The sequence below is a fragment of the Variovorax sp. LjRoot84 genome, from assembly GCF_964254305.1.
In the GTDB taxonomy this organism is placed as follows: domain Bacteria; phylum Pseudomonadota; class Gammaproteobacteria; order Burkholderiales; family Burkholderiaceae_C; genus Variovorax.
In genome coordinates this window covers 166,317-222,627 of record NZ_CAXUTE020000002.1, presented here as the reverse complement: position 1 = coordinate 222,627, position 56,311 = coordinate 166,317, and the positions used below count along the sequence as shown (strand labels likewise).

Genomic DNA, 56,311 nt, shown 5'->3' with positions numbered 1-56,311 from the left:
CAGCCCTTGCGATCCGCGGTTTCGACGATGTGGTTGAACAGTTCGATGATCGCGTCGTGCGCGATCAGCCGTTCGCGGTTCTTGGTGAAGACGCTGGGCACCCAGACCGCATCGTCCATGGCCAAGCCAATGAACCAGCGATACAAGAGGTTGTACTGGGTCTGCTCCATGAGTTGACGCTCCGAGCGGACGCTGAAGAAGATCTGCAAGAGCATCGCGCGCAGCAGCTTCTCTGGTGCGATGCTGGGACGCCCGCCCTTGATGTCGGCCTCATACATGCCGGCGAATAGGTTGTCCATCTTGAGCAGCGCTTCATTGACCATCGCGCGGATCGGGCGCAGAGGATGATTCGCGGGTACGAAGTCCTCCAGGCGGCGCATCGTGAACAAGCTCTCGGTGAAGGTGTCGGCTCCGCGCATCGTCTGGGGTCTTGTCTTGCAACTGTCGGGGGATCAACTTCCAACGCTTGAGGGCCGTCACACGCCGACCGGCGGGAGAGGTATTTCAGCACCCTGCTAGAGGCGTCCCTATCGCATGCGTTATCCGGTGACACGCCTCTCAAGCCCTCACTCAAAGCTGCTTTTTTTAAACATTCAAGCATTGCTTTTTTCGACAAGCCAAGAACGTAAGATGAACTACTCTGCCATCGTGGAGATACCCGCTGCTGAATTGAGGCGGCTGATCGGTACTCGTCAACTCTCCCCAGTTGAGTTGCTAGAAGCGTGCATCGCACGGATCGAAGCTACAAATCCGCTTGTCAATGCCATCACGGCGACATGCTTCGATCGGGCTCGCGAGGAAGCACGTCTTGCGGAAAGCGCTGTCATGCGAGGTGCTTCCTTGGGCCTCTTGCATGGCCTTCCCTTCGCTGTGAAGGACCTGGAGGACACCGCAGGCGTGTTGTCCACCATGGGCACTCCAAGTCTTCGAGACAACGTGCCGGCCCATGATGTGGAGTTGGTTCGTCGCTTGCGGGATGCGGGCGCCATTCTGGTGGGAAAAACAAACGTTCCAGAGATGGGCGCAGGCGCGAACACCAGGAATCCAGTGTGGGGCGCAACCGGGAACCCTTTCAATCCGAACCTCAATGCAGGTGGATCATCGGGCGGCTCAGCAGCAGCTCTCGCCCTTGATATGCTGCCGATTTGTACGGGATCAGACACCGGCGGGTCACTGCGTATCCCGGCGGCCTGCTGTGGGGTCGTCGGTTTTCGGCCTTCCCCAGGCTTGGTCCCCAACGCAAGAAAGTTACTTGGTTGGTCTCCCATTTCTGTGGCAGGACCGATGGGAAGGACAGTCGCAGAAGCGTGTTTGCAACTCGCCGCTACTGCGGGACATTTCGCAGGTGATCCCCTTAGCTATCCTGCAGATGCCGTTTCTTTTCTAAACCCTCGGGCGCTCGATTTATCCGAGCTACGTGTCGGCTGGACGGAGGACTTCGGAATCTGTGATGTCGATCCCGCTATCAGGCGCACTATGCGTGATCGAGTCTCCAAGATGCGTGGAATGGTTGCCGAATGCGAGGAAGTTTCAGTGAGTTTGGGAGATGTCCATCGCTGCTTCGACGTTTTGCGGGCTGAAGCATTCGTAGCCGGAACCTGCGCTGCTTATGAGCGCGACCCAGACAGTCTTGGGCCTAACCCGCGTACCAATTACGAGATGGGCATGCGCATGAGCTTGCTTGAATCGGCGTGGGCGCATTCCGAACAGACCAAGATCATCAAGACCTTTCAAGGCCTGTTCGATAGGTACGACATAATTTTGTCGCCCACAACGCCTGTGTCGCCATTTCCGTGGACGCAGCTTTACGCGGATGTGATTGATGGCAAGCCTCAGGAAAACTATTACCGTTGGCTGGCATTGACCTATTTGATAACGCTAACCACGCATCCTGCGATTAGTTTGCCTTGTGGCGTCGACGAGTATGAGATGCCGTTCGGTTTGCAGGTGGTCGGAGGCTTCCGCGATGATTTGCGTCTGCTGTCGACAGCTCATGCCCTGGAGTGTGAGTTCGAACGACATCCTTCACTGACGCGCCCTAGGCCAACCATTTCTTCAACCCGCAGAGCAGTGCCTGCGCTGGACTCGATTGTGACGGCGCCGCCGGCTGATCGCTATCGACACGTGCCAAATGGTGCTGCAGGGTCTTCGGCTGTTGTGTGACATCGCGAGCGATATTGGCCGACACGCTCTCTCGCCCTTCATATTCACCGCGAGCGACCTTCCATCGAAGTTGATTGCTCGTGCACTGTTGACAGAATGCACGGCGAGCTCTTCCTGAGCTCAGTTCGCTTCAGCCTTCCGGGGCACGCCGGCCAAGGCCCTGAACTACAGCTTGAACGCTTGGGAGGCGCTGACGCGCAATCTGCTCGATGGCGAGGTGAACGTGGACAACAATCATCGCTGGAATCTGATCCGCCCATGGGCGCTCGGAAGAAATAATGCGAACTGCGGTCTTATGCGAACTCGTCGTCGTTCATCTTGCGCACGACGAGGCGTGGCAAGATTTGCGGAGGTGCGAGCGAGGTCTGGACTTCTCATAAGAGCGGGCGTCTCCTGCTGTGGCAACCCCACTTCAGGAGACCTCCATGTTTGCGTTCGAGTCCATTCATCCGCTGCCAGCCGCTTGGCTTCGCGACAGCGATCTCGCCCCGTTCGTATCTGCTTACGTGCGTCGTTTGGTAGACCGCCACTACGCAGTCAACACGGTGCGCCAGTACGTGTATGGCGTAGCGCACTTCGCGCGCTGGACACACCGCTGCCGCGTTGGCGTCCGAGACTATGCCGATGAGATCGTTCAGCGCTTCATTGAAGAACACCTACCGCGCTGCACCTGCCCATCGCCGGTGCAGCGCTGCCGTCATCAGGTTCGCGCCGCCCTTCGCCAGTTGCTGATCATGCTGGACGATGCCGACGCTCTGATCGGCAGTCGCCGCCCCGACGCGGTCGAGGACCAGCTTGAGCGCTTCGACACCCACATGCATCAGGCAAGGGGCCTGGCGGAGACCACGCGAGTTCGACGGCTGAGCGTCGTCCGGTCTCTGCTGCGATTCTGCATAGCCGGTGACGCCGACTCCGACGCGACGACCACACCGAGCGCCGATGAACTGCGTCGATTCATCGCGCGGGAACTCTCACGCGTCAGTCCCGCCAGTGCTGGCTCGCTTGCGGGCGCGCTGCGCGGCTACCTGCGCTTCATGGCGCTCAGCGGGGCTCGCGTCGATCATCTGCTGCCCGTCATCGCGCCGCCGGCCCATTGGAGGCTGGCGCCACTGCCGCAGACGCTATCGCTGAGCGAGGTCACGCGACTGCTGGACGCCTTTCCGCCGGATCTGCCGTCGCACTTGCGCGGCTACGCCATGGTGCGCTGCCTAGTCGATCTCGGCCTACGCGAGCGCGAAGTCGTCAGCCTGGAGCTCGACGACATCGACTGGGAAGCCGGCACGCTGCGCATCTGGAAGGGCAAGTCGCGCCGTGTGGACGTGATGCCCCTGCCGCAGACCACGGGGGGTGCCATTGCGGTATACCTGCGTTCGGAGCGACCCACAACCGTCAACCGATGCGTGTTCGTTCGTCACGTGGCGCCGCTAGAGGAGCCGATCCGTCCAGATGTGGTTCGCAACACGGTGCGGCAGGCGTACCTGCGCTGCGGCCTGCCGTACACCCGCGTCCACATCCTGCGCCACACGCTGGCGCGTAGGCTGCTGGAGACCGGCGGCACACTCAAGGAGGTGGCCGACATGCTGCGCCACCGTGCGCTCGACACGTCGATGATCTACGCCAAGGTCGACGTCGGGCGGCTGGCCGCAGTGGCGATGCCTTGGCCAGGGAGCGCGGCATGAACACCGGGCATACGATGCAGACCGCCGTACAGCGCTACCTCGAAGAACGGCGACGGCTGGGATTCGCGCTGAAGAGCCCGAGCACCGAGCTGATGCGATTCGCTCGCTTCGCAGACGCGAGGGGGCATCAAGGGCCTCTGACGCTTGAGCTGCAATTGGACTGGGCTCGCGAACACGTTGCACGAACCAGCCCCGTCACGGCTGCGCGCCGACTCGAGATCGTCCGACCCTTTGCAGCCCACCACCGCCAGTTCGAGCCCGCCACCGAGGTGCCACCGCCGTTCATTCTCGGCCGCGGACATCGACGGCTGGCTCCTCACATCTATACCGAACAGGAGATCGTCGATCTGCTGGAAGTGGCCGGCCGCATGACGCCGCAGAACGGCTTGCGCCCCTTGACATACAAGACGCTATTCGGGCTCATCGCCGCGACCGGGCTCAGAATCTCCGAGGCCTTGAAGTTGCAAGTCGCGGACATTGATCTGTCGGGCGCCACGGTCACGGTGCGCCAGACGAAGTTCCACAAGTCGCGCTGCTTGCCCCTGCATCCCAGTGCCGTGCAGGCCTTGTCCGAATACCTTCGTGCGCGTCAGCGATTCGTCGGCCGCGCGAGCGACTCGCCGGTCTTCGCCGGCCCGTCGGGCCGCGCGTTGTCGTCGAGCGGAGTCCACAAGGCGTTCGCCCGGCTTCGCGATCAACTCGGATGGCGCGCCCGCGGCGACCATGCCCGGCCGCGCATTCATGACATACGCCACTCCATGGTGGTCCGGCGCGTTCAACGGTGGCATGAGGATGGTGTGTCGATCGACCACGCGATGTTCTGGCTATGCACCTACATGGGCCACACCAGGATCTCCGACACGTATTGGTACCTCACCGGCACGCCTGAGTTGATGCAGTTGGTGGGGGCGCGGTTTGAGCGCTTTGTGCTGCAGGGGGCTGGCCGTGGGTAAGCTGATCTCGCCCTCTTTCGCGTCGCTAGTGCAGGAATTCTTCACCGATTACATGACGCGGCAGCGGTCGCTCAGCCCGCAAACAGTCGCCTCCTACCGAGACAGCTTCGTGCTGCTACTGCGCTTTGCGGAACAGACCCTGGGCAAGCCGGCCGCTGCCGTTGAGCTGTCGGACCTCCAACCGAAGTTCATCGCGAGCTTCCTCGACCACCTGGAGCGTGACCGGGGCAACTCGCCGCGCAGCCGCAACATCCGCTTGGCAGCGCTGCGTTCGTTCTTGAAGTTCGCCGCCCGGCGTGACATCGTCAACCTGAGCGTCATCGAACAGGCGCTGGCGGTGCCGATGAAGCGCTTCGATCGCAAGATGGTGGGATTCCTGACGCGCGAGCAGATGCTGGCGGTGATCGACGTTCCAACCGCGACCTGGCTGGGTCAACGCGATCACCTGCTGCTCACGCTGATGTTCAACACCGGCGCCAGGGTGTCGGAGATGATTGGCATAAGGGTCGCAGACGTGACCCTCGGCTCGACCTCATGCGTCCGTCTGCAGGGCAAGGGGCGCAAGCAGCGCTCGCTGCCGTTGTGGAAGACAACCTCCCGTGAGGTGCGTGATTGGCTGCGTCTGAACCCGCAACTCGAGGCACGCTCCGCGCTGCTGCCGCGGCGTGACGGCGAACCGATGACGCGGGCCAACGTCGCGCAGCGGCTCAAGCGCGCCGTCGTCGCGGCCTCCGCTGCGCACCCGGAACTCGGCAAGCTGGCGGTATCGCCTCACCTGGTTCGACATTCGACCGCAATGGGTTTGCTGCAGGCGGGAACCAATGCCACCGACATCGCTCTGTGGCTCGGGCACGAGAGCCCGTCAACGACCCACATGTACGTCGAGGCCGACCTCGCAATGAAGGAGCGAACTCTTGCTCGGCTGAAGCCGCCAGAGGCCAAGCTGGCTCGATACCGGCCGCCGAAGGGATTGATGCAGTTCCTGCAGTCGCTGTGATCATGCGAAGCGGTGGCAGCGTCGCCGCAACCGCTCGCCGAGAGAAGACTCGCCCCACTCCGACGTCGAGTTCGCATAACACCGCAGTTCGCATTATTTCTTTCATGCATAAATGATCATGAAAGAAAAGCATGGTTGTTCGCGGGCGGTGAACTGGCCGGCCAGCGCGCCGCCCTCGTCATGAGCCTCGTGCAGTCAGCAAAGATCAATGGTCACGACTCGCACGCATACCTTAACGACGTGCTGACCAGATTGCCCACGCATCTGAACAGGCGCATCGACGAACTGCTTCCTCACAACTGGCGACCCTCACGCTGATCCACGCGACGAGTGGCTGCCTCCACAGCCGTTAAAATGGCGCGGCTGGCCGCTTACGGCTCGCTGCTCGTAGAGCGCACTTCGGTTGCTCGAAGATTCCACGCGACCTACGGGAGCGATCTTCCTAGAACCTATTTCTCGCGGGAACCGTCGAGGCCAATCGAGCGCACGAAGCGCTTGCGACGCGCATCCAGCGGCGCACGCGGACTCTTAACCACGCGGCCGTATGGGAAACGTCCACCGCACGAGCCGCATCTTAAGCCGCCGTATCTGCCCACGAGACAAACGCGTTGTCCCACCGAGCGATTCGGCCGTCCCGCACCTGAAGGATCTCGATTGCGCGAGTGTGTTGCAGCCTTGGCTGCTCAGCTGAGGTCCAGCGCAAGCGAGCATCACACACCACGAGATCGCCCGAAAGTACTCGGAGTTGTTTCTTTAGATCGAAGTACGTGTACTTCGAGTAACGCTGCCGTATGAGCGGCCTTAGCTGCTCCTTTCCAGTCACAACGACTTCGCCGAGGTCAGCAATGGCGTCATCGGTAAACAGATCGGCGATGAGTTCAGGGTTCAAGGTGCTGCAGGTCGCACTCACCTGGTCAAGCCACCTCTGCGCGGTCTCGGCATCGAGGGCGGACCTGCCCTTTTGAAAGCTACTCCAGTTGGTCATTGTGATTCTCCGGCAATTTAGAACATCAAAACTCTTCACGGGCTTGGGTCGGGCGACAGGGGGAACTGAAACCGAGATAGAAGGAACGAGCTCCTTCGACATCTGCAGTGGACCGAGCTCAAGCCCCTTTTCGATCCGCGATTAACAAGGGCTACTGCGGCTGAAGTTTGGTTTCCCTTACCAACCGCTGGTGCCGTACGATTTCAGCGGTGTAGAACTTGCTCAGCTCAACCGGTGTCATCGGATTGCCTACTTGGTTGCCGGTCGACTCGTAGATCTTGCGCACGTCCGGGTTCGCGAGAGCGGCATTGATCGCTTGGTTCAGCCGTTGAACCACGGCATCTGATGTCCCCTTCGGGACCAAAACTCCAGCCCAGACATCGAGATCAAACCCCTCGAAATCTGTTCGAGCGGCGAGCGCTGGAACGTTGGGCAAAAGTGGGTGCGGCTGCCGACTGGTAACCCCGTACGCCTTCACCTTGCCCTCGCGGATCAGTGCCGGAATGTTTCCGGAGACGGGAAGAAACACGACATCAATCATCCCGCCCATCAGGTCCGTCACCATCGGCGCGCCACCTTTGTACGGGACGTGTAGCATCTTGATCCCGCTCTTGCGCGCGAAAATTTCGCCCGCGAGGTGGTACAACGATCCGTAACCGGGGCTGCCATAGCTGAGCTCCTTGGCGCCAGGCTTTTTCGCCCCTGCAACCAGTTCGTCGAAGTTCTTCGCGTTGAAGTCGGGTCGCGTGAGCATCACCAAAGGCGTGTTGATCAGCACCCCGGCCAAGCGCAAGTCTTCGGGCTTATGCCGAACAACCTGCATCGTCAGCGGTGCGAGGATCAGATCACTCGGCGACGCAAGCACCAGCGTATGCCCATCGGCCGCCGCCTGCAGTGCCTTCTGGATACCGAGCGCGCCGCCGACACCGCTGACGTTGTCGACGATCACCTGATGCCCGAGTTGCTTCGTTAGTTCAGGCTGGATCGTCCGCGCGACGTGGTCAGACTGCCCCCCAGCCGGATAGGGTACGACCATTGTGACTATGCGGCTTGGAAAGACTTGCGCCAGCGCGGCCGATGCCATGACGCAGGAGGATGCCGTCAGCGCGAGCACGCGCTGAAGTAGCTTGATCTTCATAAGTTTCCTTTTGGGCTGGATACCACGACATCGAAGGATTTCGTTCGCTCTGAAAAGCCACAAAGGGCGGCAAAGCAACAGGGTGCAAGAGTCTCACGCCGGTTCGAGCCTTCATAGAGCCATTTGACGCGACGCGAGTGGCGCCATTGCCTCCATGCATGATCCAAGGAACTCACGAGCGCCATCGGGTCGATCCGTCACGCTGCGTCGCTAGCTCGCCTACAGGATGCCTGGCTGCATTCGCCGAGAGCATTGCGCCACCTTTCTACGTGGAAGAGGTGTCGCTCTGCGAGTACCCCCAGGCGGGCTTTCGTGGTTTCTCTCTTCGATGCCCCCTGCCCGGCAGCGCGACGAACGGGGTCTCGTTATCGCGCGCCTGCTTGAGCGAACCCGCGACGGCCCGCACCACCAATCCACGGCCCTGGTTCTCCGAGAACCCGAGGCGTGCTACTGCAAGCTTTCGAGCAAGCGGAAGGCGCACGGGCCGCTCCAGTTGATCGCTGTCGCTGCATCGACATGTTCATCCGAGTCACCCGAAGGGCACCTCGGCTGATGTGCGACATCCACCGGGTTGCTGTCTTGCCGGCGCAAAGCACACCGCGACAGATCGCCTCGTCACGCCTGTGCCACTTGGTCGCCTAGTTCGCGTGCGCGATCCGCCGCTGCTTTCACCGCCTCAGCCAATGCGCTCTTGCAATTGCGTGCATGCAGCACTTCCATCGCCGCCTCCGTCGTTCCGCCCTTGGAGGTGACCTGGCGGCGTAGCTCTGCGAACGATTCAGGGCTGGCGGCTGCCTGCTGCACTGCGCCGCCCACAACCCAGAGCGCCAGATCATGCGCCATCTGGGGCGAGAAGCCGAGCTCCTCACCGGCCGATTGGAGGCTTTCGAGGAAGTGAAACACGTACGCCGGCCCACTGCCGCTGACCGCAGTGACGCCGTCCATTTCTGCGTCGGTGTTCACCCAGAATGTTCGGCCGATCCCTCCCAACAGGCGCTCGAGCAGGCGGCGCTCCGATTCGTCCACACCAGAGGCTGCTTGCAGCGCTGTCACGCCCGCCCGGACGAAGGCAGGAGTATTCGGCATGGCGCGCACGACGCGCCCGGACCGCAGCCACGTTGTCAACTCGGAGAGCCGCACTCCCGCAGCGACGCTCAGGTGTAAGACATCGAGGCCGGGAGGCAGTGCCTTCTCCGCCGCCGAGCGAAGTACCTGTGGCTTTACCGCCCAGACGATCAAGTCCACGCCATCGAGATTCCCTTCCGGCGTGTCAGCAACTCGCACGCCATGGGCTTCCTGCACTCGCTTCAACTGTTGGACATCGGGGTCGATGATGAGAATCTCGTGCGGAGGCACCCCCACCTGCAGCAGACCCGAAACCATCGCTTGGGCCATGTTGCCGCCACCCACGAACGCAATTTGATAGTGCATAGTCAACCGATCGACATGAGTGAAGCGTTCCCACCGGCAGCCGCGGTGTTGATGCGCAAGGATGAAAAAACGGCGGCGGTCGCGCAAATGCTGGATCGCGGACTTTTCATTGTGAAAGGTGGCGTTGACAAGGCAGCCTCCGCATTAGGGGTTACGCGATTCACCGTCTACAACTATCTCGATGATCTCAAGTCGCGCGCGTCGAATCAGCAGAGCTAAAGTATCCGCATGGATACCTCGCTGTCCAAAGACTGCCGGGCTCAACGAAGCGCCGCTCACGACATATCCGCATGTGTTCTGGTCATCCTTCGCACGCGACCGTAGGGCATCCGATGGGCTCCAGCTGACGCCTATGCAGCAACCAAGCTGGAGGGGCCCGAGAGAATCGCCGCCGTGGATGGTCGGCTGACGTCCGCTCCCAGTACAAACTGCGCTTTGTCTACGCGCTCAATATCCGAGCTGTAGAACTGCATCACAGGAGAGCGCTCACAGAGGATTCCTGCCCCCGCGCTGAGTGAGCACGCTCCATACATTCGGCCCCGCAATTCCGACCCCGATAGCGTTGGCAGTTCTCTTGCGCGCCGGAGCAGCCCTAGGGCAACTTCGCTTTACGCTCAAGGGACCTGACATGTCGCCGACTCAGTGCAATTTTTGGGTATTCCTACTATTGTTTCACGATGAGCCGATCCCAGATAGGGCCACTTGGCGTTCATTGCATGGGCCACTAGCCCCGTTGCGTGCTGCGCTGCGGTGCAAGTCCATCCTGAAGTCCTGGAATGCCACATGGTTACGAGTGGGTTCGACTACCTGATCAAGACGGGCGTTGCTGATATGGACGCCTACCGCGCATTCGCCGGCACCGTACTTTGGCAACGGTCCGGTGTGCGTGAGACACACACCTACGCAGCCATGGAAGAAGTGAAGAACTCCACCAAGCTGCATATCCTGAGCGGCAAGGCGCAGCGCGTCGCTAGCCACTGGTCATCGCGGCCCAAAGCGACTTGAACAACTCGCTTTCAGCGTTTGCCACTTGGTCGACAACGCTGAAATGATGCTCACCTGCAAGGCGCAGATCCTCGACGACCAATCCTCGGCGTTTGCAAAGTTTGACAAAGGTCTCGTGCTGCCAGAGGAAGCCAGCGGTTTCCGCGGCTCCGACGCACAGGATGTGCTTCACAGCCGAAGGCCGAATCATATCAATGGGGCTGGCCCCATCAGCGGTCGCCCGGTCCATCCGAATGTTCTCGTTGTGGGGTGTTTCTAATATGGGGACAAGGTCGTAGAGACCGCTGATGGCGCAATTGACCTTGACAAGATCTTGAGGTCCGCCGAGCTGGCTCCAGTCCGTGAACGCTGACATTGCCGACAGGTGGCCTCCCGCCGAATGCCCGCCTACCGCGATTCGTCCGGGATCGCCTCCATACTCGCGGATGTTGTGGTGCACCCATAACAGCGCCGCTTGCACACTGGCAACGATCTCCTCGATCTTGGCGTTCGGAGCAAGTGGGTAGTTGATGCAGACGCACGCCGCGCCGCGCTCGACGAACGGCTCGGCAACGTAGCTGTAGTCCGACTTGTCCAAGAAGTGCCACCAGCCGCCATGGATGAAGACGAAGACTGGCGCATTGTTGTTCCGCGCAGGAAAGATGTCGCAGGTCTGCAGCTCCCCCTGCCCGTACGGGACGTCGGACCAATGCACCAGGCGTCTTCGCGTTGATTCGCTCATCGCGCGCCAGTTGTCCGAGTAGCGTTGATGGTCCGGAACCGCTGCTTGGTTCCGATAGTCAAGCGGCGTTGCAGGCTGACGGTACCTTCTTGTGGCCATGAGGTGACGAAGTGGAAGGTGGTGAAAGAAACTTGTGCATCCTTGTCGAGGCGTCGGTTGGGCGCCGGAGCAAGCCGGCCCAGCGAACCTCCGCACGCCGCGAGTGCACATGCCAGTCCTTATGCCCGGTGAGCCGAAACCGCGGCTAGCCCTTGCCCCGTTGGTAGTTCAGCGCGTAATCCGGAGTCCTGATACCGGACCGCAGATCCGGCGCATTGACCGGTGCTCCGGCCACGACGCGCAGCGGTATCGTGCCGGCCCACAAGTCCAGCCCCAAATCCTCTTCGTAATCGCGCACGCCGAGGTCTCGGACTTTTGCAGAGACTTCGACTATTGGGAAGCGCAGCACCATCGTGGCGTCGAGCTCCTTTTGCTTTGGCGCACGCACCCGATGACCCGGCACGACGGACTGAATCACGCGGTCGACGATCTCTGCCTTGTGCGGTCCCTCCACGAGTTGCCCGCTGGAGTAGATGATGGCGGATCGATAGTCCACGCTGCAACCGAAACCGGACCGACCCGCCACAACAGCATCGACGTGGGTGACGGCGATGGCAGCCGGTACACCTTGAGCGAGGACGCACAGCATTCGATTCGTCGGGCTGCCGTGGAGATAGAGGTCTTCATCGATGCGAAGGATCGTCGTCGGAATGATGCACGGCTGATCCTCGTAGATAAAGCTCACGTGGCAAACGATGGCCTCGTCGATGATCGAATGGACCAGCTGACGATCGTAGCTGGCCCGCTCCGGCCGACGTCGGACTTGGGTACGCGGCGTTGGCGCGTACTGAGAAGTCTGGCTTGAGGCGACCATGCTCAGACCGCTGCCTTCGCCGGCTTTCCGCGCAGCAGGTCGTCGCCCTCGTAGGCGTTCTCTTGCCGAACGTAGGTGCCCGTGCTGAACAGCTTCAGCGTGTCGTACAGTGACTTCGGCACGGTGACGCCTTCCACCACCGTACGTCCGCGGGCTTCATACCGGCGCTGCGACGGCAGCCGCGTTCCCTCCTGCTCGAGGATCTTGCTGAACAGTTGCTCCCCGTGTTCCAACTGCGCCTTGCGGTTGCCGTTCTTGAGGCATCGAACGGGGTCGATGGCAATGATTAGCTCGCCGCCGCATGGCGCGCCGGTGTTCGCGACATCCTTCTCGCCGGCCTCATAGCTCAGCAGATCACCGACCAACGGACCGGCGAGTAACTCGACCATCATGGCAATGGAAGCGCCTTTCACGCCACCAAACGGCAGCTGAGCGCCTGCAAGAGCGGCCTTCGGGTCCGTTGTCGGCTTCCCGTCCGGGCCCACCGCCCAGCCTTCGGGCAGCGGCTTGCCATCACGCAGACGAACCTGGATTTCGCCGCGCGCGCTTGCGCTCGAAGCTTGATCAAAGACCATCGGAGGGTGGTTGAGTCGAGGCCAGGCGAAGGCCATGGGGTTGGTGCCGTAAAGCGGCTTGGTGCCGCCATGCGGCGCAACGTAGGGCGCTGCGGCGACAAACGCGAACGCGACCAGGCCACGGTTCGCCAAGCGCTCGACCTCTGGCCACAAGGCCGCCACGTTGAGGGCGTTGTTGACGGCCAGTGCGGCGATGCCCGTCTCCTGCGCCCGCTTGGCGAGGAGCTCATCGCCGACTTCCAGCGCCAGCGGTGAGAAGCCATAGTGGGCATCGACTCGTACCACCGCTGGCGCAAGGTCGTCGACTGTCGGCTCCGCATCACCGGAAGCTTGCCCAGCGCGCAGTGCATTGACGTAGAAGGGAATGCGGAACAAGCCATGATGGCGGCACTCGTCGCGCTCGGCCGCAGTCACCGTATTGGCGATGGCGTTGGCGTGGGCTTGGTTGAAGCCCTGGGCGAGCAACAGCGTTGTTGCGAGCTCGTGGACTTCATCGAGTTTCATATGGATGGAATCGCTCACTTTTTTCTCCTTGGAACGGGTTGGAAATTGATTACTTCTTGACCAGCGGACAGGCGCTGGCGCCGAGCGGCTGGAAGGCTTGCTCCGCAGGGACGGTGGCAACGACCTTGTAGTAGTCCCAGGCGCGCTTGGATTCGGCCGGCTTCTTGACCTCAACGAGGTACATGTCGTGCATTACTTGCCCGTCCTCGCGGACGCGGCCGTTCTCGATGTTCATGTCCTTGATGGGCAGTTCGCGCATCTTGTTGGCGACCGCAGCCGCGTCATCGGTTTTTGCGGCCTCGATGGCCTTGAGGTAATGCCGCACGGCGGAATAGACCCCCGCCTGAGTCATCGTCGGCATGGCCTTGCGGCGCGCGAAGAACTTCTCGGACCAAGCGCGGGAGGCCGCGGTTCGATCCCAATAGAACGCCGTCAGGAACTGCAGGCCTTGCGCGGCTTGCAGCCCCATGCTGTGCACATCCGTCAGAAAGACAGAGGGCGCTGCCAGCGCCTGCTTCGGGGTGATGCCGAATTCAGTCGCCTGCTTGACGATCGAGGTCATGTCGCTGCCGGCGCTCGCCGCCACGATCAGCTTGGCCTTGGAGGCCTGCCCTTGAAGCAGGTACGAACTCAGGTCCGAGGAATTGAGGGGAAAACGCAACTCGCCGACGACCTTTCCGCCGTTGTCGGTGACGGCCTTTCGAACATCGTTCGCGAAGGCATGGCCAAACGCGTAGTCCACGGTCAGGAGATAGACGGAGTCCAGGCCGCGTTGGGTCATGAGACGGGCCAGGCCATAGCCGTTGCTGTAGCTGTTGTAGACCCACTGGGTGGACAACGGCGTACACGCCTTTCCAGTGAAGTCGGAGGACGCTGCAGTGATCAGCGTGATCTTCTTGCGCTCGTTCGCGAGTGCCTGCACGGCGAACCCCACACTGGAGTTCGAGAAATCGGCGATCGCGTCGACGCCGTCCTTGTCGAACCAGGCTCGCGCGATGCCTGCGCCGATGTCCGCCTTGTTTTGGTGGTCCGCCCAGACAAGTTCGATCTTCTTGCCGAGCACCTGGCCACCGAACTCTTCGATCGCGAGGCGTGCGGCCTCCACCGAGCCAACGCCGGCCAAGTCTGAATACAGGCCGGACTGGTCGTTCAGGATGCCGATCTTCACGACATCGCCTGACACTTGCGCGCTGGCAGGTCCCGAGGCAACAACGCTCGCGATGGCGGTGAGCGCAGCCAAGCCGGCTGCGAAGAACTTGAGCGCTTTCGAGGACATGTTCATTCCTTTCTGAGGAAGTTGGTAGTGGTCATGGAAAAGGTGTCTGCACTCGCGTGCATCCAGGGCAACACTTGTGCATCTCATGCAAACTGAAAATCAAAAAAAGGAGATCAACGATGTGGATTCGCACCCTTCGGGGTGGCAAGTCCGACAGCGCGTTCTTGATGGCCGGGGTGTTTAGCAGCCTCGGTCAGTGAACTTTTGCGAGTGCGCCATACCTCGAATTCACCCACCAGTCCGCGACGGAAGACCATAACCACAGTGACCAGGATCACCCCCTGGATCACCATCACCCACTCACCAAGCGGAGCCAGGTATTCCTGCATGGCGAGAATGCAGACCGCTCCCACCAACGGACCCAGGACGGTACCCATGCCGCCGACCAGCACCATCAGAACCACTTCGGTGGCCATGTGCCAATTCACGTCTGTGAGTGAAGCAAGCTGAAAGACGAGCACTTTGGTTCCGCCAGCCAACCCGGTCAGCGCGGCCGAGAGCACAAACGCCAGCAACTTGTATCGATTGACCTTGTAGCCCAGCGAGACGGCTCTCGGCTCGTTGTCGCGTATGGCTTCGAGCACCTGGCCGAAAGGTGAATGAATCGTCCGGTGATAGATGGCGAACGCCGCCAGGAACATCGCGAGCACCACTACATAGAGAGCATTGTCGTTGGCGGTGTCGAGCAGGCCAAGGACCACTGGCCGAGGAACCTTCTGCAGACCGTCTTCACCGCCAGTGAACGGCGCCTGAAGGCAGAAGAAGTAGACCATCTGCGCCAGGGCCAACGTGATCATCGCGAAGTAGATTCCTTGCCTTCGGATCGCGATGGCGCCGGCGATAAAGCCCAGCACCGTGCTCGCCAAGACGGCACAGAGCAGCGCAACCTCGAACGGCCAACCCCATTCCTTGAGGGTATACGCCGTGACATAGGCAGACATGCCAAAAAACATGGAATGCCCGAGTGACAACAGCCCAACATAGCCGACGAGCAAGTTGACCGCACACGCGAATATCGCGAAGCACATCACCTTCATCAGGAAGATGGGGTAGATCAGCGCGGGCGCAATCACTGCAGCCGCCAATAGGAAGACGATCGGGCGAAGTGTCAAAGAAGCGTCTTGTCTCATAGTGTTCTCACTTGATCTTTCCGAAGAGCCCCGCCGGCTTGACCAGCAGCACGATGACCATGACGAGAAAGATCACGGTGGCGGAAGCCTGCGGATAAAAGAGTTTGGTCAGTCCCTCGATGGCACCCAGCGAGAATCCCGTCAGGATGGAGCCCATGATCGACCCCATGCCACCGATGACGACGACCGCGAAGACGAGGATGACGAGGTTGGAGCCCATCAGCGGGCTGACTTGATAAATCGGAGCCGCCATGACCCCAGCCAGTGCCGCGAGTCCCGCGCCAAAGGCATAGGTAAGCGTGAGCAAGACAGGAACGTTGATTCCGAATGCCCGCACAACATCAGGGTTCTCGGTCGCGGCCCGAAGGTAGCTTCCCAATCGGGTCTTCTCGATGAGAAGCCATGTAGCCAGGCAGACCGCTAACGACGCGACCACCACCCAGGCGCGGTAGTACGGCAGGAACATAAATCCCAGGTCCATTCCTCCCGGCATGGTGTTCGGGTAAGGCAGTCCCGATGAACCAAAGCTCTTCCTAAACACGCCCTCGACGATCAGCATCAGTCCGAAGGTCAACAGCATCCCGTAGAGGTGGTCCAGGCGATACAGGTGACGCAGCAGCAGCCGCTCAACGAGCACAGCTGCCAGTCCGACGGCAAGCGGCGCCACCAGCAGCGCAACCCAGTATCCGACGCCGGCCCACGTCAACAACATCCAGGCCACGAACGCTCCGACCATGAACTGAGCGCCGTGCAGGAAGTTGATCACATTGAGCAGGCCGAAGATGATTGCCAGGCCAAGACTCAGCATGGCGTAGAACGCCCCGTTCATCAGACCCAGCAAGAGCTGACTCATGAACGCATTTGTGGGGATGCCAAAAATTGATTCGATGCCCATGTGGCGCCTCACACGCTCAGGTAGGCGCTCAACTGAGCGCTCTTGTTGTCGATCTCTGTGCTGGAGAGCGTGTCGACTACTTCGCCATGCTCCACGACGTAGTGACGATCGGCCACGCTAGTCGCGAACCTCACGTTCTGCTCAACCAGTAGGATGGAGATGCCACGCGCCTTGAGCTTCTGGATCGTCAATCCGATCTGCTCGATGATCACCGGGGCCAATCCCTCGCTCGGCTCATCGAGCAACAGCAGTTGCGCGCCGGTGCGCAGGATGCGGCCGATGGCAAGCATCTGCTGCTCTCCGCCGGACAGCTTCGTTCCAGGACTCTTCATGCGCTGAGCCAAATTCGGGAACAGCGTCAGGATTTCTTGGACGCTCATGCCTCCAGGGCGCACCACGGGCGGAAGCATGAGGTTTTCCTGCACAGTCAAGCCGGAGAAGATGGCCCGCTCCTCGGGGCACCACGCTATGCCGGCGCGGGCGACTGCCTCGGGAAGCCGCCCCAACAGTTCCCGACCCTCGAACACTACGGAACCGCTTTTCCTTGCGACCAAGCCCATGATGGCGCGAAGCGTCGTCGTCTTGCCTGCACCGTTTCGACCAAGGAGGGTGACGACTTCGCCTCGATGAACGGTGAAGTTCATCCCATGCAGAATCCGGCTCTCGCCATACTGCGCGTGCAGGTCGCCGACACGAAGATGGGCCTCAGCCATGAGCGCCTCCCATATAGGCGGACACAACCTCGGGATTCTTTGAAACGGCCTCGTAGGCTCCTTCCGCGAGCACCTCCCCACGACACAGAACGGTGATCGTGTTCGCGAGCCGCGCGACCACGCCCAGGTTGTGCTCGACCATCAAGACGGTCCGCCCCTTCGAGACCCTTTGAATAAGCGCCGCGACGGTCTCGATGTCCTCGCGTCCCATCCCCGCCATCGGCTCGTCGAGCAAAAGCACCTGGGGCTCCAGCGCCAGAGTCGTCGCAATCTCCAGTGCGCGCTTGCGGCCGTAGGACAGCGTTCCTGCCACTTGGTCGCGCTGATGAAGCAAACCAACCGAATCGAGCAGCCGGTCCACGTCCGCATCCAGTGCTTTAAGGCTGGAGAGCGGCTTCCAGAAGTGATACGTCGTTCCCAGCCGGCGCTGCAGCGCCACACGAACGTTTTCGCCGAGCGAGAGCTTCGGAAAGATGGCGGAGATCTGAAAAGATCTCACCAGACCCTGACTGGCAACGTCTTCGGGCGCAGCCGAAGTGATGTCCTGCCCGTTGTAGAAGATGCGGCCGGAGGTGGGTCGGATGAATCGAGTGATCAGATTGAAGCACGTCGTCTTGCCCGCGCCATTGGGGCCGATCAGGGCGTGGATGGTCTCGCGCCGTACTCGAAGGTCAACATTGTTCACGGCGGTGAAGCCGCCGAAGTCCTTGGTTAAGCCCTCGACGACGAGCGCGTAGCTGCCCCCAACGTCGGGGATGTTCTCCGTCATGCCGCCTGAAATGCCTGGAGCTGTCATCGTTTCAAATTTGTATGAGGAACACAATGATGTGCATATCATGCACATTTGTCTATAGGGAAAATTATTAGTCATTTTTTGCCTATGATGCATGTTTCATGCCTGCCGAGGAACGTCTTCAAGCCACGCGGAAAGGGCAGACGAGAACTACCTTGGTGCATGCCGCACCTTCAGTGATGCACTCAGATAGCAAACGAAACTCATGGAAGAAAACAAAGCCGATCTCGACGAGACCATCAGGACAGTGGCCAGGCGTTTGGGTGAGCGGTTGCGTGATGCACGACGCTCCAGAGCCATCACCCTTGAAGTCCTCAGCGCCAAGACCGATCTATCGGCGGGCTTCCTGTCTCGCCTCGAGCGCGGAGAGACCAGCGCTTCGATCTCCAACCTCATCGTGATCTCGGAGAGCCTGGGGATCGTATTGCGTGACTTCTTCGAGGTTGCGCAGGAATGTCCCCGACCCGACTATGTGTTGACGCGGGCAAAGGACAGGAGTTGCGAAGCTCCGCTGAGTGCCGGCGGCTACACCTACCGCCTCACCAGCGGCGATCTGGAGGGCGAGCAGGTCAGCGCGTTCGAACTCGTCTACCCTGTCGGCGAGACGATGCATCCAGAGGTACTGACACACCGAGGCGAGGAAGTCCTCTATCTTCTTGAAGGCACCATGGAGTTCCGCATCGGATCCGACACGATGGTCTTGGAGCCCGGAGACTGCGTGCACTTTGCTTGCGATCAACCGCATACCGGCGAGAACATCGGGCACGGAGAGGCACGCCTGTTGATGATTGTCTCGCCCGTCGACTCCATCGACATACCGGTTGCCCGAATGTCTGGCCGCGACCCCGACTCGGCCAGAAGCCTTACCCAGTTCACAGGCGGGAAGTAGCACCACCGGCGCCTGCCTGTGAGCTCCACATCCTGGGTTCTTTGCTGCACCGTGCCGCGATGGTAGATTTGCACCACACACAAAATCAGCGCTGCGATGGACAAGAACAAATTAGAACTCGAGGAAAAGACCCGGGCCGTTGCAATCCGGCTCGGTGCGAGGATCAGGGAAGCCCGCCGCGCCAAGCAGATCACCCTCGAGCGTCTGAGCAAAGACACAGACCTCTCCCCGGGTTTCCTGTCGCGCCTGGAACGCGGCGAATCGAGTGCCTCGATCTCCAACCTGATCGTGATTGCGGGCCGCCTCGGCATCCCACTGGGCGATTTTTTCGAGGATCCTGGTGCAAAAGCCGCTCCGCACTACACCCTGAACAGAGCCAAGGACCGCGGTGGTGAACCGCCACTCACTGCTCGGGGATACTCGTACCACCTCATGAGTGGAGAGCTCATCGATCAGCAGATGAGCGCTTTTGAACTGGTCTACCCGGTGGGCGAGTCGATGAACCCGGAGGTCCTGACGCACGCAGGCGAGGAAGTGCTGTACCTGTTGGACGGGCAGTTTGAATTCCGAATCGGCGACAAAACACTGGTGCTCGAGCCAGGCGACTGTGTCCACTTCTCTTGCGAACAGCCACACAGCGGCAAGAACGTGGGCCATTCACCCGCGCGGCTCCTCATGATAGTGACGCCGGTCAACTCCTTCGGGTGAATGAAGGTGCAAGCGCGCTCCCCTCGTGCTGCCGGTGGTTTCTGCCTCATTGGAATGCGTGATCGCAGCCTGCGGATGAGCCTAGACCAGATCATTGAACTGAGTTGCCCAAAGCCCCTTCGGGTGACCTCCATCCGCGCTATTCTATGAGCCGTCTAGCATTGAGCCCCTCTAAGCCGAGCATCGGTTTCTGCCGGAGCGGCCAAGAACTGCCAAGGCTGAGTTGACGCCATTCACGCGCTGTGGGCGCACCGTGCAACTGCCAAGCTCCCTGCAAGAGCGCCTGCTCCAGCGTCGACACATGCTCCATGTAACCGTTCAATGGTGAGCGTGGAACGCGTGGAGCCGGGGGAAACGGCCACCCCGATCGATCGACCCGTGATCGAGCGCTCCCTGAGCATCAACACATCAACACATCAACACATCAACACGGCAGCGGCCGGCGGCAACGCGTCCTCGATGACAATCAGCTGAGTTACTCGGGGCCCCGCACAAGTCGGGCCTCGCACGAGCACCGGGCGACGTCTGATCGTGCCTTTAGCTGCGTGGCCCCAGGAAAAGCCGGTAGGAAGGAGCGGACGTGAGCTCCTCATGCGGATAGCCCACTCTCTCTAGAACACGGTGGAAATCGTCCTCGTCTGGGCTGGGCGCCTGCAGGCCAACCAACACCCGGCCATAGTCGGCGCCTTGGTTGCGGTAGTGGAACATCGTGATGTTCCAGTTGGGCGGCAATGACGAGAGAAATTGCATCAAGGCACCCGGACGCTCCGGAAAGACGAACTGCAGCACACGCTCGCCCGCAGCGACCGGCGAGCGCCCGCCCACCATGTGCCGCATGTGCTCCTTGGCCAGTTCATCGTGCGTCAGATCTTGGGCGGAGAAGCCAGCCTGCGTCAGGACTTCCGCAACGCGTGCCGTTTCCCCTGCGGAGTGGATCGTCAGCCCGACCAGCACCGAGGCATTCTCGGCGTCGCATACACGGTACTTGAGTTCCGTGATGCTGCGGGCGGGGCCGGACAGGGCGTCGATGGTCTTGCACAGGCGCAACAGGCTTCCAGGTGATTCGGGAAGCGTGACCGCGAGCAGGCCCTCCCGCTCTTCACCGATCTCCGCCCGTTCCGCAACGAACCGGAGCCTGTCGAAGTTCATGTTGGCGCCGCTGAGAATGGCTACATACGTCTCTCCGCGCGTCTTTCGCTGCTTGACGTACTGCTTCACGGCGGCCACTGCCAGCGCCCCGGCCGGTTCCACGATGCTGCGAGTGTCGGTGAATACATCCTTGATCGCCGCACAGATGGAGTCCGTATCCACCGTGACATAGTCGTCCACAAGGCTGCTGGCGATGCGAAAGGTCTCCGCGCCCACCTGCTTCACGGCCGTTCCATCTGAGAACAAGCCCACGTCGCCCAGTGTGACGCGTTTGCGAGCTAGAGCCGATCGCGCCATGGCATCCGAGTCGATGGTCTGCACCCCGATCACTTGAACCTCCGGGCGGACCGCCTTGACGTACGCAGCGACGCCAGCGATCAACCCGCCGCCGCCGACTGGCACGAACACGGCTTGCAGCGGCGCCTGATGCTGCCTCAGGATCTCCATCCCTACCGTGCCTTGCCCGGCGATCACATCGGGGTCGTCGAACGGATGCACAAACGTCAACCCGTCTGCCTCCTGTAGTTCCAGGGCATGAGCGTATGCCTCGGAGTAGCTCTCCCCGTGCAGCACCACGGTGCCCCCCAGTCCCTTGACCGCCTCGATCTTGACTCGTGGCGCGGTAACAGGCATGACGATGACTGCAGTCGCGCCCAAGCGCCGCGCGGCAAGTGCGACACCTTGAGCATGGTTACCCGCAGAAGCACAGATCACCCCGCGACGCATCTCCTCGGGCGACAACTGTGCGATCTTGTTGTAGGCGCCGCGGAGCTTGAAGCTGAACACGGCCTGCTGGTCTTCGCGCTTCAGGAGAACCTGATTGCCGAGCCGACTCGACAACTCTCTGGCAGGCTGCAAAGGGGTTTCCACGGCCACGTCGTACACACGGGCCGTGAGGATCCTCTTTAGGTATTCGTCGAGCTCGAGCATAAGGTGACGGCGTTCTCACGGACGAAGTTGCGGCGGCGAAGCATGTCGCAAGAGGCGGGAACTCCGTCGGAGGACGCCTGCCACGGCTAGTCTGCGTAGAGGCGCCCGAGCGAGCTCTGGAACTTCTTGATGCCGGCAAGCTTCTGCATGTGCCATGCCAGCGCATGATTGCTTGAAGTCGCGGGCTTGCCCGTGAGGCGCTCGATGATCGGAATGGCACTGAAGGTCGGTAACGTGGTGCATGAGATGAAGACACCATCGACGTCCGGCTTCGCTCCACCGCCCGCATGGACGGCGGCCTCGACCACGCTGTTCGTGGAAATGGCGCCCACCTTCAGGTCATCGGGCTCTTCGAACGAGACCACGGAGTCCACGTCCAGCCCGCGGGCGCGCAGTCCGTCCACGATCTTCCGGTTCACCGTGCTCTCGTAGGGGGTGACCAGCTTGATCTTCTTCATGCCCAGCGACCTGCATGCCGCAATGCAAGCAGTAACCGGTTCGGTCACCTGCACGCCTGGATGTGCTTGGCGGATGATGCTTGCGACCCGTTGCTCTCCCAGGAGCATCGTGGCCGACGTGCAGCCGTAGGCCACCACATGCGGCTTGAACTCGGCAGGGATCAAGGCCGCCGTCGGCTGCAGCAGGTCCGACATGGCTTCCAAGGTCGCGGCGGAGATCTCGAAGTCGTTGAAGATGCGACTGTGGTACAGGGAGACGGGCTGCGAGGTTGGAAGGCTCGATCGCACCTCGCCCTCGATGGTGCGGTCCGTGCGTAGCACGATCAGCGCTAGGCGGCGTGCCTCTGTGTCATCTTGAGCAAGTTCGTAGCCAATTCGAGCCTGAAGCATAAGCTGTTCCCCTTCGTGATCCGAGAAGCGTAAGCATCGAAGGTCTCCTGCTGCATGCCACTTCGCGCCAGTTTCTCAGACCAGTTAAGTAGCAGTCGACGCGCCTTGGCCCCAGACCACTTCGAGTCGGTCGATGGCCGCCTTCATCTGAGCCTCGTTGCTCGAAGCGAAGCCAAACTGGAACCCACATTGCGGTTCCACATGGACGAAGTACTGAGACAGGGGCGGACAGACGATATTCGCATTGCGAGCACGGCGTGAGAGGGCCACGTCGTCCATCGGGCGCTTCGCGACCGCCGCGAGGTTCAGTCCAGCCGGATCCGAGATGACCGACAGCATCAGTCCCATCCTCTGGGAGATCAGCTCGCACAGCAGCGAGTGGCGTGCTGCGTAGATCTCTCGCAACCGGCGGATGTGCGAGTAAAAAGCTCCCCGTTCGATGAACTGGAGCATGGCAGCCTGGATCACGCCCGGAGGACAGCCGTCCGACCAGGTTCGGATACTCAGGAAAACATCAACGAGTTCTTCCGGGACGACGAGGTAACCCAGCCTCAAGGACGGGAACATGATCTTGTTGAACGTTCCAGCGTAGATCACCCGGCTGTACTCGTCAGACCCCTGCAGGGAAGGCAAAGGCTTGCCGTCATACCGAAATTCGCTGCTGTAGTCGTCTTCAAAGATGAAGCAGGATGTCCGGCGCGCCCACTCGAGGAGTGCCCGGCGGCGCGCGAGGCTCATGGTTCTACCCATCGGATACTGGTGCGACGGGGTGGTGTAGAGCAGCTTGGCGCCGCCGTTGTCGTCCGGCACCATGACACCTTCTTCATCTAACGGGACCCCCCTCAGATTCAATCCCGCCGACAGCATGGCATTCCTGGCGCCAAGGAAGCCCGGATCCTCAATTAACACCCGGTCACCCGGCTGCGTCAGCACGCGCAAGGTGAGATCGAACGCGTGCTGAGCACCAGAGACAATGATGATCTGGTCCGCCGTGCAACGGACCCCACGTGCACTCGCCAGGTAGCCAGCAAGTGCCTCCCGAAGCGGCCTGTAGCCGGCCGGGTCGCGAGTTTCCAGCATGGCGGCCGTCGCGTGCTTCCAGGACTTTGCACAGAAGTCGCTCCAGGAGTGATAGGGGAACTGATCAATTGCCGGCATCCCTGGAGCGAAAGGCGTAGCCACCGACAGGCTTTGCAAATCCATCAAACTGGTACTGCGCGAGACATGCTTTGGCAAGGTGTCCAGCAAGGCAACCTGCTGCTGGATGGCCACGGCGCCCGGCACCTGGCTGCGTTTGAGCGAGCTTGGCGCGGGCGCGGCACTCCCGGTCAACAAGTCGGCTGATCGCTCGCGCACTCTCGAGCCAGAGCCGACGCGGGTCTCGACGAATCCCTCCGCGCTGAGCCTAGCGATGACACTGAGCGCAGTGGCCCTGCCGATGTCGAGCGTTCGGGCGAGCTCGCGCGTCGACGGCAGGAGGTCGCCTGATTTCAGGCCGCCGGTGACGATCAGGTGTTCAATCCCGGTGGCAACCTGGTCCACCACGGTCACCGGGCTTTGCCGGTTGATCACCAGGAACTCAAGCAGGCGTGCCCTGGATACCCGCGCTCGCCGTCGCCGGGGCTTGGGCTGTGCACCGAAGTGGTTCGATTCATCCATTGGAAGTGGCCCGTCCATCGCGCTGTTCACCGTCAAGAATGCGCCAAGAAGCCTCGGCATGGAGCCGAGTATGGCCCGCTGAAGATGCATTCGGGCAGGCCACTTATATGACAGACGACGTTACTCAGTAGTCGATAATTTAGGCTACAAAAGTCACCGCGGCGATCGGTTTGATGATCCAATAGTGCATGAAGCGAGATGGCCGCACGCTGGATCACAAAACGCTTGAAGAGATTCGCCTGATGGCGGTGGAGCGAGTTCGCGACGGGGAGAAGCCATCTGCAGTGATTGCCGCCTACGGTTTCAGCCGCACAACCATCTACAAATGGCTGAAGGCCTCGTCGGGTCGAGGCAAGGGACTCAAGGCATTGCGCGGCACGCGCGGCACCGGGCGACCACGGACGCTGAGTGCCGCGCAAGAGCGCCAAATATTTCGTTGGATCAATGGGCGCGACCCGCGACAGTACGGACTGGACTTTGGGCTGTGGACACGCGCCATTGTCGTGGCGCTGATCGAGCAGAAGTTCGGCGTGAATATGGGGGTGACCGCAGTCGGTGCGTTGCTGGCCAAGCTCGGACTGACCCCGCAAAAGCCGCTGCAACGCGCCTACCAACGCGATCCTCAAGCCATCGAGCGCTGGCAGCGTGAAACCTACCCCGGCATCGCCACGGCTGCGAGGCAAAGTGGTGCCGACGTCTACTTCTGGGACGAATCGGGCTTTCGGGCTGACACCGTGCACGGCAAGACCTGGGCGCCCATGGGCAAGACCCCGGTTATCGAGCGGCCCGGCCAACGCCAGTCGATCTCCGCGGCATCGGCCGTCAACGCCAGGGGTGGATTCTGGTTTGCGACTTACCAGGGTGCGCTCAATGCCGAACTGTTCATCGAATTGCTCAAGAAGATGATGAAGGGTCGCAGCAAGCCGGTGCACTTGGTGGTCGACGGATTGCCGGCCCACAAGAAAGCCAACGTGCGCGAGTACATCGAATCCACTCAGGGCAAGCTGAGCATGCACATTCTGCCGGGCTACGCACCGGACCTGAACCCGGACGAACTGGTCTGGAGTCACGTCAAACGTACCGGCGTGGCTCGCAACCCATTGCGAGCTGGCGAGAAACTCGAAATCCGCGTCGACCAGCAACTGCGCAACATGCAGAAGAATCGCCGGCTTGTTCGATCATTCTTCGAAGCGCCCTCTGTCGCCTATATTTCCGACTGCTGAGTAAGTGGCTCGATGCGGGCGGATTCCGCTACGAGCCCTGCCGAAGCCCAAGGAGAAATGATGAGTGAAACCGCCTCCGTGAGGCCTGCCTTGACCGACCTGACGGCTTCCGAACTCGCCGATGGCCTGCGGCGCCGGTCGTTCTCTTGCCGCGAGCTGATGCAGGCCACGGTCGATCGCATTCATGCGCTCAACCCCATCTTCAACACTATCGTAAACATGGCTCCGGTCGAGAAGCTATTGGCTGAAGCCGATGCTGCTGACGCCGACCTAGCCAGCGGCAAGGTGCGGGGCTGGCTGCATGGCATCCCCATGGCCGTTAAGGATTTCGCAGACGTCGTTGGCTTCCCCACCACGAAAGGTTGCGAGCTACTGGCCAGCAATATGCCGACGAGCGACTCCATCCTGACCGCACGCATGAAGGCCGCAGGCTGCATCGTGATCGGCAAGACGACGACGCCTGAGTTCGGGCTGGGCTCGCATACGTTCAGCACTCTGTGGGGTGTGACCCGCAATGCATGGGATCCGGCAGTGAGCGCCGGCGGCAGCAGCGGAGGCGCGGCCGTATCCCTGGCGCAGCGCATGCTCCCGGTCGCGGACGGGTCAGACGGAATGGGTTCACTGCGGAACCCGGCAGGCTGGAACCACGTTTTCGGTATGCGCCCGTCACAAGGAAGGGTACCCCAGGCTGGAATGTCGGACGTGTGGATCGACCTGCTCTCGAACGAGGGTCCCATGGGCCGTAGCATCCGCGATGTGGGGCGGCTTTTGACCACACAAAGCGGTTTCGATCCGCGCTCGCCGCTTTCCATGCAGATGCCTTTGGGCTGGAAGGAAAACGAGGCCGTCGATCCGGGGATTCTCAGCGGCATGCGCATAGGCTGGCTGGGCGACCTTGGCGGCCACCTCGCTATGGAAACCGGGGTGCTGGACGCCTGTCGCGAAGCGCTGCGTCACCTCGAAGCGGCGGGCGCCGTGGTCGAGGAGGTGCCATTGGGGTTCGATCCCAAGCAGCTGTGGGAATGCTGGCTGACTTGGCGCCGCGCGGGCGCGGGGCCACGTGTCGGGGCGCTCATGCAACTGCCAGGTGCCAAGGAGAAGATCAAGCCGGAGGCTCAGTGGGAGTACGAGTGCTCACGCGGCATGAGCTTCACCGATTTCCGTCAGGCAAGCCAGGTTCGCACGAATTACTACCAGCACATGCGCACCATGCTGGATCAGTGGGACCTGCTCGTGCTGCCCTCCGCGCAGTGTTGGCCGTTTAACGCGGAGGAGCGCTGGCCCAAACAGATCGCGGGACGCGAGATGGACACCTACCACCGCTGGATGGAGGTCGCAATCTATGCCACCCTTGGCGGCTTGCCTGCCTTGGTGGTACCCGCCGGCTTCCATCCGAACGGCCGTTGGCCCATGGGCATCCAGCTGATCGGTCCGTATGCTGGTGACGCTAAGGTATTGCGTGCAGGAGCGGCTTACGAGCAGCTGCGCGCCGATTTTATTGCGCGGCGACCTGCCGAAGTGACACCCTCGAACGTAGCTTAAGCCGGTCGCGCAGCTTGGTGGCGCAAGAAAAGTGGCCTGCAGCGAAGCCGAAAAGTGGCCTCATGCTGGAATTCAGGTCCGTCAAGAATGGCTTGGTACGGGAGCATCTTTCGCCGCCGTTCAGGGCATCTAAGGCCCGCAATCCGAAGGAAAACAGATGAGTGACAAGTACGAAGTGACAGACCGGACGACGCTAACCCGTCGCCCTCACCGTGGGATCTACGACAAGGATGCTATTCGGGCAATTCTTGACGAAGGGTTCATGTGCAATGTGGCCTACGTCCACGAAGGGGCGCCCCGCGTGTTGCCGACTGGCTATGGCCGGATTGGTGACTACATCTACATTCACGGCTCCAACCAGAGCACCATGCTCAGCGCGGCGCTGAGTGGGGATGTGTGCGTCCTCGTCACTCATGTGGATGGCCTGGTTTTGGCACGTTCGCTCTACAACCACTCCGTTAACTACCGTTCCGTGGTGGTGTTCGGGCGTCCAGAAGAAGTGACGGATCCACAGGAGAAACTCGCCTCCTTCGAGGCCTACGCGCGCCACGTCCTGAAACGCCGTTTTGCCGATGTGAGGCCTCCGAACTCCAAGGAGTTGAACAGCACGACGGTGATGCGCATTCCCGTTGTCGAGGCTGTGGCAAAGATGCGGTCGGGTCCGCCAACGGATTTCGAGTTCGATCTGGACCGCGATTGCTGGGCCGGCGAACTGCTGATTAAGCAGGTCTTCGCGGGTGCCATCCGCGATCCCCAAGGTCGGCAGGACGTCCCGGTGCCGCGGTACATCGAGGAGTACGAGAAGCTGCCCAGCGTGGAACGGCAGGAGGTTGAGAACAATCCGGACGCATGACGCTCCGATAGCACACTCCGCCCGGCCAAGCGGCAGCGGGCCACTGGCGCCCTGGGCTCAACTGATACAAGAGTCGACATGAGCAGCAAAGGAATGGTGAGCTGTCCGCAGCCTGAAGCGGCGGAGTCGGGCGTTGAGATCCTGCGGGCAGGCGGGAGCGCGGTCGACGCGGCAGTCGCCTGCGCCCTTGTGCAAACCGTGGTGGATCCGCTGATGTGCAGCATCGGCGGCTTCGGCACGGCCGTCGTACACCGCCCAGAAACCGGCATTCACGAGTATGTGGACTTCCACGCTCCCGCGCCGCTTGGCGCTCGAGCAGACATGTGGGAGCACTTGCTGGAGGGTGAGACGCGCGACGGTTTTGGCTTCAGAATCAAGGGCGGCTTGAACGACATCGGCTACCAAGCCATCGCCGTTCCGGGAACGCTCAGCGGGCTAGAGCGCCTGCACGAGCGGCATGGCCGCCTTCCGTGGCGAGAAGTGGTCGCACCTGCCATTGCATGGGCCCGGGACGGGTTCATGGTACGGCCGGCGATGTATGCGTTCTGGATCGACGAGCCGCTCGCTGGTCGAGCAAGCAACAGAGAGCGGCTCCTGTACTCGGCCTCCGGTCGGGAACTTTTCTGCCGGCCGGACGGCACTCCTAAGACCATCGGCACACCGCTGCGAAACCCGGACTACGCGAACACGCTGGAAACGATCGCGCGTGATGGAGCAGTGTCCTTCTACCGCGGTGAACTCGCCCATCGTATGGTGGAGGACCTGGCTGCCCACGGCGGCCTGCTGTCTTTGCAAGATCTCGCGACCTACGCACCACGCGAGAACGCTCCACTTGTAGGAAGCTACAGGGACCGACGCATCACCACCAACCAGCCTCCTGGTGGCGGCGCGATGCTGCTCCAGATGCTCAACATCTTGGAGCAGTTCGACCTGACGGCGCTCGGGCACAACACGCCGGAATACATCCGCATCGTGTGTGAGGCCATGAAGCGCGCCACCATCGACAAGGACCGGCATCTCGGTGACCCGGCATTTCTAGAGGTGCCGCTGGATCGCCTGCTCTCCAAGGCTTACGCGGCGCAGGCTGCTGCCGCTATCAATGCCGGCGAGAAGGCCGACGTGCCCCGTCTCAACTTAGGGGCCCCTGGTCCAAAGGACACGACGCACCTGTCCGTGGTCGATTGTGAACGCAATTGTGCTGCCATCACGCATTCGCTCGCGATGCCTTCCGGTGTGATGACGCCCGGCCTTGGCTTCATGTACAACGGCTGCATGGGCGTGTTCGACCCGCGACCAGGCAGAACGGGCAGCATCGCACCCGGAAAGGCAAGGTTCACTTCGGCCTGTCCCACCATCGTGTTCCGCGGAGACGAGCCCGAAATTGTGCTTGGCGCGCCGGGCGGGACGCAGATCGCGATGGGCGTGCTGCAGGCAATCCTGAACGTTGCGGATCATGGGATGAGCATGCAAGAGGCCGTATCTGCTCCGCGCTTCTCGTCCACGAGCAACATCATCGATATTTCGAATCGCATTCCACGCTCCGTGTCCCGGCCGCTTGAGCGTCTGGGCTACGAAGTGGTTCGGAATCCGTTCGGGTACACGATTGCTTCTGTGCACGGGATCCGCATCAACGGCGAACGGCTCGAGGGTGGCGCCGACCCTGGCCGCGACGGCGTGGCTTACGAGGCTTGATCGTCAGGCGGCCTGATTCCACCTTCATTTACCGGAGATACCCCCATGACCGATTGGAAGAGCTATCAAGACGGCAGTGCAGCCCTCGATGCGGAGACCGCACAGAATTGGCTGAATCAAGTGGTGGCGACCTGCAGCACCTTGGATCCTGATCTCATTCTAGATATCTTCACGGATGACGTTATCGCCGACCTCGGCGCAGTCCTCCTTACCGGGAAGGAGCAACTGCGTCCGATCATCCGTGAGCGGTATTCGAGATACACCCACTACGACCTTCGCAAGACTGTTCGTGCAGTCGCCGGCGACCTCGTCATCTGTGACGCGCGATTGCGCTGGAAGTCGCCTGAACACTCAACGCTGCAGCACACTCGAGCCATCGAGATTCTTCAAGTCCGCGATGGCCGAATTGCACGCTGGGACAATGCGAGTTCGTCGTGGTCTGCCACTGAGGGTTGAGGGTGTTCGCCTGGCACCTGATGACGCAGTTATGTGACCTTGCGCACGCGTGCCCTCCTCTGACCTTGCGGCTTGAGAAAGCCCGGACCTGCATGTCCTGCCGGGCGCACCGGCGCGTGGCCCCCTTTGCCCCCGTCGATAAGTAGTTCATCCGAAAACCCGCAACCGGTCTTTCCCTTTCCGACAAAGTGGCACGCGGGACAGAAATCGATCCAATTAGATTGGGAACATCACTACCTAGGAACCCACCATGTCTTTCCGCAATCTCGCATTCGGCGCCCTGCTGGCGGCCATCCTTCTGCCGGCTTCCGCACAGACCGATAGGTTCCCAGCCCGACCGATCAGGCTGGTCGTGCCTTGGAGCCCAGGGGGCAACACGGACGGTATTGCACGGCTGATGGCCTTGAAGCTTTCGGCGCGAATAAACCAACAGGTGGTGGTAGACAACAAGCCCGGCGCGAACGGAATCGTCGGCACGACGGCCGTCGCTCGTGCGCAGCCTGACGGCTATACCCTCATGTTGGCACTGCCGGAGACAAACGTGCTGAACCCGATGGTATACAAAAACATCAGCTATACCTCGAAGGATCTCGACCCAGTGGCATTCATAGGCGTCATGCCTTTTGCGCTCGTTGCCAATCCGAGTTCGAGGGCTGCCACTGTTCCGGATCTCGTTCGCGCGGCAAAGCAACAGCCCGGCTCAGTGTCGGCAGCAAGTTGGGGGATTGGAAGCACTGCGCACGCCGCTATCGCATTGATGGAGCAGACCGCACGCGTGGAACTCCTGCACGTTCCCTTTCCGGGAACCGCTCCTGCGCTGACCCAAGTGTTCAGTGGACAGATCGATCTCATGTTCCTGTCGGCGCTGAATGCCGCTGAACTCGAAAAATCGGGCAAGGTGAAGGTACTCGGAGTCACCGTGGATAAGCGGATGGACTCTTTCCCTGACGTCCCAACGCTTGCAGAACAGGGCCTCCCTGGAATCGACGTCGCACTCTGGTACGGCATCGCGGCGCCCGCCAAGACGCCCGCTGCCATCAAGGATTACCTGGCGAAGGAGATCCTAGAAGTCTTGAAGGACCCCACGGTGCTGCAAGACCTGCGAAGCCGGGGCATGGTGGTCCAGCCCAAAAATGCCGACGAGTTCTCTCGCTTCATGGCGGCCGAAGAAGGACGGTGGTCCGGCCTGATCAAGGCGAAGAACATTCGCATCGACAACTGAGGCCAACTAGCATGATGATCGATTACCTACTCGTCGGCGGCCAGGTTGTCGCGAGCGAGGGCCAAGCGGAGCCCTTCGTAGGCACGGTGGCAATCGCAGGCGAACGAATCGTGTGGGTGCAGCAAGGCATCGTTGACGCACCTGCGCGTCAGAGGATCGACTGTTCTGGCCTGATCGTTGCACCTGGGTTCATCGATATTCATACCCACTCGGATGCTGCGTTTCTTAAGGATTCAGGTGGCCAGAGTCAGATCACGCAAGGAGTCACGACCGAGATTGCCGGCAACTGCGGTCATAGCTGTGCACCTTGCGCCGACCCAATTTTGCTGAGGAAGCACCTTCTCGCGGTGCAAGATTCGACAGAGATCACCTGGAGGACGTTCGCCGAGTACCTCGACGTGCTACAGGCCACGCGTCCCGTATTGAACGTCGCTTCATACGTTGGCCACGGTACGGTTCGCCTTGCTGTTAAGGGAACAGCTAGTTCCGCAACCGGTGCTGACGAACTCTCAGCGATGGGGAAGTATCTGCGCCAAGCTCTTGACGACGGCGCGATTGGTATCTCCACAGGGCTGGAGTACGCGCCAGGCATGCACGCGACCGCCGTGGAACTCTTGGAGGCAGGTGCGATTGCGGCGGAGTTCGACGTGGTGTACGCCAGTCACGTCCGCAACCGCGATTGGTTGATCGAAATGGGAGTCGGTGAAGCGCTCGGCATCGCTCGCACGACCCGGTCCAAACTCCAGCTGTCTCACATAGCTCCGAAATACGGCGCGCCGCAGGGCGCGGCGGATCGTCTGCTGGAGATGGTGCGCTGGGCGCGCGAGGATGGCGCCGATGTGGGCTTCGATGTCATTCCCGATGAATGGGGGCCCACGAAAGTCATTGCGTCTCTCCCGACTTGGGCACTTGAGCTGCCAAGCGACGAACTGCGGTCCCTACTGCGACCCGGACCTTCCCGTGCGCGCTTGCAGGAGAACGCATTTCCCAACTGGAAGTTGCTCGCCGACCGCCGGTGGGACTGGCTGGTTCTCTACCATTGCGGAGCGAGCCCGTCTTACATGGGGAAAACCATTCAGCAGATTGCCGTCGAGCGGCAATCCACGCCGTGGGATTGCATCTGCGACCTCCTCCTGGAAGAAGGCGCCGAGATGTCTCGCTTGATGTGGTGCGGACGGGTATCGAGCCAAGCTGACATTGATACGTTGATCCGGCAGCCCGACTGCATGGTGATTTCCGATGGCGTGTCCGTCAGTGAAGTGGGCGCTTTGAAAGACCTGCGGTTCTCGCCGATCGCTTTCTCGTGGGCAGCGTCGTTCCTTCAGAACTACGTGAGAGATCAGCGCGTCCTGGATATTGTCGAGGCGGTAGGGCGCCTGACCTGGACTCCCGCACGGCGTTTCCGGCTGGAGCATCGGGGAGAACTCCGGGCTGGATACTACGCGGACCTAGCAGTCTTCGATCTCGATCAAATCCACTGTCACTCCACGTTGGAAAACCCGAACGTCAAGTCGACGGGTGTGACTCACGTTTTTGTCAACGGAACTGCCGTGATGCGCGACGCTTCGATAACCGAGGCACGACCGGGCAAGGTCCTGCGGCGCGGAGCGTAAGCAGCGCCCACACCATGGTCATCGCAAGAGCGTTGCGCTTCTTTCTGCGAATGGGGCGTTTCGCCCCGCTGGCACGAGGCTGTCGAAGGGGGGCAGCCGCAGGCGGCTCGGACTATCGCTTCTATCTGCTGCACTGAGCCAACGCAGCTCAGGCCGCTAGTCGCCCAGCCAGCCTATGCGCATGCCGCTGAGAAACCCCGGATCGACGACCTCGTTTTCCTTCCAGCCCAAAGGCATCTGCATGGAAAGCGGCGAGCGCGGATCGAAACCGCTTTGTGTGCACCACCTGCAAGTCGCTCAGGACCTCGCCGGCTTCGCTTGCACGGTAGTAGAACGTGCTGCGCGGAAGCTCGATCACTTCGCACCCCCGTCGGATGGAGCAGGCTTCGGGCCGGTGATGATGGAGGAGTTCTCGTTGTCGCTGACGAGGCGCAGGCGTGGCGTTTTTTTGACGAGCTCGAGCTCCATCGTGAGCTGCCCAACCTTGCGCTCCAAGGCTGCGATCTTCGCTTCGTCCACAAGAGCCGCCTCAACCTCCTCATTGCTGAGCTCGCCGCGATCAAACTGCGTCAGCCACATCTGGATGAGATTGGCTGAGAGGGTGTACTTGCGTTGGGCGTCACGCCGACCTAGCAGGGTGCGGAAATACTCCCCTTCAAAGCGAGTCCTCCCTGCCGGCCGAGGGTTCGCTTTTCACATGGTGCGTCAGGCAGGGTTTTGCGAGCCGTTTTCTCTGATTTGAGGATGTTTTGCGCGCCTCTGGTTGCCTCAGAGCCCCTGCGGACGGATTTGTCCCAGCGAACGCATGCGCGTCAAGTTGTAGGCCGTCATCGTCAGCACGAACAGGTGGTCCACGCGCTTGAGTCCACGCACCATCACCTGACGAATTCCGCCCACCGTCTTGGCCCAGCCGAAGCCCTGCTCGATGAGTTTTCGTTTGCGCTGTGACAGCGCATAGCCTTCGCTCGCAGCGATGGCATCGGGCACCGCGGAGCGCCGCCCCGAAGTGTTCTGGGCTACGTGCGGTATCACGCCCATGTCCTGACATGCCTGGACGAACTCCTGCGCGTCGTAGCCCTTGTCTGCACCGAGTGTGACCTCGGTATCCGGACTCGCGGCCGCTTGACGGGCATCCTTGATCATGACCTTGGCCGCTTCGCGCTCGGCAAAGCCGTCAGCCTGTGTGACCATCGCGTTGGCGATCAGGCCATGGCGGTTGTCCGATAGGGTATGACCCATGTAGCGCAACTCGCTGGCGGTCTTGCCCTTGCGGTACAGACGCGCATCGCCATCGGTGCGCGAGGCGTGAGTGTCGTTGCTGCGGCTCTGGCCTTTGAAGCTGGTGCTACCCGTTGTGTTGTTGCCCGCATCATCGTCGCCGCCGTCCTTGCGCACAAAGCTCCTGTGGCTGGCCCACGCCTGAATAAGGGTGCCATCGACGCTGAAGTGCTCGCCCGACAGCCAGCCCTTGCGATCCGCGGTTTCGACGATGTGGTTGAACAGTTCGATGATCGCGTCGTGCGCGATCAGCCGTTCGCGGTTCTTGGTGAAGACGCTGGGCACCCAGACCGCATCGTCCATGGCCAAGCCAATGAACCAGCGATACAAGAGGTTGTACTGGGTCTGCTCCATGAGTTGACGCTCCGAGCGGACGCTGAAGAAGATCTGCAAGAGCATCGCGCGCAGCAGCTTCTCTGGTGCGATGCTGGGACGCCCGCCCTTGATGTCGGCCTCATACATGCCGGCGAATAGGTTGTCCATCTTGAGCAGCGCTTCATTGACCATCGCGCGGATCGGGCGCAGAGGATGATTCGCGGGTACGAAGTCCTCCAGGCGGCGCATCGTGAACAAGCTCTCGGTGAAGGTGTCGGCTCCGCGCATCGTCTGGGGTCTTGTCTTGCAACTGTCGGGGGATCAACTTCCAACGCTTGAGGGCCGTCACACGCCGACCGGCGGGAGAGGTATTTCAGCACCCTGCTAGGGCGCCTGAGCGAATGTCATGGCACAGCTGCAGCTTGAACTGCGCAGAGTGCCTGCGATACGGACCTCTTGAGGACATGGACCTTCTCCTTCTATGAAGGCCCAGCCAGCGTCACTGCTGTCCGGTTAAATGATCCGCTGCGGGGCTGAGATCAAGCATTGGCGCGGGCTGCAGGCCGATTTTGTTTGGTGCCGATTTGAACTTCGATCACGAAGAACCGCGTACTTTCCCCGGTTTGGCAGCCCCGGGGAGAGCGTGTGCACATCGGCAAGACTTTGTTCGCTCAAGTCATGGAGTTCGTGCCATGGACCAGCTTCGCTCGCATCGTGCAACGCTACGGCGGCAACTCGGGCGTGCGCACGCTGTCTTGCGCCGAGCAGTTCCGCGCCATGGCGTTTGCTCAGCTGACGTGGCGAGAGAGCCTGCGCGATATCGAGGCCAGCCTCTCGGCCAACGCCAACAAGCTCTATGCCATGGGCTTTCGCTCGGCCGTCAGACGCTCGACCTTGGCCGATGCCAACGAATCGCGCGATTGGCGCATCTGGTCCGATCTTGCGGCTGTGCTCATTCGGCGTGCGCGCAGGCTCTACTTGGGCGACTCCGTGCTCGGCGTGGAATTGGACAACACGGTCTATGCCCTGGATTCCAGCACCATCGATCTGTGCTTGAGCTTGTTCTCCTGGGCGCCGTTCCGCTCCACCAAGGCGGCGATCAAGCTGCACACGCTGCTGGACCTGCGCGGGGCCATCCCCGCATTCATCCACATCAGCGACGGCAAGCTGCACGACGTGAACGTGCTGGACATGCTGGTCTTCGAGCCCGGCGCGTTCTACGTGATGGATCGCGGCTACGTCGATTTCGAGAGGCTGCATGCACTGACTCAGGCCGGCGCCTTCTTCGTCACGCGTGCGAAGTCGCCAATGGATGCCAGGCGAGTCTATTCGGCGCCGACCGATCGCAGCACTGGCATCATCAGCGACCAGCAGGTCATGCTCAATGGGCACTACTCGGCCAAGAAGTATCCCCAGCACCTGCGGCGAATTCGATTCAAGGACCCCGAATCGGGCAAGACGCTGATCTTCCTGACCAACCACATGGCCTTGCCGGCGTTGACGATCGCCGCGCTGTACAAGAGCCGCTGGCAGGTCGAACTGTTCTTCAAGTGGATCAAGCAGCACCTGCGCATCAAGCACTTCATGGGCAACAGCGAGAACGCGGTCAAGACGCAGGTCTGGTGCGCCGTGGCCACCTACGTGCTCATCGCCATTGTCAAGAAGGAGCTTCAACTCGACGCCTCTCTCTACACTTGTCTACAGATCTTGTCGGTCTCCGTCTTCGAGAAAACCGAGCTTTCATGCGCCCTGCAGGCCGATCTGTCCCAAACCGAGCTACCCAACACCGCTAACCAGTTGAATTTGTTCAACTTTTAACCGGACAGCAGTGAGCCAGCGTATCAGTTCATCTTTCCGCAGTGGTCCAGTCGATGGGGTTCACTCCATAGCCAGGTCAATTTTCGGTGGCAACCAACAGTCTCGGACATTAATGGCAAAGAACACGTGCATCCGGAGTGTTTACGACTGTATTGCCACGTTTGCGACTCTATTTGCACGTTTACGACTTTATTGGGTGAGAACACTTTCGTTGGGTTACTAAAGTTGTGGGAATTTTCGACTAAGCCCGACGAGAGATGCGGAATCTGCGAGAAAACCCGTCGCTCCAAACCAACAAGCGACCGAATCACTCACTATCCAGGCATCCACATTCGCATTGCGATCGGCTACAGGGTGCACAAGCGTTTCGCCGGCACAGGCCTCTAACTGATCGGCGCTGCCTTTGAACCCGTCCGGCAGTAGGCGGCTTCCGAGCGTTATCCCATCTGAGCCAGCGCCGGTCCCCCCGGGATGCGGGAGACCTGCGCGCTCAAGCGGCGAAGCAGCCGTTCAAATGCGACGGGGTCCTCGTCGTCCGTTACTTCCAACGCTCCGACGACGGTCGCACATCCTGTTTCCGCGATGGTTTCGGTGAAGGTCAAGTTCAGACGTCGACCGGTCGAACACGACGAAAAGCGCGGATGTCAGCATGGGCGGTCTCCGTCGTTCGCCGGAGAGATTCGACTGGAGCAACCAGTCTTTCTCTGCCGTCCACGCTCGTGGTTTCGGTCGGCTCTCATCGGCCATCAGCGGTCATTCGCTCGACGACGGCGTCTTCGGCGACGTCATGGCGGGATTGGCCGTACGCAACCGTTGGGCTGGTGTCGTGGTCTTGGCGTGATTCGCGACCGTACGCAGATCGACGAGATGGACATCGGCGTGAAAGCGCTCGGAACAGTTCCGCGTCGTGCCCGCCTCGGCGCGGGTGGCGAGCTTGACGTTCCGCTTCGATTCGGAGGTATCACCTTCACACCGGGGGCGCGCCTGGTGGCCGATGCAGATGGCGTGATCGTTCTGCCGCCTGGACGGACGGAAGCAAACATTGCGGTAGCGGATGCCACCGCTGCTACCGCCGCTTACGCTGCGTGCGACGATGCCAGCTCGAGCGGCCGCCGCTGAACGTTATGGAGGTGGTCCGCCGCGTCAAGACGCTGCTGCGGCGTTGACAGGCCCTAGGGCTTCTTTCAGGTGATCGCACCCAGTTGCCAGGGCACGAACTCGTTCTGGCCGTAGCCGTGCAGCTCGCTCTTGGTCTTCTCGCCCGACGCGACCCGCAGGATCTGCTGGAAGATCTGCTCGCCCATCGCATCCACCGACACCTTCCCATCGACGATGCCGCCGCAGTTGATGTCCATGTCGGCAGACTGGCGCTGCCAGAGCGCGGTGTTGGTCGCCAGCTTCATCGACGGCGCCGGTGCGCAGCCGTACGCCGAGCCACGGCCGGTGGTGAAGCAGATCAGGTTGGCGCCGCCGGCCACCTGGCCGGTCGCGCTCACTGGGTCGTAGCCGGGCGTATCCATGAAGACCAGGCCGCCCGGGGGCACGGCCTGCGCGTACTCCACCACGTCCACCAGGTTGCTGCTGCCGCCCTTGGCGACGGCGCCCAGCGACTTCTCGAGGATGGTCGTCAGCCCGCCGGCCTTGTTGCCGGCGGAGGGGTTGTTGTTCATGTCTGCGCCCATGCGCTCGCAGTAACGCTCCCACCAGCGGATGCGGTCCAGCAGCTTGCCGGCCACGGCGCGGCTTTGCGCGCGTCGCGTCAGCAGGTGCTCGGCGCCGTAGATCTCGGGCGTTTCCGACAGGATGGCGGTGCCGCCGTGGCGCACCAGCCGGTCCATCGCCGCGCCCAAGGCGGGGTTGGCGGTCATGCCGGAATAGCTGTCGGAGCCGCCGCATTGCAGCCCCACCATAAGGTGGCTGGCGGCCACCGGCTGCCGTTCGACACGATTGGCGTCGAGCAGCAGGCCGTGCACCGCCGCCACCCCGCGCTGCACGGCGAGCGCAGTCCCGCCGCTTTCCTGGATGGTGAAGGTCTGCAGCGACGCGCTCGGCTGCAGGCCCTGCGCTTCGATCCATCCGGCGATCTGATTCGTCTCACATCCGAGGCCGATCACCAGCACCGCCGCGAAGTTGGGATGCAGTGCATAGCCCGCCAGCGTGCGGCGCAGCACGCGCAGGCCCTCGCCGTCGGCATCAACCGCGCAGCCGGCGCCGTGGGTCAGCGCTACCACGCCATCGATATTCGGGTAGTCCGCCAGCGCCTGCGGCCGCACGTCGCGGCGAAACTGGTCGGCGATGGCACGCGCCACCGTGGCCGAGCAGTTCACAGAGGTCAGGATGCCGATGTAGTTACGCGTGGCGACGCGTCCATCGGCGCGGACGATGCCCATGAACCGCGCCGGCTGCTCCGCCGGCACGATCGGCTTCGCGTCGAGGCAGGCCACCGCGGCAGCATCACGGTCGAACGAGCCCATCGCGAGGTTGTGCACGTGCACGTGCTGCCCCGTGCGAATCGCCTGCGAGGCGAAGCCGATGATCTGCCCGTAGCGGCGCACCGGCTCGCCGATGGCGATGTCGCGGACCGCGAGCTTGTGCCCGGTCGGGATCATTCCCGAGACCGTCACGCCCTCTTCGGCCAGCCGTGTGCCGGAGATGAGCTGGCGCCGGGCAATGACGACGTTGTCATCGACATGCAAGCGGATGGTTTGCAGCGTCGCGAGGGCGAGAGGCATGCCGGCGTTCGAAGCGGTGGCCATTTACAGCCTTCCCGTCGCCAGCAGACCGCGGCCTGAGAGGTTGGCGATGAGAGCGCGCAGGCCGAAGGTCCAGGGCGCGATGTCCTCGCAGTGGCGCACCCGGTTGCACAACTCGCCGAGCCGCGCGCTGCGGATGCTGACGCGATCGCCCACCTTGTGCGTGAAGCCGCCGCCCGGATGGTCGCGGTCCTGCGTCGGGGCGAAGAGGGTGCCCAGGAACAACATGAAACCGTCGGGGTACTGGTGCGCGGCGATGGCCTGGTCGACGAGGTCTTGCGGCTCGCGGCTGATGTACTGCATGGAGTTGACGCCGTCCAGCGCGAAGCCTTCCGGGCCGTCCACCCGCAGGTTCACCACTTCCTTGCGCACGTCGGCCAGGCCGAAACTCCGGTCGAAGAGGCGGATGAAAGGGCCGATCGCGCACGATGCGTTGTTGTCCTTGGCCTTGCTCAGCAGAAGGGCGCTGCGGCCCTCCAGATCACGCAGGTTCACGTCGTTGCCAAGCGTCGCGCCGACGACGCGACCGCGGCTGTCGACTGCCAGCACCACCTCGGGCTCGGGGTTGTTCCAGGACGAGTCGGAGCGGACACCGATGTCGGCGCCCGTGCCCACGGCCGACAGCACTGGCGCCTTGCTGAACACTTCGGCATCGGGGCCGATGCCCACCTCCAGGTACTGCGACCAGAGGCCTTGCTCCTGCAGAACCTGCTTCAGCGCCGTGGCCTGCGGCGAGCCTGGCTTCACCGCCGACAGGTCGGTGCCTATTTGCGCCACCACGCGCGCGCGCACGGATTCGGCGCGTTGGGCGTCGCCGCCGGCCTGCTCCTCGATCACGCGCTCCAGCATGCTGCTGGCAAAGGTGACGCCGGCTGCCTTGACCACCTGCAGGTCGCAGGGGGCGAGCAGAAAGGGCCGGGCCGCATCGCGCGTCGCCTCGTCGCCGTTGGCCAGCAGTTCATCGAGACTCGCGATGCGCTCGCCGGTGGCCTCGCGCACGGCGCGGGCGGGCTCGGGCAGATCGAGCAGGCTGCTCATGGTGGGGAACTCGGCGCTCAGGTCATGGATGCCGCCCTCGCGGATCGCCACCACGGAGGGGCCGGCGAGTTCGGGGCGCCAGACACGGCCCACGAGGATGCCGGTGTAGCCGTCGTCGGGGAGGCAGCGCTCGGCGCACAGTGCGAGCGGGATGCTCATGGGGTACTCACTTTCGCAGGTTGGTACGGGTCACTGGCCCTTCAGGCCGAGCTTCTGGATCAGCGTGCGGTAGTAGGCGAGGTCGCGCCCTTGCAGCATCAAAGCTGCGGCAGGCGCGCTTCGCGCCAGCGCGCCCCCATGGCTTCGTCGTCGTAAGCCACCACGCTCTGGCGCTGCTCGCCCAGCAGGGGGTTGCCCAGCGCGACGCGGTCGCCCGCCTTCAGGAACAGCGGCGGCTTGTGGCCCAGGCCCACGCCCGGCGGCGTGCCGGTGGCGATCACGTCGCCGGGGGCCAGGGCCATGAAGCGACTCAGGTAGGACACGATGTGCGCGACGCCGAAGATCTGCGTGCGCGTGTTGCCGCTCTGGCGCCGCACGCCATTGACCTCCAGCCAAAGGTCCATGTCCTGCGGGTCGGGTACTTCGTCGGCGGTTACCAGCCATGGGCCCAGGGGCGCATAGCCGTAGTAGCTCTTGCCTTTAGTCCACTGGCCTTCGTACTCGAGCTGCCAGGCGCGCTCCGAAACGTCGTTGCACAGGCAGTAGCCCGCGACGTGTCGCAAGGCATCCTCTTCGCGCACGTGCCACGCGGGGGTGCCTATTACCACCGCCAGCTCCACCTCCCAGTCCAGCTTGGCCGAACCCGGCGCGAGGATCAGCGCGTCATTGGGGCCGGCCGCAGCGCCGGTGTGCTTGTTGAAGACGATGGGCTGCGAAGGGATGGCCGTGTTGGTTTCGGCCGCATGGTCGGAGTAGTTGAGGCCGATGCAAACCAGGTTGGGGATGCTGCCCACACACGCGCCCAGCCGGACGCCCTCGGGTGCGGCCGGCAGTGTGGCGAGGTCGATCTCGCGCAGGCGCGCCAGCGCCGCCGGTGACAGCGTACGGGCATCGATGTCCGGCACCACGCCCGAGAGGTCGCGCACGACACCTTGAGCGTCGATCACCCCGGGTTTCTCGCTGCCGCGAGCACCGAATCGGACGAGTTTCATTTCTTGTGTTCCTTTCAGGTTCAGTGCACCGGCTCGAGCCGCTCGCCCGAGTCCGCACGGAACAGATGCAAATGCGCGCTGTCAGCACCCAGGCGCACTTGGTCGCCGGGGCGCACGCTGACCCGTTCGCGCAGCACGCAGGTGAGCTTGGTTCCACCCGCATCAACGACGAGGTGCGTCTCCGAGCCGGTGGACTCCACCACTACCACGCGCGCCTCCACGCCCGCGCCGTCCAGCCGCAGGTGCTCGGGCCGCACGCCCAGCGTGAGCGCCTGGCCGCTTGTGGCCGGCACGCCAGGCACGGCCCAGTGGTTGCCCGCGTTGTCCACAACGCCCTGGTCGTTGACCTTGACGGGCAGCAGGTTCATCGACGGCGAGCCGATGAAGGCCGCGACGAAGACGTTGCGCGGGCGGTCGAACAGCTCCAGCGGCGTGCCCACCTGTTCCACCACGCCGTCGTGCATGGCCACGATCTTGTCCGCCATCGTCATGGCCTCGATCTGGTCGTGCGTGACGTAGATGGTGGTGGCCTTCAGACGCTGGTGCAGCTCGCGGATCTCGGCGCGCATTGCCACGCGCAGCTTGGCGTCCAGGTTGGACAGCGGCTCGTCGAACAGGAAGACCTGGGGGTCGCGCACGATGGCACGGCCCATGGCGACGCGTTGGCGCTGGCCGCCGGAGAGCTGCTTGGGCAGCCGCGCCAGCAGCGGCTCCAGCCCCAGGATCTTGGCCGCGCGCGCCACGCGCTGCTCGATCTCTTGCTGCGGCGCATGGCGCAGCTTCAGCGAGAACGCGAGGTTATCGGCCACGGTGAGGTGCGGGTACAGCGCGTAGTTCTGGAACACCATGGCGATGTCGCGCTCCTTGGGCAGCAGCCCATTCACGCGGCGCCCGCCGATGCGGATCTCGCCGGCGTCGATACCCTCCAGCCCTGCGATCATGCGTAGCAGGGTGGACTTGCCACAGCCCGAGGGGCCGACCAGCACCACGAATTCACCGTCGCGGATGTCGATGCTCACGCCGCGGATCACCCGCGTGCTGCCGAAGGACTTGGTTGCGTCCTGGATATCAACGGTTGCCATTTGGGTACCTCGTTCAAAAGGGATGTTGTTGCCGCGCGAAGTCGGTCGCGTGCCGCTGCGCCGCCGCAGCCGCGCGCGCCTCCGGGTCCAGGGGCGAGTTGTGATCGCTCATCCCCCTTGCCAGGCGGTCTTTAGCCGCGTGTGTTCATGCAGGTAGCGGCCCACGGCAGCCTCGCGCAGTTCGGTGAACTGTTGCAGCAGCGCGAGGGCCGCCCCAAAGGCGTCGAGATCGCAGCCCTCCAGCAACACCACCCAGCGAGCCGGCGCCAACAGGTCCTTGCGATTTTTGCTTTCGGCGGTGGACTGGCCCGATACGCCGGCATCGGAGCGCAGCAGGTGCGCACCGCTGATGCGCGGCAACCGTGCAGCGGTTTCCAGCGCCGAGGTGAGACGCGGCACCATGTCGTGCACAGCGTCGTCCGCGATGTCGAAGCGCACGGACAGCATCGCGCCACCCGAGCCCACGCCGTGGCTGGCCACCACGCGCGTGAGTGAGCGCGTAGTCGTCTGGAAATGTGCGGTGGTCGCACGCGTCCAATCCGTCGGCTCGTTCAAGCGCGACAGATAGTCGCTGCCCTGGATAACCTGGAAGCTCGAAGTTTCGTACAGGGTGAAGAACTCTGGCTGCGTGGCTCCATCGGCAGCGCGATAGCGGCGCCCCCGCACAAAGCCGGGAATGCCCACGCGCTCGGGCATGTGCTCGTGCAGATGCCAGGCGTAAAACTCCGCGCGTCCGGCCTCGGCGATGTCGTTCCAGATAGCCACTGCACCTTCACCTGCCAGCATGGTTTTGCTCCTTGAATGTTGGGGGCTCGGCCTCGCGCAGGTTGAGCGCGACTTGTCCGACCCCTTCGAAAACACAGCGCAGCCGCTCGCCGGGCCGCGCACGATGGACGCCGGTATGGGAACCGGCCAGCACAAAAGTCCCCGCCGCGAGGGTCTGGCCGCGCAGCGCCAGGTGGTTGGCGAGCAAGGCGACCGCGAGTAGCGGGTCTCCAAAAGGATTGCCGCCCGGTTTGTCGACCACGGGCACGTCGTCGGCCCACAGCGTCACGCGCAGCTTGTCGAACTCCAGCGGGCGCCAGTCGCTGCACGGCGCACCGAGCACCACCGCGCCATGGCCCATGCCATCCGCCACGATGTGTTCGCGCTGCGAGGCGAACCTGGCCGGCAACCGGCTGCACAGCAGTTCGAGGGCCGGCATGACAACGCCCACGGCCGCCATCACGTCGTCGCGCGTGCATCCGCCCAAGGGCAGGGGGCGATCGATGCGCAAGGCCAGTTCGCATTCGACACCGTCGCGAAGCAGCGCGGTGTCGGCGAGGACGGCATCGGACGCCATGCACCCGATGTCGAACAGGGGTGCCGAGATCAACTCGGCGGCCGGCGGCGCCGCGAGCTTCCAGCCCACGACCGTGGCGCCGAGTTCGGCGCGCACGCTCTCCTGCAGGCGATAGGCGCCCTCGAAGTCATCCAGGTGCTCCAGAGCGTGAGCCGTCATGAAGCCATTGGTGCGGCGCGCGGCAGCGAGCTCGCGCGCCAGGCTTTCTTCGCTCATCGCGCCTTCAGCCATTGGCCACTTTCAGCGGCGCCTGCCCCATCATGGCCTCCATCACCTTGCGGCTGGGCCACAGGTCGGCGATCTCCGCCGCAGTGGCCTGCACGTCGGGCGCAATGGCGGCGATGCGCTCCGGCGGGAGTCGCGCCACGGGACCGGCCACGCTGACGGTGCCGATCGCGCGGCGGGTTTGCGGGTCCACGATGGCGCAGCCCACCGCGCACGTGCCAGGTTCCCCTTCCTCGATGGAGGTGCCATAGCCGCGCTTGCGCGTCAGCGCGAGTTCGGCACGCAGGCTGGCCTCGTCGCGCACGATGGGCCGGCCGAACCGGGAGGGCACGACGAAGCCGCGCGCCTTGACCAGGGCCACGGCCTGCGCCTCGTCCAGGGTTGCGAGCCAGGCTTTGCCGGTCGACGTGGCGTGCAGCACCACGGGTTGGCCCATATCCGGGTCGTAACGCAGGCCGGAGAGCGCGCCCTGGGCCTTGGCGATCCAGATCAGCGCATCGTCTTCCACCAATGCGAGGCGCACCAGTTCTCCGGTGCGCGCGGCCAGCCGGTCCAGGGAGGGCTGGCAAATCTCCGTGATGCCGGAGGCCGCGAGGAAGCGAAAGCCGATGGCGGCCAGCTTCACCGTCATGCGGTAGCGCTGGCTGTACTCGTCCTGCACCGCCAGTCCCCGCCTCACCAAGACGGACAGCAGCCGGTGCACGGCGCTCTTGGGCAGGTCCAGCCGCCGCGAGACATCGCTGATCGGCAGGCCTTGGGGGTGATCGGCCAGCAGCGTGAGGATGTCCAGCACGCGCTCGATCATGTCGCCAGTGGCCACGGAATCTCCATGTATTTAGAACAGGGTTCCAATGTAGCACCGGAGTTCGGCGCGAAATCGAGGGATTTCCCGAGTGTCGAATAGCCTCGCGACACGTACAGTGGAACGACGTTCTAAATGAGGCTGCTTTTTATGAATGCCATTCCCTACACGGAGGCGGCGACTGCGCTGCAGACCGACCCTCGGCCGCCGGGCTTCTGGGCGCGTTTTGCCTGGTTCGCGCCGGCCGTTGCCATACTGCTAGCCGTCACGCTCTACCCCACGGCCGTGGTGCTGTGGCTGAGCGTCCACCGCACGCGCCTCTATGAAGTGGTGGAGGGCGTGGGCCTGGCGAACTACGTTTCGGTGCTCACTTCCCCGGCCTTCCTCGAACTCAGCCTCAACTCCCTGCTGTACGTGTTTGGCGCGCTGGCGGTGGTGCTGCCCATAGGTCTGGCCTGCGCCCTTGCGCTGCAGAACATTGCGCGCGGCGCTGCGTACGTGCGCACCCTGCTGTTGCTGCCCTGGACGTTGTCCATGGGCGTGGTGGGCTGCTTCTGGCTGTGGCTGCTCAATCCCTCGTACGGGCCCATGAGCTATCTGATGCGGTCCCTGGGGATGGAGCCCGGCCTGATGCTGGGTGAACCTTCGCTGGCGCTCCTTCTCGTCATCCTGGTCACCGCGTGGTGGTCCTTTCCCTACGTGATGGTGATGATGAGCGCCTCGCTGCAAAGCATCCCGGCGGAGTTGTATGAGGCGATCGACATTGACGGGGGCGGCCTGCGCGCGCGACTGCGCCACGCGGTGTGGCCGCACATCGCGCCCACGCTGGGCAGCACCGCCCTGGCGCTGGGCATCCTCTATCTCACGCTCATCACGCTGATCCTGGTGCTCACTGGCGGCGGGCCGCTGGGCTCGACCGCCACCTGGAGCTTCGAGGTGTTCTCCAGCGCTTTCCGCTCCGTGGACCTGTCGCCCTCGTCGGTCATCTCCGTCGTGGTGCTGGGGGTCAACCTCTTCCTTGGTTACCTTTACACGCGGCTCACCGGCCGCGTATCGGGCTGAACACCATGCATATCCGCCGTTCCGAAAAAATGCTGTCCTGGGCCGTGTTGACCGCCGTGGTACTGATCGTGCTGATCCCGCTGTCCTGGGCGGTGCTCACCTCGCTCAAGAGCGAGGCCAACGTCATGGCCTACCCGCCTACCTTTTTCCCCACGGAGCCGAGCCTATCTGCTTACAAGGCGGTGTTCCGGAACCAGACTTTCGGCTCCGACCTGTTCAACTCGGTGCTCTATGCGGTCGGCGCGGTCGCGCTGGCGGTACTGCTGTCCGCGCCCGCCGGCTACGCGGCTTCACGCTTTGAGTTCCGCGGCAAGCGCGCCGTGATGCTGCTGATCCTGTCCACGTCCATGATCCCCGGCGTTGCGCTGCTGGTGCCAACGTACTTCCTTTTGGACGCGCTGGGCCTCTTGAACAACGCTGCGGTCATCATCGTGGTGCAGGCCGCGCGCCTGGTGCCGCAGACGGTGTGGTTCATGCAGAACTTCGTGGACGCCGTGCCGCGCGAACTGGACGAGGCCACTCAGGTGGACGGCGCCAATCACTGGCAAACCTTCACACGGGTCATCCTGCCTCTGGTGCGACCCGGCATCGCCGCAAGCGCCGTGATCGGCATGATCACTACCTGGAACGACTACATCACCGTGGCCGCGTTCGCGCCTGAGGTAGCGCACCGCACGCTGCAAGTGGCCCTGGTCAACCAGGTGTTCGACAGCATCGGCATCACCTGGTCGTACGTCATGGCCTACGCCGTGGTGTCCTCACTTCCCATCGTCGCCATCTTCGTGCTCGCGCAGCGATGGTTCATCAGCGGCCTGACCGCCGGCGCCGTCAAAGGCTAGCCCGCCCCATGCGAACTTAAACCAGGAGACAAACGTGAACGAGCAGAAACCAGCAAGCATCAACGAACAGAAGCCCGTGCCCCGCACGAGCCGGCGCATCTTCCTGGGTGGCATGGCCGCCATGCTCGGCGCACCCGCGGGCCGGGCCTTCGCGCAGACCACCGAGACCATCGCCTACGACACCTTTCTCGATCCGGCCAATACCAACGACCCGCGCGCGGCGGCGCAGACGCAGATGATCGCGGCCTTCGAGGCCAGCCAGCCGCGTGTGAAGGTGCGCGTGGTGGTAGACCCCGCCGGGCAAAACGGCGTGCGCGCGGCGCGCGCCAAGTCGGACAGCCCCGACGTGATCCGCGTGAACAACTTCCAGATGCCCGAGTTCGTGGCCACCGGCTCGGTGCTGGCCATCGATGAGCTGATCGCGCGCGACAAGGTGGACACCACGGACTGGCTGATCGGCCTGGACCAGACGCGCGTCAACGGCAAGATCTGGGGCCTCCAGCAGGACTATCGCATCCCAATCTACGTCTACCGCAAGAGCAAGTTCGACGAGGCGAAGATTGCCACGCCTCCGCGCACTTACGAGGAAGTGGGCGCGCTCGGCCCGCTGCTGACCAAGCAGAACCAGATGGCCTACGGCGTCCCTATCGGCCTGAGCGGCGGGATCGGCGGCGCGCAGGCCTTCATGGAGTTCATCGTGAGCTCCATCGTGGCGGGCAACAGCGACCCCTTCTTCGCGCCCAGCGGCCGCGAGATCGGCTTTAGCGAGAAGCGGCTGCTGCTGGCCGCCACCATCGTCAAGGACCTGTTCCAGAAGAAGGCTGCGACACCCGTGAGCCTGCAGTTCGCCTACAACGAGCTGCAGGATGGGATGCGTGCGGGCACGGTCGCGTCTGCCACCTTCGGGCTGTACCGCTACCGAGGCCTGAAGGCGGCCGTGGCCAACGACCTGGCCTGGGCACCGGCCCCTTCGGTAGAGCCTGACGACAAGCATGCGGTGTACGGCTTCCAGATGTGCATCAACCGCCATTCGCCACGCCAGGGCGGCGCATGGGAGTTCGTCAAGTTCATGGCCAGCCCGGCAGCTCAGGCGATCGCCGCGCGAGGCGGCGAAGTGGTGGCGCGCGCCAGCGCCTACAAAGACCCCTACTTTAAGACGCCGGAAGCCGAGGACCAGCTGGGCTGGAAGGCGCTGGTGGAAAAACGCGGCCGCATGGTGAACTACTCCATCATCCAGTCAACCTTCAACCAGATCTGCGGTGAAGCCTTCCAGCGCATGATCCTGCGTGACCTGGCGCCTGCAGCCGTAGCGCTCGAGGTGCGCACCCGCTACACCGAAGCGCTGGCCAAAGCATGATGCCGCATGTCACTGGAACAACCCGACTCTATGCGTTGGTGGGCGATCCGCTGACGACAGCCAAGTCACCCGAACTATTGAACCGGCTCTTTATCGAACAGCGGGCAGACGCGGTTTGCATACCATTTGTGGTCAAGGACGATGATCTGCCCGCATTCGTCACCGGCGCACGAGCGTTGGGGAATCTCTCCGGCGTGCTGGTCACGATGCCTCATAAGCAACGGATGCTGGCCTTTGTCGACGAACTACATCCGACTGCTCGTCAGGTCGGCGCACTCAACGTCATCCGTTGCGATAAAGATGGGCGCTGGATCGGTGCCATCTTCGATGGTCTGGGTTGTGTGCTTGGCATGCAGTGGGAAGGAAACCACCCGGCGAACAAGTCCGTTCTTCTCGTAGGCGCCGGAGGTGCAGGCAGAGCTATCGCATTTGCAGTCGCTTCCGCGGGCGCCCGGACGTTGACCATCTTCGATGTCGACGAACGTCGCGCCGACGACCTCGCCAAATCCGTCGCCGCCGCGACCGGTTGCACCACACATTCTGGCTCAGCCGATCCACTCGGATTCGAGATCGTCATCAATGCCACGCCGCTGGGCATGAACACGAATGATCCCATGCCCGTGAATCCCGAGCGGCTGGATCCTGGCAGCATCGTCGTAGACATCATCAATGCGCCCGAGCCGACGCCGCTTTGCCGCGCCGCTCATGCGCGCGGTTGTCGCACCCAAGGGGGACGCCCGATGCATGAAGGGCAGGCATTGCATGCCCTGCGATTTCTTGGATTCGATTACCGCCCCGATGGGAAGTCAATACCGGACGATGGCTTGCTGTCCATGGCTAAGGATGCAACCCATTGATGCCTAAATTCTAAGGGCCCGTGCCCGAACTCAACTGGTTGTCACGCTTCTCTGAATGAACGGAAGATGTCATGAATAGGCTTTATCGGGTTGCCACAGCATTCTGTGCGGCTGGCGTCATTGCGCGCACCGCGCAAGCACAGCGTCGGCTTGTGCACCGTGCGAGGGGAGAACACGCATGAAAGTCGCATTGTTGGAGGCCAGCCATTGGCATGTCCCACTCTATCTCGATGCGCTCGAGGCGCCTGGGATCGAGGTGGTTGCCGTTTCCGATTCGGAGCAAGTGAAAGGGCAAGCGATCGCAGCGCGATTCGGGAGTACGCTGTACTCGTCGGCCTATGAGCTGCTCGAGCGCGAGGAAGTCGATTTCGCGTTTGTGTTCGGTCGGCATTCCGAAATGCCGACGCTCGCGGAAGCGGTGATCGCGCGGCGAATTCCGTTTGCGCTGGAGAAGCCCTGCGGTGTCAACATGTCGCAGGTTACCCGGCTGCGGAAACTGACCGAGGAAGCCGATCTTTATTGCGCGGTACCGCTCATCTTTCGCATGAGCGACCTGCTCAGCGCGCTCAACGGTGCCGAGGGCCGTGTCCCGTCGGACTTCAACTACATGTCCTTTCGTTTCATCGTAGGTCCGCCCGGCCGTTATGAAGCCGCGGGCTCAGGCTGGGCGCTCGATCCCGCGTTTTCAGGTGGCGGGTCCACGATCAATGTCGCGACGCACTTCATAGACTTCTTTAGATTGCTGACCGGCAAGGAGATCACGCGCGTCTCAGCCACCATGAACTCTCGGACGCACCGGGGCGCGGTTGAGGACTACTCGTTGCTGACGATGCAAACTGAGGATGGCGTGATCGGACTCGTGGAGACCGGATACAGCTTCCCCAGCACTTCAGACGAACAGCGCGAATTCTCGTTCACCCTTTCGTCCGATCGCATGTACGCGAAATCGGGCCCCGACCGGATCGAGATCCGGGACCGAACCAATATTGCCGCCGGCACCCGGAGTCTGCGTCTTGAGCTTGAAACGGACGCTTACTACCCCTTGTTCGTCAAGCGGGTCCTTGCTGAATGTCGCACGGGTGGGAAGCCAATCGCGTCATTGCGCGACGCCGAGGCAATGATGCAGGTCATGGACGCGGCCTACGCTTCGGCTCGGCAAGGGGGTGCGCTTCAGACTCTTGCGCCGATTGCCGTGTGATCCGGGCGCTCCACGCGCTGGATGCTTGACTGCCGAGGGGGCGTCATGAATCCCGGGAAAGTTTCTTCCGGTTCTTGGTGTCACCGACTTTTGAAATTGTGACCAACCAACCGCATAGCGCCATCTACGCCAGCGCCGCGCATCTCTGTCGCACTCGCTGGCCAGTAAATTGAAAGGGAATCCAATGAGCAAGTCTGCGCGATACAAGGGTCCATTGCCGCTTGACCAAGCGAAATCCAAGTTTGTTCTCACTCCTCTCGAGGACAGCCGTTTTCATCGAGCTGGCCCTCGCGCCAATGTTGAGTATCGGGATCTCGGAATGGCGGAGGCTTCGGATGGCCGCATTAGCGCCAAGCACATCCGCGCTGTTCAGCCGTTCGGCGAGGAGACCGGTTGGCATTGGCACGACATGACAGCGCATTTCGTGTACGTGCTGAAAGGCTGGGTCGAATTCAGGTTCGACGGCATGCCCGAATCGGTGACCGTCGTTGCCGGCTCCTGCCTCAGTCAGCCCGCCGGTGTGGCGCACAACGTCATCCGGCAGTCTGACGACCTCGAGTTGATAGAGATCAACACGCCCGCTGACTATGTGACGGTCGAATGCTCTCTCTGAGCGGCAGTGGCGCGGCCGAAGGCAGGTGGGCTTTCGAGGGCCAAGGCGCGAACGCCCGCGTGCAAACGTGAAGGGATCGAATCGCTTGCTGGCCAAGTGTTCATCGTTGCAGCGCGCGACCAAGGCTGGCGTGACGTGCCAGCTGCCGCCCGAGAACGATGCGGCGCTGGTTGAGGGCGGCATCAAGGTCAAGCCCGGCGCGCCGGCGCTGAACACGCTGATGCATCGGATCTCGGTTCTCTCAATGGCTCACCACTTGCCAAGCAGCCCAACGCCTGCACCGACTCCGCGGTCAAAGCGCTCCTGGCCACGCCTCACAAGGAGCCTGCGCTGACCAAGGAGCCGCTCGAGGCAGTTCTGGACACCTGCGACGACTCGCTAAATGGCAAGCGCGACCACGCCCCTCCTCCTGTTTCGCGTGGTCATCTGGCGGCCGTCGACGATCCGAGGTTTCGAAGGCGGTGTTCGAGAACCTGCGCCGTTCCGACGAAGGCGGCTATCTCTCCACGCTGGCCAAGCCCGAGACGAACCACAGCGGCAAGGTGGCGATCGGCGAGAAAGAAGCGGATGCTGCCGAACGCGACGTCGGCCGCGAGCCCCTCGACGTGAAAGGCAGCGAATCCGTCGCGTTCGCCCTTGACGAAGCGCAGCTCGCCGCCGTCGAGCGCGATCCGGTCGCCCTGGGCTTCAGCGCCGAGGGCGGCTGCCCACGTGCGCGCCAGCTTCGTCGGCTCGCGCGCTGTCAAAGTCGCGCCGGTCACGCGGCCCGGACCGATCTGGGCCGGCGCCTTCGCAATCCAGGCCGGACCGGCCCAGCGCCACGACGCCGGCTGGTCCATGCGGTCGAGCGCGACGATCGCGCCCGGGACGTCCGCGGGGTGAAGATGAATGTCGGTGTCGCCACCGCGGTCCAAAATGCGGCCCAGCCAAACGCGAGAACGCGTCTCGCCACCCGCCACATGGTCCACAAAGCCAATGCGCAGGGCCTCCCGTGCGTCGAATCGTTCGGCGCCGAAGAGAATGCGCTTGGCCTGCGACAGGCCGACGAGCGACAGCAGCTTTTGCGTGCCGCGCTCGCCATCAATGATGGACAGCCGCGCGGCAGGGATGCCGAACTTCGCTTCCGCTGAGGCATATCCGAAGTCGCAGGACATGGCCAGGTGGGCACCGCCGCCCAGGCAGTAGCCGTTCACCACCGCAATCGTCGGCTTCGACACCCCTGCTATGGCGTCGCAACGGTTCTGTCGCAGTAACGTCGTGGAGCCCAGTGAAGCCAGTCTGGTGCGTGCCACTCAAAATGCGAGCGAGTAGAACTTCGACGCCGCGGACGAAGCTGGGTCTTCAGGGCAGTCGAGCTGCCCCTTCTTGATCATGTGGGCTGTCTCGATGCCGGCAATGAGGATGCGAGCGCAGCGGAAAGACTTGAATCCAAGCATCGGCCGCACGATTCGCTTGATCGCCCGGTGGTCCTGCTCCACGATGTTGTTCAGGTATTTACACTGACGCAATTCGATGTCCGCCCCGGAATCATCATTGACGCTCTGGATGGCAGCCGTGTTGGCGCCGCTCTTGTCAATGGTGATCTTCTCGGACACACCATGCAGATCAATGGCTCGCTCCAGAAAGTGCCGAGCAGCAGCGCGGTCGCGCTTTGCACGCAGCAGAAAATCGATGGTGTCGCCGTCGCGATCGACCGCCCGATACAGATATTTCCACTGGCCGGCGACCTTGACATAGGTCTCGTCCATGCGCCAGCTCGTACCCACCGGGCGTTTGCTTCTTCGAAACACTGCCGCCAGTACCGGCAAGATCTTTATCGCCCAGCGATGGACCGTGGCGTGATCGACGTGCACGCCGCGCTCCGCCATCATCTCCTCAATGTGGCGAAGGCTCAGCGGATAGGCCGCGTACCAGCGCACGCAGGTGAGCATCACCTCCAGCGGGTAATGCATCCGCCTGATCACCTTGCGCAGCGCCTCGATCACGTCTTCGTCCCTTCCTCAGTCCCACCTCAGCTTATCAGCATGGGCTTGCTGCGACAGAACCGGTTGCGCTCATTCGGCGCTCAAAGTTCGGCCTAGCGCAGGATCGAATGCCGGCGGACGTGCGGCGCGACTTCGAGGCCGTCGCTCCCCGACGCCGACGCCCGCCCACCTACTGCATCGTCACGCGCGAGGGGCCGCGCATGATCGCCGAGACCTACCGCCGCGGCATGCTGATGGAAACATCCGCTGCCGGAGCCTGACGCACCGGCAGCACGCTGAGTCCGCGGTACACCGCATTGCCGCTCCAGCGCGGTTGCGCATCGAGCCGCTGCAGGGCCGGGAATCGGCGCAGCAGCCGGCCGAAGACGATCTCGGCCTCCATCAGCGTCAGGCTCGCGCCGATGCACACATGCGGGCCGGCGCCGAAGGACAGCAGGCCGCCGGGGCGGCGCGCGACGTCCAGGCGATCGGCTTCTGCGTGGCGCGCCGGGTCTCGGTTGGCGGAGGCGATGAGCGCGACCACCAGATCGCCGCGGCGCAGCTGCTGGCCATGCAGCACGAGATCGGCCGCGACACGACGGCCGGTGTACTGCACCGGGCTGTCGAAGCGAAGCAGCTCGCGCACGGCGCCCGGCAACAAGGCGGGCTCATGCTGCAGGCGCTGCCACTGATCGGGATCGGCCAGCAGTGCCTGCAGGCCGTTGCCCAGCAGGTTGCGCGTGGTCTCGTGGCCGGCGAACAGCAGCATCGCGCATTGGGCGAGCAACTCGGCACCGGGCTGGATGTCGCCTGCCGCCTCGGCCCGCAGCAGCCGGCTCACGAGGTCGTCGCCCGGTGCGTGCCGGCGCTGCGGCACGAGCTGCTCGAAGTAGCCGCTCATCGCCAGCAGGCTGGTGCGTGCGCGCCGCGCCTGATCGAGCGAAGGCAGGGGCGCGCCGATGAAGGCCGCCAGATCGTCGGACCAGGCGATGAAGTCGCCGCGATCGGCCGCGGGAATGCCCATCAGCATCGCCATCACCTCGGCCGGCAGCGGCCGCGCCAGCGCCTGCATGAAGTCGAAGCCCGCGTCGGCGTCCACCGCGTCGAGCAAGGCATCGACACGCTGCTCGATGGCCGGCACGAACTGCTGCAGCACGTCGCTGCGAAATCCCGCATTGAGCACGCTGCGGATGCGCTGGTGATCTGGCGCATCGAGGAACAGCATCGCCCGCGCGAAGAGCTGCTGGAAGTCCCGCAGCTCGCTGCGGGCGGCTTGGCTTTGCATCACCCAGCCTCCGGTGCGCTGCGCCGAGAAGCGCACCAGATCGCGAAGCACCGCCTCGACATCGGCATGGCGGGTCAGGAGCCACGCACCACCGAAGAACTCCTCGCTCCAGTGGATCGGCCCGGCCTCGCGCAGCGCGGCGTAGGTCGGATAGGGATCGGCGCGGAACGCCGCATCGATGATCGGGCGGCCGAGCGGGTTCGGCGCCGGCGCCAGCATCGCACTCATGGCTCGCGCTGCGCCTTCAGGCCGAGCCGCTCGAACAGCGCGCGGTCGCCCTCGGCCTGCGGGTTGCTCGTGGTCAGCAGCTTGTCGCCATAGAAGATCGAATTGGCGCCAGCGGCGAAGCACAACGCCTGCAGCGCCTCGTCCATCTGCTCGCGTCCGGCCGACAAGCGCACCATCGTCGTCGGCATCGTGATGCGCGCGACCGCGATGGTGCGTACGAACTCGAAGGGATCGAGCGGCGGAGTGTCCGCCAGAGGCGTGCCTTCCACGGCGACCAGGTTGTTGATCGGCACCGATTCCGGGTAGGGATCGAGGTTGGCCAGCTGCGCGATCAGCCCGGCGCGCTGCGTGCGGCTCTCGCCCATGCCAACGATGCCGCCGCAGCAGACGTTGATGCCGGCATCGCGCACATGGCCCAGCGTGTCGAGGCGGTCCTGGTAGGTGCGCGTGCTGATGATCTTGCCGTAGAACCCGGGGTCGCTGTCGAGGTTGTGGTTGTAGTAGTCCAAGCCGGCGTCCTTCAGCGCCTGCGCCTGCTGCGCTTCGAGCATGCCGAGCGTCATGCAGGTTTCCAGTCCCAGGGCGCGAACCTCGCGCACCATGTCGGTCACCTTTTCCATGTCGCGTTCCTTGGGGCTGCGCCACGCGGCGCCCATGCAGAAGCGCGTGGCGCCCTGGGCCTTCGCGGCCTGCGCCGCCTCGACGACTTCCTGCAGCGGCATCAGCTTGCTGGCCTCAACGCCGGTGTCGAAGTGCGCGGACTGCGGGCAGTAGCCGCAGTCCTCCGCACAGCCGCCGGTCTTGATCGACAACAGCGCGGACAGCTGCACCTCGTTGGCATCGAAGTGCTCGCGGTGCACCTGCTGCGCACGGAACAGCAAGTCCATGAACGGCAATGCGTACAGGGCTTCGACGTCAGCAACGCGCCAGCGCGCGCCTTGAGCCAACTCACGGCGCGACGCAGGTGCGCGCAAAGCAGACAGAGAAATGGTCGCAGTTGTAGTCATGCCGTCTTACCGAGGTATTTGGAATGGGAGGTTATGTGTGGGATTCGGCGCCGCGCCGAGGACTCGCAATGGCGGCGGCGGCGCCATCTTCTCCTCGACGGGAGCATAAACGGGAAGCTGCTCCGCCTCGGAGTAGTCGCCGTGCGGCACCGCAGTCATCCGTCCTTGCTCTGGCGGGTAAGCGGCACGAAGCTGCTGCAAACACTGGCGAAGAAATGCCACCTTTACCTCCTTGCCGTCGCGGGTTGCCTCGACGGCGAACATCATGCCGTTCCATCGCATGGAGCCGCGCGTGTTTTTCGTCCGCGCAGGCCCATGCGGGCAAGATAGCGAAGAGGACAGAACGAGTCTTGTGCAGACTGGCTGAATCGGCATTGGCCTTGAATCGGTCGTCCTTCGTGCGGATGGTCCACCTGAATCAGAATAGCCTGCCGTCGGGCACAAGGGCGGTCAACACCGTTGCAGATTGCGCCCTGCTGATGCGGGTCTCAGAACAAGCCGAACAGCCCCCGCAGCGCCGCATCGTCGAGGTGGGTTGCGACAGCTGCCGGGTCGGGGCGGGCCAGCCGGGGCACCACGCCCAGGCAAGGCGCCTGGTGGCGCCGGCCCAGTTCATCGCGCAGGGTGGCGAGGTTGTCGTCGCGATGCAGCATTCTCGTGTCGACGGTGTTCGCGACCCAGCCCGCGAGCCGCAGGCCGCGCGCGCGGATCGCCTCGGCGCTGAGCAGCGCGTGATTGATGCAGCCCAGGCGCAGCCCGACCACGAGCACCACCGGCAGGCCCAGGTCCACGGCCAGGTCGGCGCTGTCGAAGTCCGCGCCGAGCGGAACGCAAAACCCGCCCACGCCCTCGACGATCAGGCGCTCAGCGCGCGCCGCGAGCGTCCGGGCCCCTTGCAGCAGGACGGCACGCTCGATGGTGCGGCCTTCGAGCGCCGCCGCGATGTGCGGCGCGCAGGCGGCTTCGAACTGGCAGGGCCCGACCTCGGCGTCGCTCAACGCCACCGAGATCGCGTCGCGCAGTGCGCGCACGTCCTCGTTGACGTTCTCGCCATCGATCGTCTCGATGCCGGCCGCCACCGGCTTGTAGCCCGCGCAACGCTGCCCCCGCTCGCCGAGCCAATACAGCAACGCGGCGCTGACGCGCGTCTTGCCGACCTCGGTGTCGGTGCCGGTGACGAAGCAGCCACGCATCGCTGCTGCACTCATTGCAGAGTCCCGGCCGCGCGCGCCAGGCCGTCGACCAGGGTCTGCACGTCCTGCACCGTGTGGGCCGCGCTGAGCGTGATGCGCAGCCGCGCGGTGCCCGCCGGCACCGTCGGCGGACGGATCGCCGGCACCCACAGGCCTTGCGCATCGAGGGCCGCCGCCAGCGCGAGCGCGGCGGCGTTGTCACCGATGATCAAGGGCTGGATCGCCGTGACGGAATCGACCAGGCGCCAG

53 protein-coding genes and 3 pseudogenes (2 of these 56 only partly in view) are annotated in these 56,311 nt (G+C 62.8%); 25 read left to right on the top strand and 31 right to left on the bottom strand.

The window, feature by feature from the left end; genetic code table 11:
- Positions 1 to 419: the start of an IS5 family transposase gene (locus tag ACSQ9I_RS31750; protein ID WP_436311868.1), read on the bottom strand. Its footprint begins 694 nt before the window's first position; 419 of the gene's 1,113 nt are visible here — the first part of the coding sequence; its start codon is at positions 417 to 419; its stop codon lies off the left edge, out of view.
- Between the two features lie 211 nt (positions 420 to 630).
- Between ACSQ9I_RS31750 and ACSQ9I_RS31745 the strand changes: the two genes are divergently transcribed.
- The 6 genes and pseudogenes from ACSQ9I_RS31745 to ACSQ9I_RS31720 all read left to right on the top strand — a co-directional run.
- Entirely contained in the window at positions 631 to 2,163 is a 1,533-nt protein-coding gene (locus ACSQ9I_RS31745) for an amidase (RefSeq protein WP_436317082.1), read from the top strand.
- 160 nt (positions 2,164 to 2,323) lie between these two features.
- Positions 2,324 to 2,437, top strand: a pseudogene (locus ACSQ9I_RS31740) (IS66 family transposase); the annotation flags it as partial.
- A 151-nt stretch (positions 2,438 to 2,588) separates the two neighbouring features.
- On the top strand, positions 2,589 to 3,842 hold the full coding sequence (locus ACSQ9I_RS31735; RefSeq protein WP_436316026.1) for a tyrosine-type recombinase/integrase: 1,254 nt from the start codon (positions 2,589 to 2,591) through the stop codon (positions 3,840 to 3,842).
- Complete coding sequence (locus tag ACSQ9I_RS31730) at positions 3,839 to 4,795, top strand: tyrosine-type recombinase/integrase (RefSeq protein WP_436316025.1); 957 nt, start codon at positions 3,839 to 3,841, stop codon at positions 4,793 to 4,795. Before ACSQ9I_RS31735 ends, ACSQ9I_RS31730 begins: the two co-directional genes overlap by 4 nt.
- Positions 4,788 to 5,792, top strand: coding sequence for a tyrosine-type recombinase/integrase (locus tag ACSQ9I_RS31725; RefSeq protein WP_436316023.1), 1,005 nt, complete (start codon positions 4,788 to 4,790; stop codon positions 5,790 to 5,792). Before ACSQ9I_RS31730 ends, ACSQ9I_RS31725 begins: the two co-directional genes overlap by 8 nt.
- A gap of 123 nt (positions 5,793 to 5,915) precedes the next feature.
- A pseudogene (locus tag ACSQ9I_RS31720) lies at positions 5,916 to 6,110 on the top strand (transposase domain-containing protein); the annotation flags it as partial.
- A gap of 256 nt (positions 6,111 to 6,366) precedes the next feature.
- Here ACSQ9I_RS31720 and ACSQ9I_RS31715 read toward each other — a convergent pair.
- The 3 genes from ACSQ9I_RS31715 to proC form a co-directional block, all read right to left on the bottom strand.
- The gene (locus ACSQ9I_RS31715; RefSeq protein WP_436316022.1) at positions 6,367 to 6,777 is read right to left on the bottom strand and encodes a nuclear transport factor 2 family protein; all 411 of its coding nucleotides are present in this window, start codon (positions 6,775 to 6,777) and stop codon (positions 6,367 to 6,369) included.
- Positions 6,778 to 6,928: 151 nt separating this feature from the next.
- Positions 6,929 to 7,915, bottom strand: coding sequence for a Bug family tripartite tricarboxylate transporter substrate binding protein (locus ACSQ9I_RS31710; protein WP_436316021.1), 987 nt, complete (start codon positions 7,913 to 7,915; stop codon positions 6,929 to 6,931).
- A 615-nt stretch (positions 7,916 to 8,530) separates the two neighbouring features.
- Positions 8,531 to 9,346 carry a pyrroline-5-carboxylate reductase gene (gene proC, locus ACSQ9I_RS31705; protein WP_436316020.1) on the bottom strand — a complete coding sequence of 272 codons (816 nt, stop codon included), beginning with the start codon at positions 9,344 to 9,346 and terminating at the stop codon, positions 8,531 to 8,533.
- 15 nt (positions 9,347 to 9,361) lie between these two features.
- Here proC and ACSQ9I_RS31700 point away from each other — a divergent pair, with 15 nt between their 5' ends.
- Positions 9,362 to 9,565: a helix-turn-helix domain-containing protein gene (locus ACSQ9I_RS31700; RefSeq protein ID WP_436316019.1), complete on the top strand. Its 204-nt coding sequence runs from the start codon at positions 9,362 to 9,364 to the stop codon at positions 9,563 to 9,565.
- Between the two features lie 525 nt (positions 9,566 to 10,090).
- Positions 10,091 to 10,351 (top strand): annotated as a pseudogene (locus ACSQ9I_RS31695) (Lrp/AsnC ligand binding domain-containing protein); the annotation flags it as partial.
- Here ACSQ9I_RS31695 and ACSQ9I_RS31690 read toward each other — a convergent pair.
- The 8 genes from ACSQ9I_RS31690 to ACSQ9I_RS31655 form a co-directional block, all read right to left on the bottom strand.
- Entirely contained in the window at positions 10,317 to 11,072 is a 756-nt protein-coding gene (locus ACSQ9I_RS31690; RefSeq protein ID WP_436316018.1) for an alpha/beta hydrolase, read from the bottom strand. The pseudogene ACSQ9I_RS31695 and the gene ACSQ9I_RS31690 overlap by 35 nt on opposite strands.
- 244 nt (positions 11,073 to 11,316) lie before the next feature.
- Positions 11,317 to 11,985 carry a pyridoxamine 5'-phosphate oxidase family protein gene (locus ACSQ9I_RS31685; protein WP_047787176.1) on the bottom strand — a complete coding sequence of 223 codons (669 nt, stop codon included), beginning with the start codon at positions 11,983 to 11,985 and terminating at the stop codon, positions 11,317 to 11,319.
- A 2-nt stretch (positions 11,986 to 11,987) separates the two neighbouring features.
- Positions 11,988 to 13,082 (bottom strand): Ldh family oxidoreductase, encoded by a 1,095-nt coding sequence (locus ACSQ9I_RS31680; protein ID WP_436316017.1) that lies wholly within the window; start codon positions 13,080 to 13,082, stop codon positions 11,988 to 11,990.
- Between the two features lie 31 nt (positions 13,083 to 13,113).
- Positions 13,114 to 14,340 (bottom strand): ABC transporter substrate-binding protein, encoded by a 1,227-nt coding sequence (locus ACSQ9I_RS31675; RefSeq protein ID WP_436316016.1) that lies wholly within the window; start codon positions 14,338 to 14,340, stop codon positions 13,114 to 13,116.
- Positions 14,341 to 14,453: 113 nt separating this feature from the next.
- Positions 14,454 to 15,470 (bottom strand): branched-chain amino acid ABC transporter permease, encoded by a 1,017-nt coding sequence (locus tag ACSQ9I_RS31670; RefSeq protein WP_436316015.1) that lies wholly within the window; start codon positions 15,468 to 15,470, stop codon positions 14,454 to 14,456.
- Positions 15,471 to 15,477: 7 nt separating this feature from the next.
- Positions 15,478 to 16,365 carry a branched-chain amino acid ABC transporter permease gene (locus ACSQ9I_RS31665; protein ID WP_436316014.1) on the bottom strand — a complete coding sequence of 296 codons (888 nt, stop codon included), beginning with the start codon at positions 16,363 to 16,365 and terminating at the stop codon, positions 15,478 to 15,480.
- A gap of 8 nt (positions 16,366 to 16,373) precedes the next feature.
- Positions 16,374 to 17,078, bottom strand: a complete 705-nt coding sequence (locus ACSQ9I_RS31660) for an ABC transporter ATP-binding protein (RefSeq protein WP_436316013.1) — start codon at positions 17,076 to 17,078, stop codon at positions 16,374 to 16,376.
- A complete protein-coding gene (locus tag ACSQ9I_RS31655; RefSeq protein ID WP_436316011.1) occupies positions 17,071 to 17,847 on the bottom strand; it encodes an ABC transporter ATP-binding protein in 777 nt (258 codons plus the stop codon). Before ACSQ9I_RS31655 ends, ACSQ9I_RS31660 begins: the two co-directional genes overlap by 8 nt.
- Before the next feature lie 229 nt (positions 17,848 to 18,076).
- Here ACSQ9I_RS31655 and ACSQ9I_RS31650 point away from each other — a divergent pair, with 229 nt between their 5' ends.
- Together ACSQ9I_RS31650 and ACSQ9I_RS31645 are read left to right on the top strand one after the other, a co-directional pair.
- The gene (locus ACSQ9I_RS31650; RefSeq protein WP_436316010.1) at positions 18,077 to 18,760 is read left to right on the top strand and encodes a helix-turn-helix domain-containing protein; all 684 of its coding nucleotides are present in this window, start codon (positions 18,077 to 18,079) and stop codon (positions 18,758 to 18,760) included.
- Positions 18,761 to 18,856: 96 nt separating this feature from the next.
- The gene (locus ACSQ9I_RS31645; protein ID WP_436316009.1) at positions 18,857 to 19,468 is read left to right on the top strand and encodes a helix-turn-helix domain-containing protein; all 612 of its coding nucleotides are present in this window, start codon (positions 18,857 to 18,859) and stop codon (positions 19,466 to 19,468) included.
- 537 nt (positions 19,469 to 20,005) lie between these two features.
- Here ACSQ9I_RS31645 and ilvA read toward each other — a convergent pair.
- From ilvA to ACSQ9I_RS31630, 3 genes are all read right to left on the bottom strand, one after another.
- Positions 20,006 to 21,547, bottom strand: a complete 1,542-nt coding sequence (gene ilvA, locus ACSQ9I_RS31640) for a threonine ammonia-lyase, biosynthetic (RefSeq protein WP_436316008.1) — start codon at positions 21,545 to 21,547, stop codon at positions 20,006 to 20,008.
- Between the two features lie 86 nt (positions 21,548 to 21,633).
- Entirely contained in the window at positions 21,634 to 22,200 is a 567-nt protein-coding gene (locus ACSQ9I_RS31635) for a maleate cis-trans isomerase family protein (protein ID WP_436316007.1), read from the bottom strand.
- 279 nt (positions 22,201 to 22,479) lie between these two features.
- Positions 22,480 to 24,084 (bottom strand): PLP-dependent aminotransferase family protein, encoded by a 1,605-nt coding sequence (locus tag ACSQ9I_RS31630; RefSeq protein ID WP_436317081.1) that lies wholly within the window; start codon positions 24,082 to 24,084, stop codon positions 22,480 to 22,482.
- Between the two features lie 158 nt (positions 24,085 to 24,242).
- Between ACSQ9I_RS31630 and ACSQ9I_RS31625 the strand changes: the two genes are divergently transcribed.
- From ACSQ9I_RS31625 to ACSQ9I_RS31595, 7 genes are all read left to right on the top strand, one after another.
- On the top strand, positions 24,243 to 25,277 hold the full coding sequence (locus ACSQ9I_RS31625) for an IS630 family transposase (RefSeq protein WP_106561526.1): 1,035 nt from the start codon (positions 24,243 to 24,245) through the stop codon (positions 25,275 to 25,277).
- A gap of 60 nt (positions 25,278 to 25,337) precedes the next feature.
- Positions 25,338 to 26,819: an amidase gene (locus ACSQ9I_RS31620; protein WP_309968504.1), complete on the top strand. Its 1,482-nt coding sequence runs from the start codon at positions 25,338 to 25,340 to the stop codon at positions 26,817 to 26,819.
- Between the two features lie 157 nt (positions 26,820 to 26,976).
- Positions 26,977 to 27,672, top strand: a complete 696-nt coding sequence (locus ACSQ9I_RS31615; RefSeq protein WP_436316006.1) for a pyridoxamine 5'-phosphate oxidase family protein — start codon at positions 26,977 to 26,979, stop codon at positions 27,670 to 27,672.
- A 78-nt stretch (positions 27,673 to 27,750) separates the two neighbouring features.
- Positions 27,751 to 29,364 (top strand): gamma-glutamyltransferase, encoded by a 1,614-nt coding sequence (gene ggt / locus ACSQ9I_RS31610; protein WP_436316005.1) that lies wholly within the window; start codon positions 27,751 to 27,753, stop codon positions 29,362 to 29,364.
- A gap of 45 nt (positions 29,365 to 29,409) precedes the next feature.
- Positions 29,410 to 29,820, top strand: coding sequence for a nuclear transport factor 2 family protein (locus ACSQ9I_RS31605; RefSeq protein ID WP_309968512.1), 411 nt, complete (start codon positions 29,410 to 29,412; stop codon positions 29,818 to 29,820).
- Positions 29,821 to 30,070: 250 nt separating this feature from the next.
- Positions 30,071 to 31,042 carry a tripartite tricarboxylate transporter substrate binding protein gene (locus ACSQ9I_RS31600; RefSeq protein WP_436316004.1) on the top strand — a complete coding sequence of 324 codons (972 nt, stop codon included), beginning with the start codon at positions 30,071 to 30,073 and terminating at the stop codon, positions 31,040 to 31,042.
- An 11-nt stretch (positions 31,043 to 31,053) separates the two neighbouring features.
- Positions 31,054 to 32,655, top strand: a complete 1,602-nt coding sequence (locus ACSQ9I_RS31595) for an N-acyl-D-amino-acid deacylase family protein (protein WP_436316003.1) — start codon at positions 31,054 to 31,056, stop codon at positions 32,653 to 32,655.
- Between the two features lie 354 nt (positions 32,656 to 33,009).
- Here the strand turns inward: ACSQ9I_RS31595 and ACSQ9I_RS31590 are convergent, their stop codons facing one another.
- Positions 33,010 to 33,234 (bottom strand): hypothetical protein, encoded by a 225-nt coding sequence (locus tag ACSQ9I_RS31590; protein WP_436316002.1) that lies wholly within the window; start codon positions 33,232 to 33,234, stop codon positions 33,010 to 33,012.
- A gap of 189 nt (positions 33,235 to 33,423) precedes the next feature.
- Positions 33,424 to 34,536 carry an IS5 family transposase gene (locus ACSQ9I_RS31585; RefSeq protein WP_436311868.1) on the bottom strand — a complete coding sequence of 371 codons (1,113 nt, stop codon included), beginning with the start codon at positions 34,534 to 34,536 and terminating at the stop codon, positions 33,424 to 33,426.
- Between the two features lie 357 nt (positions 34,537 to 34,893).
- Between ACSQ9I_RS31585 and ACSQ9I_RS31580 the strand changes: the two genes are divergently transcribed.
- Both ACSQ9I_RS31580 and ACSQ9I_RS31575 read left to right on the top strand, forming a co-directional pair.
- Positions 34,894 to 36,066: an IS4 family transposase gene (locus ACSQ9I_RS31580; RefSeq protein ID WP_436313178.1), complete on the top strand. Its 1,173-nt coding sequence runs from the start codon at positions 34,894 to 34,896 to the stop codon at positions 36,064 to 36,066.
- Between the two features lie 837 nt (positions 36,067 to 36,903).
- Entirely contained in the window at positions 36,904 to 37,185 is a 282-nt protein-coding gene (locus tag ACSQ9I_RS31575; RefSeq protein WP_436295364.1) for a hypothetical protein, read from the top strand.
- Positions 37,186 to 37,250: 65 nt separating this feature from the next.
- Here the strand turns inward: ACSQ9I_RS31575 and ACSQ9I_RS31570 are convergent, their stop codons facing one another.
- From ACSQ9I_RS31570 to ACSQ9I_RS31540, 7 genes are all read right to left on the bottom strand, one after another.
- On the bottom strand, positions 37,251 to 38,798 hold the full coding sequence (locus tag ACSQ9I_RS31570; RefSeq protein WP_436316001.1) for a UxaA family hydrolase: 1,548 nt from the start codon (positions 38,796 to 38,798) through the stop codon (positions 37,251 to 37,253).
- Between the two features lie 24 nt (positions 38,799 to 38,822).
- Positions 38,823 to 40,016: a fumarylacetoacetate hydrolase family protein gene (locus ACSQ9I_RS31565; protein ID WP_436315999.1), complete on the bottom strand. Its 1,194-nt coding sequence runs from the start codon at positions 40,014 to 40,016 to the stop codon at positions 38,823 to 38,825.
- A 98-nt stretch (positions 40,017 to 40,114) separates the two neighbouring features.
- A complete protein-coding gene (locus ACSQ9I_RS31560) occupies positions 40,115 to 41,008 on the bottom strand; it encodes a fumarylacetoacetate hydrolase family protein (RefSeq protein WP_436295361.1) in 894 nt (297 codons plus the stop codon).
- Between the two features lie 20 nt (positions 41,009 to 41,028).
- Entirely contained in the window at positions 41,029 to 42,090 is a 1,062-nt protein-coding gene (locus tag ACSQ9I_RS31555; RefSeq protein ID WP_436295360.1) for an ABC transporter ATP-binding protein, read from the bottom strand.
- Between the two features lie 108 nt (positions 42,091 to 42,198).
- Positions 42,199 to 42,876 (bottom strand): hypothetical protein, encoded by a 678-nt coding sequence (locus ACSQ9I_RS31550; protein WP_436295359.1) that lies wholly within the window; start codon positions 42,874 to 42,876, stop codon positions 42,199 to 42,201.
- Positions 42,863 to 43,648 carry a 2-keto-4-pentenoate hydratase gene (locus ACSQ9I_RS31545; RefSeq protein ID WP_436295358.1) on the bottom strand — a complete coding sequence of 262 codons (786 nt, stop codon included), beginning with the start codon at positions 43,646 to 43,648 and terminating at the stop codon, positions 42,863 to 42,865. The genes ACSQ9I_RS31550 and ACSQ9I_RS31545 overlap by 14 nt, the downstream gene beginning before the upstream one ends.
- Positions 43,649 to 43,655: 7 nt before the next feature.
- Positions 43,656 to 44,477, bottom strand: a complete 822-nt coding sequence (locus ACSQ9I_RS31540) for an IclR family transcriptional regulator (RefSeq protein ID WP_436295357.1) — start codon at positions 44,475 to 44,477, stop codon at positions 43,656 to 43,658.
- Between the two features lie 117 nt (positions 44,478 to 44,594).
- On the opposite strand from ACSQ9I_RS31540, the gene ACSQ9I_RS31535 reads away from it, so the two are divergent.
- From ACSQ9I_RS31535 to ACSQ9I_RS31510, 6 genes are all read left to right on the top strand, one after another.
- Positions 44,595 to 45,521 carry a carbohydrate ABC transporter permease gene (locus ACSQ9I_RS31535; RefSeq protein WP_436295356.1) on the top strand — a complete coding sequence of 309 codons (927 nt, stop codon included), beginning with the start codon at positions 44,595 to 44,597 and terminating at the stop codon, positions 45,519 to 45,521.
- A 5-nt stretch (positions 45,522 to 45,526) separates the two neighbouring features.
- Positions 45,527 to 46,360 carry a carbohydrate ABC transporter permease gene (locus tag ACSQ9I_RS31530; RefSeq protein WP_436295355.1) on the top strand — a complete coding sequence of 278 codons (834 nt, stop codon included), beginning with the start codon at positions 45,527 to 45,529 and terminating at the stop codon, positions 46,358 to 46,360.
- Between the two features lie 34 nt (positions 46,361 to 46,394).
- Positions 46,395 to 47,717, top strand: coding sequence for an ABC transporter substrate-binding protein (locus tag ACSQ9I_RS31525; protein WP_436295354.1), 1,323 nt, complete (start codon positions 46,395 to 46,397; stop codon positions 47,715 to 47,717).
- Positions 47,714 to 48,574, top strand: a complete 861-nt coding sequence (locus ACSQ9I_RS31520; RefSeq protein WP_436315998.1) for a shikimate dehydrogenase family protein — start codon at positions 47,714 to 47,716, stop codon at positions 48,572 to 48,574. Before ACSQ9I_RS31525 ends, ACSQ9I_RS31520 begins: the two co-directional genes overlap by 4 nt.
- 178 nt (positions 48,575 to 48,752) lie before the next feature.
- Positions 48,753 to 49,772, top strand: a complete 1,020-nt coding sequence (locus tag ACSQ9I_RS31515; RefSeq protein ID WP_436315997.1) for a Gfo/Idh/MocA family protein — start codon at positions 48,753 to 48,755, stop codon at positions 49,770 to 49,772.
- Positions 49,773 to 49,956: 184 nt separating this feature from the next.
- The gene (locus tag ACSQ9I_RS31510; protein ID WP_436297012.1) at positions 49,957 to 50,385 is read left to right on the top strand and encodes a cupin domain-containing protein; all 429 of its coding nucleotides are present in this window, start codon (positions 49,957 to 49,959) and stop codon (positions 50,383 to 50,385) included.
- Between the two features lie 422 nt (positions 50,386 to 50,807).
- On the opposite strand, the gene ACSQ9I_RS31505 is transcribed toward ACSQ9I_RS31510, so the two are convergent.
- From ACSQ9I_RS31505 to bioF, 7 genes are all read right to left on the bottom strand, one after another.
- The gene (locus ACSQ9I_RS31505; protein WP_436315996.1) at positions 50,808 to 51,677 is read right to left on the bottom strand and encodes an enoyl-CoA hydratase/isomerase family protein; all 870 of its coding nucleotides are present in this window, start codon (positions 51,675 to 51,677) and stop codon (positions 50,808 to 50,810) included.
- On the bottom strand, positions 51,678 to 52,337 hold the full coding sequence (locus ACSQ9I_RS31500; RefSeq protein WP_436317080.1) for an IS6 family transposase: 660 nt from the start codon (positions 52,335 to 52,337) through the stop codon (positions 51,678 to 51,680).
- A 247-nt stretch (positions 52,338 to 52,584) separates the two neighbouring features.
- Positions 52,585 to 53,862 (bottom strand): cytochrome P450, encoded by a 1,278-nt coding sequence (locus ACSQ9I_RS31495; RefSeq protein WP_436315995.1) that lies wholly within the window; start codon positions 53,860 to 53,862, stop codon positions 52,585 to 52,587.
- The gene (gene bioB / locus ACSQ9I_RS31490; RefSeq protein ID WP_436315994.1) at positions 53,859 to 54,869 is read right to left on the bottom strand and encodes a biotin synthase BioB; all 1,011 of its coding nucleotides are present in this window, start codon (positions 54,867 to 54,869) and stop codon (positions 53,859 to 53,861) included. Before bioB ends, ACSQ9I_RS31495 begins: the two co-directional genes overlap by 4 nt.
- Before the next feature lie 6 nt (positions 54,870 to 54,875).
- Positions 54,876 to 55,136: a hypothetical protein gene (locus ACSQ9I_RS31485; RefSeq protein WP_436315993.1), complete on the bottom strand. Its 261-nt coding sequence runs from the start codon at positions 55,134 to 55,136 to the stop codon at positions 54,876 to 54,878.
- 221 nt (positions 55,137 to 55,357) lie between these two features.
- Entirely contained in the window at positions 55,358 to 56,077 is a 720-nt protein-coding gene (gene bioD, locus ACSQ9I_RS31480) for a dethiobiotin synthase (RefSeq protein ID WP_436315992.1), read from the bottom strand.
- Positions 56,074 to 56,311 carry the final stretch of an 8-amino-7-oxononanoate synthase gene (bioF, locus tag ACSQ9I_RS31475; RefSeq protein WP_436315991.1) on the bottom strand. 965 nt of this gene lie beyond the right edge of the window, so only the last 238 of its 1,203 coding nucleotides appear in the window; the start codon falls outside the window, past its right edge — the gene reads right to left on this strand; the stop codon is at positions 56,074 to 56,076. The genes bioD and bioF overlap by 4 nt, the downstream gene beginning before the upstream one ends.

Coding starts and splice junctions, on each gene's coding strand:
- ACSQ9I_RS31745 (WP_436317082.1), top strand. CDS start 631: ATGAACTACTCTGCCATCGTGGAGATACCCGCTGCTGAATTGAGGCGG.
- ACSQ9I_RS31735 (WP_436316026.1), top strand. CDS start 2,589: ATGTTTGCGTTCGAGTCCATTCATCCGCTGCCAGCCGCTTGGCTTCGC.
- ACSQ9I_RS31730 (WP_436316025.1), top strand. CDS start 3,839: ATGAACACCGGGCATACGATGCAGACCGCCGTACAGCGCTACCTCGAA.
- ACSQ9I_RS31715 (WP_436316022.1), bottom strand. CDS start 6,777: ATGACCAACTGGAGTAGCTTTCAAAAGGGCAGGTCCGCCCTCGATGCC.
- ACSQ9I_RS31710 (WP_436316021.1), bottom strand. CDS start 7,915: ATGAAGATCAAGCTACTTCAGCGCGTGCTCGCGCTGACGGCATCCTCC.
- proC (WP_436316020.1), bottom strand. CDS start 9,346: ATGCACTATCAAATTGCGTTCGTGGGTGGCGGCAACATGGCCCAAGCG.
- ACSQ9I_RS31700 (WP_436316019.1), top strand. CDS start 9,362: ATGAGTGAAGCGTTCCCACCGGCAGCCGCGGTGTTGATGCGCAAGGAT.
- ACSQ9I_RS31690 (WP_436316018.1), bottom strand. CDS start 11,072: ATGAGCGAATCAACGCGAAGACGCCTGGTGCATTGGTCCGACGTCCCG.
- ACSQ9I_RS31685 (WP_047787176.1), bottom strand. CDS start 11,985: ATGGTCGCCTCAAGCCAGACTTCTCAGTACGCGCCAACGCCGCGTACC.
- ACSQ9I_RS31675 (WP_436316016.1), bottom strand. CDS start 14,340: ATGTCCTCGAAAGCGCTCAAGTTCTTCGCAGCCGGCTTGGCTGCGCTC.
- ACSQ9I_RS31670 (WP_436316015.1), bottom strand. CDS start 15,470: ATGAGACAAGACGCTTCTTTGACACTTCGCCCGATCGTCTTCCTATTG.
- ACSQ9I_RS31665 (WP_436316014.1), bottom strand. CDS start 16,365: ATGGGCATCGAATCAATTTTTGGCATCCCCACAAATGCGTTCATGAGT.
- ACSQ9I_RS31660 (WP_436316013.1), bottom strand. CDS start 17,078: ATGGCTGAGGCCCATCTTCGTGTCGGCGACCTGCACGCGCAGTATGGC.
- ACSQ9I_RS31655 (WP_436316011.1), bottom strand. CDS start 17,847: ATGACGGAGAACATCCCCGACGTTGGGGGCAGCTACGCGCTCGTCGTC.
- ACSQ9I_RS31650 (WP_436316010.1), top strand. CDS start 18,077: ATGGAAGAAAACAAAGCCGATCTCGACGAGACCATCAGGACAGTGGCC.
- ACSQ9I_RS31645 (WP_436316009.1), top strand. CDS start 18,857: ATGGACAAGAACAAATTAGAACTCGAGGAAAAGACCCGGGCCGTTGCA.
- ilvA (WP_436316008.1), bottom strand. CDS start 21,547: ATGCTCGAGCTCGACGAATACCTAAAGAGGATCCTCACGGCCCGTGTG.
- ACSQ9I_RS31635 (WP_436316007.1), bottom strand. CDS start 22,200: ATGTCGGACCTGCTGCAGCCGACGGCGGCCTTGATCCCTGCCGAGTTC.
- ACSQ9I_RS31625 (WP_106561526.1), top strand. CDS start 24,243: ATGAAGCGAGATGGCCGCACGCTGGATCACAAAACGCTTGAAGAGATT.
- ACSQ9I_RS31620 (WP_309968504.1), top strand. CDS start 25,338: ATGAGTGAAACCGCCTCCGTGAGGCCTGCCTTGACCGACCTGACGGCT.
- ACSQ9I_RS31615 (WP_436316006.1), top strand. CDS start 26,977: ATGAGTGACAAGTACGAAGTGACAGACCGGACGACGCTAACCCGTCGC.
- ggt (WP_436316005.1), top strand. CDS start 27,751: ATGAGCAGCAAAGGAATGGTGAGCTGTCCGCAGCCTGAAGCGGCGGAG.
- ACSQ9I_RS31605 (WP_309968512.1), top strand. CDS start 29,410: ATGACCGATTGGAAGAGCTATCAAGACGGCAGTGCAGCCCTCGATGCG.
- ACSQ9I_RS31600 (WP_436316004.1), top strand. CDS start 30,071: ATGTCTTTCCGCAATCTCGCATTCGGCGCCCTGCTGGCGGCCATCCTT.
- ACSQ9I_RS31595 (WP_436316003.1), top strand. CDS start 31,054: ATGATGATCGATTACCTACTCGTCGGCGGCCAGGTTGTCGCGAGCGAG.
- ACSQ9I_RS31590 (WP_436316002.1), bottom strand. CDS start 33,234: ATGTGGCTGACGCAGTTTGATCGCGGCGAGCTCAGCAATGAGGAGGTT.
- ACSQ9I_RS31585 (WP_436311868.1), bottom strand. CDS start 34,536: ATGCGCGGAGCCGACACCTTCACCGAGAGCTTGTTCACGATGCGCCGC.
- ACSQ9I_RS31570 (WP_436316001.1), bottom strand. CDS start 38,798: ATGCCTCTCGCCCTCGCGACGCTGCAAACCATCCGCTTGCATGTCGAT.
- ACSQ9I_RS31565 (WP_436315999.1), bottom strand. CDS start 40,016: ATGAGCATCCCGCTCGCACTGTGCGCCGAGCGCTGCCTCCCCGACGAC.
- ACSQ9I_RS31560 (WP_436295361.1), bottom strand. CDS start 41,008: ATGAAACTCGTCCGATTCGGTGCTCGCGGCAGCGAGAAACCCGGGGTG.
- ACSQ9I_RS31555 (WP_436295360.1), bottom strand. CDS start 42,090: ATGGCAACCGTTGATATCCAGGACGCAACCAAGTCCTTCGGCAGCACG.
- ACSQ9I_RS31550 (WP_436295359.1), bottom strand. CDS start 42,876: ATGCTGGCAGGTGAAGGTGCAGTGGCTATCTGGAACGACATCGCCGAG.
- ACSQ9I_RS31545 (WP_436295358.1), bottom strand. CDS start 43,648: ATGAGCGAAGAAAGCCTGGCGCGCGAGCTCGCTGCCGCGCGCCGCACC.
- ACSQ9I_RS31535 (WP_436295356.1), top strand. CDS start 44,595: ATGAGGCTGCTTTTTATGAATGCCATTCCCTACACGGAGGCGGCGACT.
- ACSQ9I_RS31530 (WP_436295355.1), top strand. CDS start 45,527: ATGCATATCCGCCGTTCCGAAAAAATGCTGTCCTGGGCCGTGTTGACC.
- ACSQ9I_RS31520 (WP_436315998.1), top strand. CDS start 47,714: ATGATGCCGCATGTCACTGGAACAACCCGACTCTATGCGTTGGTGGGC.
- ACSQ9I_RS31515 (WP_436315997.1), top strand. CDS start 48,753: ATGAAAGTCGCATTGTTGGAGGCCAGCCATTGGCATGTCCCACTCTAT.
- ACSQ9I_RS31510 (WP_436297012.1), top strand. CDS start 49,957: ATGAGCAAGTCTGCGCGATACAAGGGTCCATTGCCGCTTGACCAAGCG.
- ACSQ9I_RS31500 (WP_436317080.1), bottom strand. CDS start 52,337: ATGCATTACCCGCTGGAGGTGATGCTCACCTGCGTGCGCTGGTACGCG.
- ACSQ9I_RS31495 (WP_436315995.1), bottom strand. CDS start 53,862: ATGAGTGCGATGCTGGCGCCGGCGCCGAACCCGCTCGGCCGCCCGATC.
- bioB (WP_436315994.1), bottom strand. CDS start 54,869: ATGACTACAACTGCGACCATTTCTCTGTCTGCTTTGCGCGCACCTGCG.
- ACSQ9I_RS31485 (WP_436315993.1), bottom strand. CDS start 55,136: ATGATGTTCGCCGTCGAGGCAACCCGCGACGGCAAGGAGGTAAAGGTG.
- bioD (WP_436315992.1), bottom strand. CDS start 56,077: ATGAGTGCAGCAGCGATGCGTGGCTGCTTCGTCACCGGCACCGACACC.